Annotated in this window: 51 protein-coding genes (2 of these 51 cut by a window edge); 21 read left to right on the top strand and 30 right to left on the bottom strand. The window is 63.6% G+C overall.

What is annotated here, in order from left to right:
• The 3 genes in view from LWF01_RS03410 to LWF01_RS03400 are tightly spaced (at most 59 nt apart) and all read left to right on the top strand, a layout consistent with a single transcriptional unit that may run on beyond the window.
• On the top strand, positions 1–599 hold the final stretch of the coding sequence (locus LWF01_RS03410; RefSeq protein ID WP_349639641.1) for a polysialyltransferase family glycosyltransferase. Its footprint begins 745 nt before the window's first position; only the last 599 of its 1,344 coding nucleotides appear in the window; its start codon lies off the left edge, out of view; it ends in the stop codon at positions 597–599.
• 59 nt (positions 600–658) lie between these two features.
• Positions 659–1,699, top strand: coding sequence for a hypothetical protein (locus LWF01_RS03405; protein WP_349639640.1), 1,041 nt, complete (start codon positions 659–661; stop codon positions 1,697–1,699).
• A complete protein-coding gene (locus tag LWF01_RS03400) occupies positions 1,696–2,946 on the top strand; it encodes a DUF6716 putative glycosyltransferase (RefSeq protein WP_349639639.1) in 1,251 nt (416 codons plus the stop codon). The genes LWF01_RS03405 and LWF01_RS03400 overlap by 4 nt, the downstream gene beginning before the upstream one ends.
• Positions 2,947–2,980: 34 nt before the next feature.
• Here the strand turns inward: LWF01_RS03400 and kynU are convergent, their stop codons facing one another.
• Complete coding sequence (gene kynU / locus LWF01_RS03395) at positions 2,981–4,261, bottom strand: kynureninase (protein WP_349639638.1); 1,281 nt, start codon at positions 4,259–4,261, stop codon at positions 2,981–2,983.
• Entirely contained in the window at positions 4,261–5,124 is an 864-nt protein-coding gene (gene kynA / locus LWF01_RS03390) for a tryptophan 2,3-dioxygenase (RefSeq protein ID WP_349639637.1), read from the bottom strand. Before kynA ends, kynU begins: the two co-directional genes overlap by 1 nt.
• Positions 5,125–5,263: 139 nt before the next feature.
• Here kynA and LWF01_RS03385 point away from each other — a divergent pair, with 139 nt between their 5' ends.
• Genes LWF01_RS03385 through LWF01_RS03375 form a run of 3 tightly spaced genes read left to right on the top strand, consistent with a single transcriptional unit; the run spans position 5,264 to position 9,844 of the window.
• Positions 5,264–7,051, top strand: a complete 1,788-nt coding sequence (locus LWF01_RS03385; protein ID WP_349639636.1) for an ABC transporter ATP-binding protein — start codon at positions 5,264–5,266, stop codon at positions 7,049–7,051.
• Complete coding sequence (locus LWF01_RS03380) at positions 7,044–8,951, top strand: ABC transporter ATP-binding protein (protein ID WP_349639635.1); 1,908 nt, start codon at positions 7,044–7,046, stop codon at positions 8,949–8,951. The genes LWF01_RS03385 and LWF01_RS03380 overlap by 8 nt, the downstream gene beginning before the upstream one ends.
• Positions 8,951–9,844 carry an SMP-30/gluconolactonase/LRE family protein gene (locus tag LWF01_RS03375; RefSeq protein ID WP_349639634.1) on the top strand — a complete coding sequence of 298 codons (894 nt, stop codon included), beginning with the start codon at positions 8,951–8,953 and terminating at the stop codon, positions 9,842–9,844. The genes LWF01_RS03380 and LWF01_RS03375 overlap by 1 nt, the downstream gene beginning before the upstream one ends.
• A 20-nt stretch (positions 9,845–9,864) precedes the next feature.
• Here LWF01_RS03375 and LWF01_RS03370 read toward each other — a convergent pair whose 3' ends face one another.
• Complete coding sequence (locus LWF01_RS03370; protein WP_349639633.1) at positions 9,865–12,273, bottom strand: ATP-dependent DNA ligase; 2,409 nt, start codon at positions 12,271–12,273, stop codon at positions 9,865–9,867.
• Between the two features lie 62 nt (positions 12,274–12,335).
• Between LWF01_RS03370 and ku the strand changes: the two genes are divergently transcribed.
• Positions 12,336–13,166, top strand: a complete 831-nt coding sequence (gene ku, locus LWF01_RS03365; protein ID WP_349639632.1) for a non-homologous end joining protein Ku — start codon at positions 12,336–12,338, stop codon at positions 13,164–13,166.
• A gap of 38 nt (positions 13,167–13,204) precedes the next feature.
• On the opposite strand, the gene LWF01_RS03360 is transcribed toward ku, so the two are convergent.
• The 8 genes from LWF01_RS03360 to LWF01_RS03325 all read right to left on the bottom strand — a co-directional run bounded on the left by LWF01_RS03360 (position 13,205) and on the right by LWF01_RS03325 (position 22,054).
• Positions 13,205–14,374 carry a Gfo/Idh/MocA family protein gene (locus tag LWF01_RS03360; protein WP_349639631.1) on the bottom strand — a complete coding sequence of 390 codons (1,170 nt, stop codon included), beginning with the start codon at positions 14,372–14,374 and terminating at the stop codon, positions 13,205–13,207.
• 85 nt (positions 14,375–14,459) lie between these two features.
• Complete coding sequence (locus LWF01_RS03355) at positions 14,460–15,377, bottom strand: carbohydrate ABC transporter permease (RefSeq protein ID WP_349639630.1); 918 nt, start codon at positions 15,375–15,377, stop codon at positions 14,460–14,462.
• Position 15,378: 1 nt separating this feature from the next.
• On the bottom strand, positions 15,379–16,356 hold the full coding sequence (locus LWF01_RS03350) for a carbohydrate ABC transporter permease (protein WP_349639629.1): 978 nt from the start codon (positions 16,354–16,356) through the stop codon (positions 15,379–15,381).
• Positions 16,357–16,409: 53 nt separating this feature from the next.
• Positions 16,410–17,762: an ABC transporter substrate-binding protein gene (locus LWF01_RS03345; protein ID WP_349639628.1), complete on the bottom strand. Its 1,353-nt coding sequence runs from the start codon at positions 17,760–17,762 to the stop codon at positions 16,410–16,412.
• 41 nt (positions 17,763–17,803) lie between these two features.
• Positions 17,804–18,790, bottom strand: coding sequence for a sugar phosphate isomerase/epimerase family protein (locus LWF01_RS03340; RefSeq protein WP_349639627.1), 987 nt, complete (start codon positions 18,788–18,790; stop codon positions 17,804–17,806).
• Positions 18,790–19,911: a Gfo/Idh/MocA family protein gene (locus LWF01_RS03335; RefSeq protein ID WP_349639626.1), complete on the bottom strand. Its 1,122-nt coding sequence runs from the start codon at positions 19,909–19,911 to the stop codon at positions 18,790–18,792. The genes LWF01_RS03340 and LWF01_RS03335 overlap by 1 nt, the downstream gene beginning before the upstream one ends.
• Before the next feature lie 374 nt (positions 19,912–20,285).
• On the bottom strand, positions 20,286–21,290 hold the full coding sequence (locus LWF01_RS03330) for a sugar phosphate isomerase/epimerase family protein (protein WP_349639625.1): 1,005 nt from the start codon (positions 21,288–21,290) through the stop codon (positions 20,286–20,288).
• A 29-nt stretch (positions 21,291–21,319) separates the two neighbouring features.
• On the bottom strand, positions 21,320–22,054 hold the full coding sequence (locus tag LWF01_RS03325; RefSeq protein WP_349639624.1) for a sugar phosphate isomerase/epimerase family protein: 735 nt from the start codon (positions 22,052–22,054) through the stop codon (positions 21,320–21,322).
• A 250-nt stretch (positions 22,055–22,304) separates the two neighbouring features.
• On the opposite strand from LWF01_RS03325, the gene LWF01_RS03320 reads away from it, so the two are divergent.
• From LWF01_RS03320 to xylB, 3 genes are all read left to right on the top strand, one after another.
• Positions 22,305–23,513: an ROK family transcriptional regulator gene (locus LWF01_RS03320; protein WP_349639623.1), complete on the top strand. Its 1,209-nt coding sequence runs from the start codon at positions 22,305–22,307 to the stop codon at positions 23,511–23,513.
• An 86-nt stretch (positions 23,514–23,599) separates the two neighbouring features.
• A complete protein-coding gene (locus LWF01_RS03315; protein WP_349639622.1) occupies positions 23,600–24,544 on the top strand; it encodes a sugar-binding transcriptional regulator in 945 nt (314 codons plus the stop codon).
• A gap of 35 nt (positions 24,545–24,579) precedes the next feature.
• Complete coding sequence (xylB, locus tag LWF01_RS03310) at positions 24,580–25,980, top strand: xylulokinase (protein ID WP_349639621.1); 1,401 nt, start codon at positions 24,580–24,582, stop codon at positions 25,978–25,980.
• A 55-nt stretch (positions 25,981–26,035) separates the two neighbouring features.
• Here xylB and LWF01_RS03305 read toward each other — a convergent pair whose 3' ends face one another.
• Positions 26,036–27,523: a mannitol dehydrogenase family protein gene (locus LWF01_RS03305; protein WP_349639620.1), complete on the bottom strand. Its 1,488-nt coding sequence runs from the start codon at positions 27,521–27,523 to the stop codon at positions 26,036–26,038.
• A 349-nt stretch (positions 27,524–27,872) separates the two neighbouring features.
• Between LWF01_RS03305 and LWF01_RS03300 the strand changes: the two genes are divergently transcribed.
• The 3 genes from LWF01_RS03300 to LWF01_RS03290 are packed head-to-tail and all read left to right on the top strand — an operon-like array spanning position 27,873 to position 31,171.
• A complete protein-coding gene (locus LWF01_RS03300; protein WP_349639619.1) occupies positions 27,873–29,351 on the top strand; it encodes an amidohydrolase family protein in 1,479 nt (492 codons plus the stop codon).
• Complete coding sequence (locus LWF01_RS03295; protein ID WP_349639618.1) at positions 29,348–30,058, top strand: sulfite exporter TauE/SafE family protein; 711 nt, start codon at positions 29,348–29,350, stop codon at positions 30,056–30,058. The genes LWF01_RS03300 and LWF01_RS03295 overlap by 4 nt, the downstream gene beginning before the upstream one ends.
• A 51-nt stretch (positions 30,059–30,109) precedes the next feature.
• On the top strand, positions 30,110–31,171 hold the full coding sequence (locus tag LWF01_RS03290) for a LacI family DNA-binding transcriptional regulator (RefSeq protein ID WP_349639617.1): 1,062 nt from the start codon (positions 30,110–30,112) through the stop codon (positions 31,169–31,171).
• A gap of 1 nt (position 31,172) precedes the next feature.
• Here the strand turns inward: LWF01_RS03290 and LWF01_RS03285 are convergent, their stop codons facing one another.
• From LWF01_RS03285 to pdxS, 5 genes are all read right to left on the bottom strand, one after another.
• A complete protein-coding gene (locus LWF01_RS03285; RefSeq protein ID WP_349639616.1) occupies positions 31,173–32,561 on the bottom strand; it encodes a uracil-xanthine permease family protein in 1,389 nt (462 codons plus the stop codon).
• Between the two features lie 428 nt (positions 32,562–32,989).
• Entirely contained in the window at positions 32,990–33,592 is a 603-nt protein-coding gene (locus LWF01_RS03280; protein WP_349639615.1) for a GNAT family N-acetyltransferase, read from the bottom strand.
• 14 nt (positions 33,593–33,606) lie between these two features.
• Complete coding sequence (locus LWF01_RS03275) at positions 33,607–35,043, bottom strand: dihydrolipoyl dehydrogenase family protein (protein ID WP_349639614.1); 1,437 nt, start codon at positions 35,041–35,043, stop codon at positions 33,607–33,609.
• A complete protein-coding gene (gene pdxT, locus LWF01_RS03270) occupies positions 35,040–35,684 on the bottom strand; it encodes a pyridoxal 5'-phosphate synthase glutaminase subunit PdxT (protein ID WP_349639613.1) in 645 nt (214 codons plus the stop codon). Before pdxT ends, LWF01_RS03275 begins: the two co-directional genes overlap by 4 nt.
• Positions 35,684–36,523 (bottom strand): pyridoxal 5'-phosphate synthase lyase subunit PdxS, encoded by an 840-nt coding sequence (gene pdxS / locus LWF01_RS03265; RefSeq protein ID WP_349640812.1) that lies wholly within the window; start codon positions 36,521–36,523, stop codon positions 35,684–35,686. The genes pdxT and pdxS overlap by 1 nt, the downstream gene beginning before the upstream one ends.
• Positions 36,524–36,806: 283 nt before the next feature.
• On the opposite strand from pdxS, the gene pdxR reads away from it, so the two are divergent.
• Positions 36,807–38,315 (top strand): MocR-like pyridoxine biosynthesis transcription factor PdxR, encoded by a 1,509-nt coding sequence (gene pdxR, locus LWF01_RS03260; RefSeq protein WP_349639612.1) that lies wholly within the window; start codon positions 36,807–36,809, stop codon positions 38,313–38,315.
• Here pdxR and LWF01_RS03255 read toward each other — a convergent pair.
• From LWF01_RS03255 to LWF01_RS03220, 8 genes are all read right to left on the bottom strand, one after another.
• The gene (locus LWF01_RS03255) at positions 38,312–39,079 is read right to left on the bottom strand and encodes an SDR family oxidoreductase (RefSeq protein ID WP_349639611.1); all 768 of its coding nucleotides are present in this window, start codon (positions 39,077–39,079) and stop codon (positions 38,312–38,314) included. The genes pdxR and LWF01_RS03255 overlap by 4 nt on opposite strands.
• Complete coding sequence (locus LWF01_RS03250) at positions 39,076–39,846, bottom strand: DeoR/GlpR family DNA-binding transcription regulator (RefSeq protein ID WP_349639610.1); 771 nt, start codon at positions 39,844–39,846, stop codon at positions 39,076–39,078. Before LWF01_RS03250 ends, LWF01_RS03255 begins: the two co-directional genes overlap by 4 nt.
• 29 nt (positions 39,847–39,875) lie before the next feature.
• On the bottom strand, positions 39,876–40,979 hold the full coding sequence (locus tag LWF01_RS03245; RefSeq protein ID WP_432762011.1) for an NAD(P)-dependent alcohol dehydrogenase: 1,104 nt from the start codon (positions 40,977–40,979) through the stop codon (positions 39,876–39,878).
• An 8-nt stretch (positions 40,980–40,987) separates the two neighbouring features.
• Positions 40,988–41,917: a carbohydrate ABC transporter permease gene (locus tag LWF01_RS03240; RefSeq protein ID WP_349639608.1), complete on the bottom strand. Its 930-nt coding sequence runs from the start codon at positions 41,915–41,917 to the stop codon at positions 40,988–40,990.
• Positions 41,914–42,858 carry a carbohydrate ABC transporter permease gene (locus LWF01_RS03235; RefSeq protein ID WP_349639607.1) on the bottom strand — a complete coding sequence of 315 codons (945 nt, stop codon included), beginning with the start codon at positions 42,856–42,858 and terminating at the stop codon, positions 41,914–41,916. Before LWF01_RS03235 ends, LWF01_RS03240 begins: the two co-directional genes overlap by 4 nt.
• Complete coding sequence (locus LWF01_RS03230) at positions 42,855–44,330, bottom strand: extracellular solute-binding protein (protein ID WP_349639606.1); 1,476 nt, start codon at positions 44,328–44,330, stop codon at positions 42,855–42,857. The genes LWF01_RS03235 and LWF01_RS03230 overlap by 4 nt, the downstream gene beginning before the upstream one ends.
• A gap of 178 nt (positions 44,331–44,508) precedes the next feature.
• On the bottom strand, positions 44,509–45,168 hold the full coding sequence (locus LWF01_RS03225) for a response regulator (RefSeq protein WP_349639605.1): 660 nt from the start codon (positions 45,166–45,168) through the stop codon (positions 44,509–44,511).
• Entirely contained in the window at positions 45,168–46,445 is a 1,278-nt protein-coding gene (locus LWF01_RS03220; RefSeq protein WP_349639604.1) for a sensor histidine kinase, read from the bottom strand. The genes LWF01_RS03225 and LWF01_RS03220 overlap by 1 nt, the downstream gene beginning before the upstream one ends.
• A gap of 226 nt (positions 46,446–46,671) precedes the next feature.
• On the opposite strand from LWF01_RS03220, the gene LWF01_RS03215 reads away from it, so the two are divergent.
• The 4 genes from LWF01_RS03215 (at position 46,672) to LWF01_RS03200 (ending at position 50,537) form a co-directional block, all read left to right on the top strand.
• Positions 46,672–48,558 (top strand): ABC transporter ATP-binding protein, encoded by a 1,887-nt coding sequence (locus LWF01_RS03215; RefSeq protein WP_349639603.1) that lies wholly within the window; start codon positions 46,672–46,674, stop codon positions 48,556–48,558.
• Between the two features lie 3 nt (positions 48,559–48,561).
• A complete protein-coding gene (locus LWF01_RS03210) occupies positions 48,562–49,665 on the top strand; it encodes a winged helix DNA-binding domain-containing protein (protein WP_349639602.1) in 1,104 nt (367 codons plus the stop codon).
• The gene (locus tag LWF01_RS03205; RefSeq protein WP_349639601.1) at positions 49,662–50,099 is read left to right on the top strand and encodes a hypothetical protein; all 438 of its coding nucleotides are present in this window, start codon (positions 49,662–49,664) and stop codon (positions 50,097–50,099) included. Before LWF01_RS03210 ends, LWF01_RS03205 begins: the two co-directional genes overlap by 4 nt.
• Positions 50,100–50,195: 96 nt before the next feature.
• Positions 50,196–50,537, top strand: a complete 342-nt coding sequence (locus LWF01_RS03200; protein ID WP_349639600.1) for a hypothetical protein — start codon at positions 50,196–50,198, stop codon at positions 50,535–50,537.
• Positions 50,538–50,613: 76 nt separating this feature from the next.
• On the opposite strand, the gene LWF01_RS03195 is transcribed toward LWF01_RS03200, so the two are convergent.
• From LWF01_RS03195 to LWF01_RS03185, 3 genes are all read right to left on the bottom strand, one after another.
• Complete coding sequence (locus tag LWF01_RS03195; RefSeq protein WP_349639599.1) at positions 50,614–51,498, bottom strand: universal stress protein; 885 nt, start codon at positions 51,496–51,498, stop codon at positions 50,614–50,616.
• A gap of 52 nt (positions 51,499–51,550) precedes the next feature.
• The gene (locus LWF01_RS03190) at positions 51,551–52,264 is read right to left on the bottom strand and encodes a PIG-L deacetylase family protein (protein ID WP_349639598.1); all 714 of its coding nucleotides are present in this window, start codon (positions 52,262–52,264) and stop codon (positions 51,551–51,553) included.
• A gap of 150 nt (positions 52,265–52,414) precedes the next feature.
• Positions 52,415–53,236: a LysR family substrate-binding domain-containing protein gene (locus LWF01_RS03185; protein WP_349639597.1), complete on the bottom strand. Its 822-nt coding sequence runs from the start codon at positions 53,234–53,236 to the stop codon at positions 52,415–52,417.
• Positions 53,237–53,372: 136 nt separating this feature from the next.
• Between LWF01_RS03185 and LWF01_RS03180 the strand changes: the two genes are divergently transcribed.
• Entirely contained in the window at positions 53,373–53,771 is a 399-nt protein-coding gene (locus LWF01_RS03180; protein ID WP_349639596.1) for a DUF5997 family protein, read from the top strand.
• Positions 53,772–53,802: 31 nt separating this feature from the next.
• The gene (locus tag LWF01_RS03175) at positions 53,803–55,035 is read left to right on the top strand and encodes an MFS transporter (RefSeq protein WP_349639595.1); all 1,233 of its coding nucleotides are present in this window, start codon (positions 53,803–53,805) and stop codon (positions 55,033–55,035) included.
• Between the two features lie 8 nt (positions 55,036–55,043).
• Here LWF01_RS03175 and LWF01_RS03170 read toward each other — a convergent pair whose 3' ends face one another.
• Both LWF01_RS03170 and LWF01_RS03165 read right to left on the bottom strand, forming a co-directional pair.
• The gene (locus LWF01_RS03170; RefSeq protein WP_349639594.1) at positions 55,044–56,249 is read right to left on the bottom strand and encodes an MFS transporter; all 1,206 of its coding nucleotides are present in this window, start codon (positions 56,247–56,249) and stop codon (positions 55,044–55,046) included.
• A gap of 167 nt (positions 56,250–56,416) precedes the next feature.
• Positions 56,417–57,097 carry a hypothetical protein gene (locus LWF01_RS03165; RefSeq protein ID WP_349639593.1) on the bottom strand — a complete coding sequence of 227 codons (681 nt, stop codon included), beginning with the start codon at positions 57,095–57,097 and terminating at the stop codon, positions 56,417–56,419.
• Between the two features lie 112 nt (positions 57,098–57,209).
• Between LWF01_RS03165 and LWF01_RS03160 the strand changes: the two genes are divergently transcribed.
• On the top strand, positions 57,210–57,535 hold the 5' portion of the coding sequence (locus LWF01_RS03160; RefSeq protein ID WP_349639592.1) for a nucleotidyltransferase family protein. The gene runs 283 nt beyond the window's last position; only the first 326 of its 609 coding nucleotides appear in the window; it begins with the start codon at positions 57,210–57,212; its stop codon lies beyond the right edge, outside the window.

The raw sequence follows: 57,535 nt of genomic DNA, 5'->3' as shown, positions 1-57,535 counted from the left end.
GGGTGGTGTTCAAGCCGCATCCCGGCGCGCCGGCCGCATCGCTCGAACCGTTACGCGCCGCAGCCTCGAGGCTGAGTGTCGAGCTCTCGGTTGTCACGCTGCCTATGCCAGCCGAGGTGCTGATGGAGCGGCTGAAGCCGGGCCGCGTCGTCGGTTGTTTCTCCACTGCGCTGGCAACCGCCCGGTCCATCTATGGCATCGAGCCGATCGCGGTCGGCACCGAGTTGTTGCTGGAACGACTCGCGCCGTACGAGAACAGCAACCGGATTCCGGTAACCATCGTCGACGCCCTGATTGCCCGGGATAAACCCGTCGCTGGTCTGCAGCCGCTGATCGAGGCGGTGTCGTACTGCATGCAGCCGGACAACCTACACGAGCTGCAACCCCGCGCCGAAGAGTATGTGAGCGGGGCGATCGGCACTGCGGACATGCGCTACTTCAAGCGACGCCGCCTGCAGTCACTCGGACTTGTCACGATCTCCCGGCGGCGCACACTGCGCGCCCAGCTGGGCGCCGTCCGGCGTCGGCTCATCGGCAGGGTCCCAACCACGCTGGCACGTGGCAAGGACATCCCGCGCACTCGAAGGACTCCTCAGTAGTCATCTGCCCGTCACTTGAAAGACACCGGCAGGCAATCCAGCGGCTTTAGGTTTAGACCATGAGCACACCAACAGTGGCCAGGGGTTCGATGAGTAACCGTGACCTCCCGATCGGCGTCGGACGGGCGTCGGCCTGGGTTGAATCTCCGCTTCAGCTACTGAGCGCCGTCGAGGCACACACCGCGGGGGTTCTGGGCCGGAGCACCCTGGTCCATCCGCGGCGGGATTCGACCGGCATGCCCGCCGCTCTTGATTCACTGCTCAGACGTTCGATGCCCGATGGTTTGCTGTTCACCACACCCACGCTTGCCCTCCCATCGCCACGCGATGTGGGCTCGAGTTGCTGGTCCGTCGGTGATGCTTATTCGGGCAGGGTGCAGCTCGAACTGGCCCGGGGCGTGGCTGCCGACTCCGTCGTGATCCTCGATGACGGGCTCGCGACGCTGAATCTGCTGCGCACCATCACGGCCTCCCGGCCGACGCCGCTGATCCGGCCGCGGGTTCGGCCGACTCCGTCCCGGATCGGCCTGGGCCTGGCGGCATGGCGCCAGTTACGCCGCCTCGCGATGGCGAACCGGCTGACTGTATTCACTGCGTGCCCGGTACCGCCGGCCACTGCCCAGGCATTCCGGGCTCTCGGCGGCAGGCTGATTTCGCACCGTTTCGACTGGTTGGCGGAGCAGCCGGTGACCGAATCCGTATCGGAACCCACGATCGTGATCGGCTCGGCGATGCCGGCCGACGGACTGATTGACGCCGAATCCTATCTGGCCTGGATCATCAGCATCGCCGACCGCTCCGAGCTGCGGTACTTCCCGCACCGGCGCGAATCAGCTCAGATGCTGCTCGATCTCGCCGCGCATCCGAACATCAACGTCGCCAGCCACAATCTGCCGGTCGAAATGCGGCTTCGCGGCCTGCAACCGCCGCAGAAAGTCGTCTGCCTGCCGACAACTGCGTTCGTCTCGCTCAAACTGATCCTCGGCTCGACCGGCGTCGCGCTTGAACCGCGCACCGTGCCCGAACACTGGTGGACATCGGACGCCTCGGCAGCGCTGCGCAGCCATCTCGGCAGTACCCTCTGCGACAATCAGGCATGACCGCACGGCCCGAATCCCGGCGCTTCCCGGACCGCCAACCGAGCATACTAGCCGTCTGCGATAGCGACTCCTATCTGAAGTGGGGCTGCGCGACCCTTGACGCGCTTCCCGCGGACTGGCGACGCGACGTCCTTCTGCTCAGAACGCCGATCCTGCCGACCGGAGCTCAGATTGCCGCCGCGACGACAGGAACCTTCCAGCAGGACAAACCGACCGCCGTGATCGAACGGGCCAGGCTCGGCGCCGAGCTGGCGAGGCGCGGGCCGGACCTGGTGCTGGCGGCAGCGACCGGGCCTGTCGCCGAACAGATCCTGGTCAGTGCTGCCCGGATCGAACACAGGCCGGCGCTGGTAACCGGACTGCCCGGCGTCGCGCTGCCCGCAACTTTCAAAGCACTTCGATACCGTTCATTAAGCGACGCATTCATCACGCACAGCTACGCCGAACAACGGCAATTCCGCGAGCGCGCGGCGTCGCTGCAACTGCCGGTGGACATTCTGCTGTCCAGGTTGCCATTCCTGACCGCCGACGTCGATCACGCCAACTTCCCACAGGGAGACGCACCCGCGCCCGACCGGGTTGTATTCGCCGCTCAGGCCAAGGTGCCGGTGGCCGTCGCTGACCGGGAAAAGATCCTGCTCTCCCTCGCCGCGTGCAAGCGCCGATCCCCCTCGACCGACGTCGACATCAAGCTGCGGGCGCGGCCAGGCGAAGCACAAACCCACCTCGAGCATCACCCTTACGACGAGCTGTGGACGCACCTGGCACGGCGCGGCGAAGTCCGCGGCGACGAGCTACGGTTCGTCGACGGTCCGATGTCGGCGCACCTCGGCGAGGGCACGGTGCTTGCCACCGTGAGTTCGACCGCGGCACTCGAGGCGATCGATGCGCAACTGCCCGTCCAGATCGTCGATGACTTCGGCGTCAACGACGAGATGCTGAACACTCCGTTCATCGGCAGCGGCTGTGTTGGCAGCCTGGCCGACCTGGCCGCCGGCCGATTTCGATATGCGGCCAGGGAGTGGCTCGGCGAAAACTACTTCCACCCGGCGGATTCGAAGCTGCAGGACGCCTTCGAACGGCTGGCAGCAAGCTCGCGGACCGGCGCTCTCCCCGAGACGGCATCCAGGGTACGGAAGCTTCGGATCCGCCGGGTCCGCGCAGAGATCAGAACGGCGCTGCCTGCTCCGGCGGTACGGCTGGTACGCCGCCTGCAATCCGGCTATCGCGCGGCGACCACGCCCTGAGCGGGCTTCGTCACCTGCCGGGCTGCTCGGCAGGCTACTCGGCCCTGTCGAAGTACTCGGCAGGCCTGTCCTGGCCGGGGTACTCGGCCCTGTCGAGGTCCCGGATCACCTCGAGTGCCGACCACACCTCTTCGTAGCTGTTGGCCAGCGGAGACAGCCCAAGCCTGATCGCGTCCGGCGCCCTGAAGTCGCCGATCACCCCGGCGCCGATCAGTGCGTCGTTCAGCTGCCGGGCGTCGTGTCTGAGAATGCTGACGTGTGCTCCGCGCTGGTCCGAATCCCGCGGAGAGCCGAGCCGGTATCCCTGGGGCCCCAGCCACTCGTCCACCAGCGATATCACCATCTCCCCGAGCCGAACGGCCTTAGCCCGAATTGTGTCGATTCCCGCCTCGCCGATCACCCGCGCGCCCTCGCGCACGGCCAGGATGCCGGGAATCTGCGGGGTCCCGGAAATCATCGACCGGATTCCGGCGGCCGGCCGATAGCCCTGCTCCATCTCGAATGAATCCGCGCGTCCCAGCCAGCCCCAGATCGGCTGGTTCAAATCGGCGTGATGGCGCCGGTTCACGTAACTGAATGCCGGCGCTCCGGGCCCAGCACCAACGAATTTGTAGGTGCAGCCCACAGCGAAGTCGACGTCGTCGGCGTCCAGCGTGATCGGAAAGCTTCCGACCGAATGGCACAAGTCCCACACCACCAAAGCGCCGTGCCGATGCGCGAGCGCGGTGATGGCGGACATATCTGCCAGGAAGCCGGAACGGTAGGCGATATGGCTCAACGTGACCACGGCGACGTCATCGTCGAGAACCGCCGCGACGTCGTCAGCGCTCACCCCGGTTGCCAGATCCGGCCGCAACCAGACCAGCTCCAGGCCGAGGTCTGAAGCAACAGATTCAGCGATGTACCGGTTGGTAGGGAAGTTCTCCCGGTCGACAATGATCTTCTTCCGGCCCGGTCGCAGGTTCACGGCCGCACGCATCGCCTTGTAGAAGTTCACCGTGGTGGAGTCCGCGATCACTGTCTGCCCGGCCGCCGCGCCCAGTGCAGCGGCGGCAAGTTCGTCGCCGACGATCTCAGGCAACTCGAGCCAGTTCCCGCCGTCGGCGTCGTCGGTCCAGCCCCTGATCAGCCGCTGCGACCATACCTGGGTGGCCAGGGTGTTCCATGTCTGGTCGATCGCCTTCAGCGGCCGGCCGAGCGAATTGCCGTCGAGGTAGGCGATGACGTCATCCGGCTGCTCAATGAAACGACTTCGGAACGGGGCGAGCGGGTCCTGTGCGTCAAGTGACCTCGCGTCGGCGCGGCTGAGTGCCATTACTCTCCAACCTCGGTTCGGACTGTGTACAACTCGGGGAAGAACGTCAGGTCCAGGGCTCGCTTCAGGAATGGCACCCCGGATGAGCCGCCGGTTCCCCGCTTGAAACCGATAATCCGCTCGACAGTGCGGAAGTGCCGGAAGCGCCAGGTCTGGAAAGTGTCCTCGATATCGACCAGCTCCTCGCAGGTCTCGTACACATCCCAGTGGTCATCGGGGTGCTCGTAGACGGTCTTGAAAACCTGGACCAGTGCGTCGTTGTGCGTGTGCGCAACCGTGACGTCGCGTTCGAGCAGTTCGCGCGGGATGGCGTAGCCACGCCGGGCCAGGTACCTGAGCACGACGTCGTAAAGGCTTGGCGCCTCGAGGGTTTCGCGCAGCACCCGCTGGTTTTCCGGGTGATGGTCGAACACCTTGATCATCGCTGCGTTCTTGTTACCGAGCAGGAATTCCAGCTCCCGGTACTGCGCCGACTGGAATCCGGAGGCCTCGCCCAGCTCGCCGCGAAACTGGCTGTATTCGGCCGGCGTCAGGGTCGCGAGCACCGACCACTGCTCGACGAGCTGCTTCTGGATGTGTTTTACCCGGGCCAGCCGTTTCAGCGCCGGACGAAGGTCATCGCGTCCGATGTGCTCACAAGCTGACTTCAGCTCGTGAATCAGTAGCTTGAGCCACAGCTCGGTGGTTTGATGCTGGATGATGAAGAGCATTTCATCGTGGTGCCCCGAGACCGGCTGCTGGGCCGAGAGCAGGGTCTCCAGCTGCAGATAGTCGCCGTACGTCGAGCCACGAAGGTCCTGGACTATCTCTTTCTCCAGCGAGCGGGTGTTATCCGCCGGTGCCTGTACGTCGTTGTCATTCACGGAATCTAACTGTAATCGACCCGGCTCGCCGGTAAATCGGTTGAGCACTGTCAGAGCCAGCTGACATGATCGAATTCGAAGTCAGATTCGTTCCTGCCACCAGTTGCTGCCAGTCAGCCATCACCGAAAGAAGGTCACGTTGTCCGTCGTAGAAGCCCCGGTCGCGGCGGATCGGCGCACTCCGGCACGAACCGGGCCCAGCGTCAAGGCTCTGTTGCGGTTCTGGCCGGATGTGCGCCCGTTCAAATGGCACTTCATCGGCTCGATCACCTTCTCGGTGCTGGCCACGCTCACCGGGCTGGTCATTCCGTTGGTGACGCAGCACATCATCGACGGACCGATTGCGCACGGCGATTTCGGCGGTATCTGGCTGCCGGCAGCACTCGTGCTGCTGCTTGGCCTGATCGATGCCGCAGGGGTCTGGGCACGGCGAATCATCATCGCCCGGCCGAGCAGCGAACTCGAGGTGAATCTACGGGCCAAGCTGTTCCGGAAACTTCAGGCCATCTCGGTCGGCGAGCATGACGGCTGGGATTCGGGCCAGCTGCTCTCCCGAGCCATCCAGGACATGTCGACCATCCGCCGATTCACAGCTTTCGCGATGCCGTTCATGATCATCAACAGTGTCACAGTGGTTGCCGGCCTGACTGTCCTTACCGTCCTGCACTGGGAATTCGGACTCGTGGTTTTCCTCGCCTCGATTCCACTTTTCCTGATCTGCGTGCAGTTCGAGAACAAGTACAAGGTCGTTTCCCGGCGGGCGCAGGACCAGACCGGTGATGTCGCCACAACTGTCGAGGAATCGGTGCAGGGAATCCGGGTGCTCAAGGCGTTCGGTCGCAGCGCCCACCTGGGAATGACGTTCATCAGGCAATCCCGACAGGTCCGCACCAGCGAACTGCTCAAGGTGCGCTATGACGCCGTGCTCTGGTCGTCGGTAATCGGGATCCCTGCAATCGCCATCGGCCTGATCCTCGGCATCGGCACCTGGTCGATAGCACGCGGCGACCTGACCCCCGGAACGCTCGTCGCAGCGATCACGATGGCAACATTCCTGCGCTGGCCGGTTGAATCGTTCGGGTTCCTGCTCGCCGAAGCCAATAACGCCGCGACCGCGGCCGACCGTTACTGGGAGATCATCGACACGCCGGTCAGCATCACGGACCGTCCTGGCGCACAACCACTTGAAGAGCCGATCCGCGGCCGGCTCAGCTTCAACCGGATGTCGTTCGCCTTCCCGGATGCCGACCGCGACCAGCTGCACGACGTCACGCTCAGCATCGAACCCGGCGAGACCGTGGCCCTGGTCGGCGCCACCGGCTCGGGCAAAACGGCGCTGACGAACCTGGTGCCAAGGCTGTACGACGTGACCGCCGGCGCGATCTGCATCGATGGAACCGATATCCGGGATATTCCGGTAGAACAGCTGCGGAGCCTGGTCACCGTCGCCTTCGAAGAACCGGTGTTGTTCTCGGCCAGCGTTCGGGAGAACGTCGCCCTGGGCCAGCCCGACGCCACGCTGGCCGAGATCCGGGAAGCGCTGGACATCGCGCAGGCCAGCGGATTCGTCGATGAGTTGCCGTGGGGGCTTGACACCCGAATCGGCGAGCAGGGCCTCAGCCTCTCCGGAGGTCAGCGCCAGCGCCTCGCCCTGGCCCGGGCCGTGCTTGGCAAGCCCAGAATCATGGTGCTCGACGACCCGCTGTCGGCGCTCGACGTCAACACGGAGGAAAAGGTCCAGGCCGAACTGCGCAGGGTGCTGCCCGACTCGACCACCCTTCTGGTCGCGCATCGGCCGTCCACCGCCTCGCTCGCCGACCGGGTTGCCCTGCTCGATGAAGGGACGATCGTGGCAACCGGAACGCACGAACACCTGCTGGAAACATCCGCACGGTACCGCTACGTGATGGGATCGATAGATGTCTGACCAGACAGATACCACGACGGGGCAGCCGAAGACCGGACCCGCTGCACCGAACGACACTACCGGAACGCACCCGGCCCCCGGACAGCAGCAGCACTCCGACTGGCGTGGGGTCGGCAACGAGGACGCCGAGGTCACCACCTCGGGGAACCTGGCGCTCGCCGCCCGATCCCGCCGGCTGCTGAAGTCCCTGCTGCGTCCCTACCGGAAGCGCTCGGTGCTGGCTCTGGCGATCATCATCCTGGACAACCTGGCCATGGTTGCCGGGCCGCTGTTCATCGCGCTGGGGCTGGATGCCGGAGTGGCCAGCGCGAAGACCGGCGACTTCGGGCCGATGTTTATTGCCATCGGTGGCTTCATCGGCTCGGCGTTGCTGGGCGCGACCACCACCTTCTTCTTCCTCAAGGTGTCCGGACGACTCAGCCAGGACATCATTTTCGACCTGCGCCGCAGGGTGTTCAGGCACGTTCAGCGACTCTCGGTGTCGTTCCATGAGCGCTACACGTCCGGCAAGATCATTTCCCGGCTGACCAGCGATCTCGAATCGCTGCAGCAATTGCTCGAATCGGCCCTCAACGATGCACTCGGCGCAATCCTGTCCCTGGTCTCGATTGCCGCCATCATGCTCTACCTCGACGCGCCACTTGCGCTGGTTGTGCTGGCCGGGTTCGTCCCGCTGATCTTCGTCACCCGATGGGCGCAGCGCTACCAGCGAACCGGCTACCGGCGAACCCGAGCTTCGATCGCCAAGGTCATCGTGCACTTCGTGGAGTCGATGGGCGGCATCCGCGCGGTCAAAACCTTCCGCCGGGAACCGCGCAACGACGCGATCCTGGCCGCGGAAGATCTCGAGTACCGCAAGGCGAACACCGACGCTTTCCGCGGGATGGGCAATTACATCGGTGTGCTGCGCGTGGTCGGCAATGTGACGACGGCCTTGATCCTGGTTGTCGGTGGCTGGCGGGTTATCGAGGGTGACACCAATATCGGCGTCCTCGCCGCCTTCCTGCTTTACCTACGCCAGTTCTACGGTCCACTGGATGAGCTGGCGCAGGTGTTCAACGCCTACCAGTCGGCGGCTGCCGCGCTGGAGAAGATCTCCGGTGTGCTTGAGGAGGATCCGGACGTGGTTGCGCCCAGCAACCCGGTGCCGATCGGCACCGCCGAGGGCGCGATGGCGCTGAAAGGCGTCCGGTTCCGCTATTCGGAGGATTCCGATGACATCCTGCCGACGTTCTCACTGAGCGTGCCGGCCGGTCAGGTGATTGCCCTGGTCGGTGCCACCGGGGCCGGGAAGTCGACGCTGGCGAAGCTGCTTGCCCGGTTCTACGACCCATCCGAGGGTGTCGTCACGCTGGACGGCATCCCGCTGAGCGAGCTTGCCGATCAGGACCTGCGCCGCAATATTGTGATGGTCACTCAGGAGTCGTTCCTGTTCAGCGGCTCGGTGGCAGACAACATCCGGCTCGGCCGACCAGATGCGACTGACGAGGAGGTTCACGATGCCGCCCGCGCCGTTGGACTCTACGACTTCGTCCGGCAGCTGCCTGAAGGTTTCGAAACCGATGTTCGCCGCCGCGGCGGCAGGCTGTCGTCCGGCCAGCGGCAGCTGGTCGCCTTTGCCCGGGTATTCCTGGCCGCACCGTCGGTCGTGGTCCTGGACGAGGCAACCTCCAGCCTGGATATCCCCAGCGAACGCCTGGTCCAGGCGGCGTTGGAGACAGTTCTGCGCGGACGCACCGCAGTGATCATCGCGCACCGGTTGTCTACAGTGGCTATTGCGGACCGGGTCTTGGTGATGGACCGCGGGCGGATCGTCGAGGACGGAACACCCGAACAGTTGATCGCCGAGCATGGCCGCTTTGCCACCCTGCACTCGAACTGGAAAAAGAGCCTGGTCTGATGCCGCACAACTTCTCCGCACGCCCGGTGTCCGCCAATCGTGCCGAACATGCCGAAGGCCCGATGTGGGATGCCCGCCGGCAGGAGGTGCTGTGGGTGGACATTCCAAACGGTCACGTACATCGTTCCTCGGTGAATCCCGACGGCACACTCACGCTGCTGGGCACGCACGATATCGGCCAACAGGTAGGCGCGGTCGTCCCGAACACCGAAGGCGGCTGGCTGCTGGCCACCGAGTTCGGCTTCGGCACCCTGAGCGAAACCGGAGAGCTGCACGTGCTCGCAGAGCCCGAACTCGGCCGCCGGCCGGAAACCAGGATGAATGACGGCAAATGTGATCCGCTCGGCCGGATGTGGGCGGGCAGCATGTCCTATTCTGAGACACCGGGCGCGGGCAAGCTCTACCTGCTCGACAGCATGAGCACCGAGCCACGGGTGTCCATCGGCTCGGTAACCATTTCCAACGGCATGGCCTGGACGCCGGATGGGCGGACGATGTACTACATCGACACGCCGACCCACCGGATAGACAGGGTACAGCTCTCCGCAGACGGCGTCATCGAGAGCCGAGAGCCGGCAATCCGGATCGATCCCGACCTGGGCTCGCCGGATGGCATGACCATCGACGACGAGGGCTGTCTCTGGGTCGCCTTGTGGAACGGTGCGGCCGTACATCGCTACTCCCCCGACGGCGAATTACTCGCCCGCGTCGAGGTTCAGGCAAGCCAGGTCAGCAGCGTGGCGTTCGGCGGCCCAAGCATGTCCACGCTGTTCATCACCACGTCACAAGAGAATTTCAGCGATGCCCAGCGCGCGGCCGAACCTGAGGCCGGCTACGTTCACGCCGTGGAGACCGGCGTGAGCGGCCGGCCCGCGGACGCGTTCCGCGGGTAGCTGTCCGCTCCAGACTGCCGCTAGGGCCGCCGTCCGGACGACTCGATAACGACGTCCGTGGCGTCCTTGTCCGGGCGGAATCCGCGCCAGGACGGCTGCCGCAGCCGACCGTCCGACGTCCAGTTCGCGTAGCTCACCTCGCCGACCAGACTCGGTCGCACCCAGTGTGCGTCCTTCGCGTCCGCCGCCGGAATGCTGTTCTTCACCGGCGAGGTCTTCCGTGCAAGTGGCCGGAACCGCTCAGCCGATTCGGCCAGGGCGGCATCGCTGAAGCCAGTGCCGACTCTGCCTGCGTAGCGTAGTTCTCCGTCGTCATACACGGCGACGAGCAGTGATCCGACCCCACCGGCGCGGCGTCCCGCGCCCGGTCGCCAACCCACGACCACGACTTCCTGCATCGCCTCGTGCTTGACCTTTATCCATTTTCCGGACCGTCTAGAGGGCTGGTAGCTGGAATCCCGCCGCTTGGCGATAACACCCTCGAGGTAATGCTTAGCGCTGGTCTCCATCGCCTTGTGGCCATGGGCAAGGAAGACCGAGGGAATCTGGACCGCATCGCCGGGAGGCTGCAGTTCGATCAGTGCCGCCCGGCGCTCTTCCCAGCTCTTCCGAAGCAGCGACTCACCGTCAAGACGAAGCAGGTCAAAAAGCATCAGGTGAACCCGTACGCCGGTTGCCTTGATCTGTTCAGGGTTGCTCAGCTTCATCCGCTGCTGCAGCCGGCCGAAGTCGGGGGCGCCGTTGCTTCCGAAGGCGACGATCTCCCCGTCCAGCACCGTGTCGTGCGGCAGGCCGGCGACGCCATCCGAACCGGCGAGCGAGGCGAACTCGGGGTACTGGGCCGTGACGTCATTACCGTTCCGGCTCAGCAACTGCACGGACCCGTTCCGGATATGGGCAATCGCCCGGACCCCGTCCCACTTCATCTCAAACGCCCAGTCGCGCATGTCATCGATGTCGTCGAGTTCCCCGGACTGCGCCAGCATCGGCCCAGGCGCGTCGGCTACCTTTCGCTTCGGCTGAGCTGTGGCGGCGTCCGACTGCTGGCCCGGCTGCCTTGGCTGGGATGCGTCCTTCGGCTGGAACACGTCGATGTCCGGCTGGTCTTTCGTCCGGTGAATCATCCAGTTCTTGCCGTCTGTCTGGAACAGCACATAGCGGCCGGTGGCGCGTTGTCCGTGCAAGATCACAATGACCTCGTCCTTGCGCCACTTCTCCAGCTCATAGCTGCCGCGGTCCCAGATCGTGACCTCGCCGCCGCCGTACTCGCCCTTTGGAATCGTGCCGTCGAAGCTGGCGTAGTCGAGCGGGTGGTCCTCGGTGTGCACGGCCAGGTTGTTCTTCTTCGTTGTTTCCGGCACACCCTTCGGCAACGCCCAGGAAACCAGAACCCCATCGTGTTCCAGCCGAAAGTCCCAATGCAGCCTGCGGGCATGGTGCTCCTGGATGACGAAGGTGTCGTCATTTCCGTGTGGGAGGTTATCCTCGGTTCCGTCCGGCACCGGTTCAGGTGTCTTCGCGGCATCGCGCATCGAGCGGTAGGTGGCAAGCCGATCATTCTTCCGGGTCAATGCCTGCAGCAGATCACCGTCTCGTGCGGCCCGTTCAAGCACCTGATCATAGGTCAGCTGGGCGAGTTCCGGGTCTTCCAGTTCATCCCAGGAGCGCGGAGCAGCCACGGTCGGCTGATCCCGCCCGCGCAACGAATACGGCGCGATCGTCGTCTTCTTGCTATTGTTCTGGCTCCAGTCGACGAACACCTTGCCCCCCCGCAGTGAGCGCTTCATTTTCGACAGCACGGTTTCCGGCATCCGTTCCTCAAGGATCCGGGCGACATCGAGGGCAAGCTCTGAGATCTGCTCCGACGTCCGGTTGGGACTCAGCGCGCAGTACAGGTGGATACCTTTCGACCCGCTGGTTAGTGGAAAGCCGTCCAGGCCGTGATCCGCGAGGACACCACGGGCCTCCAACGCCACCTTCGCGCAGTCCGCCAGGGTCACCCCGTCGCCGGGGTCGAGGTCGAGAACCAGGCGGTCCGGATTGCCCGGTTCGCCCTTCGAATTGATTCGCCACTGCGGCGTGTGCAGTTCGAGCGCGGCGTTCTGGCCGAACCAGGCCAAGGTCGCCGGGGAGGTCACCAGCGGATAGGTCACGATGCGATCCGAATGCTCGAGTGACACCCGGTCAATCCAGTCAGGGGTCGAGTCGGCAAGGTTCTTCTGAAAGAACGGTTGCTGATCGGTGCCGTCGGGCCAGCGCTTCTGCGTCACCGGCCGGCCGAGAAGATGTGGCATCGCCAGCTCGGCGATCTCCGCGTAATAGCGCAGCACATCGGCCTTGGTGGTACCGGTTTCGGCGTAGAGCACTTTGTCCAGGTGGGTGAGCCCAAGCCGATGCCCGCCGATTTTCACCTGCGTCGTTCTCGCCACTTTTCGAAGGCTCCTCTCGCACCCGCCATTGACAGCGTAATAGTTAGCACCATCATGGAGGTATGCGTTCCATATGGAAAGGATCCCTGACCTTCGGCCTCGTCAACGTGCCGGTCAGGCTTTATTCGGCGACCGATTCACACGACGTGTCGTTTCACCAGGTGCATGGCAAGGACGGCGGCCGGATCCACTACCAGCGCAAATGCGAGAAATGCGAAAAGGTCGTAAGTTACGGCGATATTGATAAGGAATACGAGTCGGACTCCGGTAAGACCGCAATCCTGACAGCCGAGGATTTCCAAAGTCTGCCGTCCGAGAAGAGTCACGAAATCGAAGTGATGGCCTTTGTGCCGACGGAACAGATAGATCCGGTGTACTTCAATAAGTCGTACTACCTCGAGCCGGATTCGAAGTCCCCGAAGGCATATGTGCTGCTTCGACGCACACTGGAACAGACCGACCGCACCGCCGTCGTGAAGTTTGCCCTGCGTCAGCGCACCCACCTGGCCGCGCTCCGGGTCAAGGGTGACGTGCTGGTGATCCAGACCCTGCTGTGGGGCGACGAGTTGCGTAAAGCCGAGTTCGCCTCCCTCGACGGCGATGTCCGGATCCAGAAGAAGGAACTGGAGATGTCGTCATCGCTGGTGGAGAACTTCTCTTCTGATTTCGACCCGGACGAATACACCGATGAGTATCAGGAACAGCTGCAGGATCTGGTCAAGAAGAAGCTCAAGGGCGCCAAGCCCGCCGAGGAAGAGGCTCCTGCCGACGAAGGTGAGGATGCCGAGGTTCTGGACCTAATGGCGGCACTTGAGGCAAGCGTCAAGGAAACCAGCGCCAAAAAGGGCAAAAAGCAGCCGGCGCGTAAGTCAAAACGCGATAAAACCGCCTAGCGATCACTCGCCCTTGGTGCAGGTCAAGCTTCTCCGTCTCACGGAGCGTCCGGTTCGGTCAGCTGAATGATCGCGCTCTTCGCGGCCGAGCTTTCCTCGACGGCGGCCAGCACCCGTTGAACCGTCAGACCTTCCTCGAATGATGGCGAGGGATGTCCTCCGGCGGCGATGGCTTGCAGAAAGTCGCGGATCTGGTGGGTGAAAGTGTGTTCCCAACCGAGGATGTGTCCCTGGGGCCACCAGGCCTCCAGGAAAGGATGCATGGGCTCGTTGACCAGGATCCGGCGGAAGCCCTGTTCCCGGACCGGGAGTGTAGCGTCCAGGAAACCCAGCTCGTTGAGGTCTTCCAGGTCGAAAAGGATGGAGCCCTTGTCACCGTAGACCTCTAGTTTGAGCGAGTTCTTCTGCCCGGTGGCGACGCGTGAGACCTCAACAGAAGCGATTGCGCCGGAGCCCAGGGAGAGAGTAGCCCATGCTGCGTCATCGACCGTGACTTCTTCCAGGCCATCCGCGCCGGGTCGGCGGGTGGTGAACGTGTGTGTGCGCCCGGAAACCTCGGTAACCCGGTCCCCGAGCAGGAAGAGCACCTGGTCAATCGCGTGGGAGGCGATATCCCCCAGGGCGCCGGAGCCCGCCGTGGCTTTGTCCAGCCGCCAGCTCATCGACGCGGTTTCATCGGCGAGCCAATCCTGCAGATAGGCGGCCCGGACGTGGCGGACAGTGCCGACTCGACCCTCAGAGATCAGTTCGCGTGCCAGCATGAGTGCTGGCACGCGTCGGTAATTGAACCCAACCATGGACTGGATGCCGCGTTCCCGCGCCGCCGTGGCTGCGCGGGCCATTGCTTCGGCCTCGGCCACGGTGTTGGCCAATGGTTTCTCCACGAGCACATGCTTACCCGCCTCCAGCGCAGCGATAGCGATTTCAGCGTGCATGAAGCCGGGTGCGCAGATATCCACGATGTCAACGTCGTCGCGATCCAGGACGCTGCGCCAGTCTGTGGCGGACTCGGGCCAACCGTACTTCGCGGCGGCGGCCGCAACGCCGTCGGCATCACGGCCGACTAGGACACGCCGCTCGAAGGCTGGGACTTCGAAGTAGGCCGCGACATTGCGCCAGGCATTCGAATGGGCCTTGCCCATGAATGAGTAGCCGATCATCGCCACGCCCAGGGGCCTAGCACTGTCGTTGCTTTTTTTGCTGTTCATCATGTGGTTCCTAGAGGGTTGAGACCGTGGGGTTGCGGGTTCGTAGAGTGGCTGACCGATGGGGAGTTTTTCGGTAGAGCATGGCTCAGCCTTTGACCGAGCCGCCGAGGATGCCCCGGACAAAGAAGCGCTGCATGGTGATCAGGATGATCAGCGGGAGCAGCACCGAGATAAATGTCGCCGCCATAAGCTGAGCCTGGCTTCCCCCGGTAGCTGTTACGAGGCCGGCAACGTTTACGGTGAGTGGCTGCGCGACGGAAGATCCGCCAAGGAAAAGCAATGGCGAGAGCAAGTCGTTCCACGCCCACAGGAACTGCATGATTGCCAGTGACGCGAGGACTGGTGCCGAGAGTGGCAGGACGATGGAGATAAAGGTCCGTAGCTGCGAGGCGCCGTCCAGGTGTGCAGACTCAAACAGCTCCCCCGGGATGGAGCTGATAAACCCCCGGACGAGGAAGATCCCGAAGGGGATGGTGAACCCTACTTCGTATATCCATAGGGCGGGAACGGTGCCATTGAGCCCAGTGAAGTCGAAGAACTTGAGCATCGGGACGAGCGTGACCTGCGGCGGGGTGATCAGCAGCGCAACGAGCAGCAACGAAAGAACGGTTCGCCCGATGAATGCCATCCGGGTGAGGGCGTATGCACCTATCGCGGACAGGATTGTGGTGAGCACGGTAGTGGGGATCGTGATCGCAAGCGAGGTGGCCAGACTGGGGCCGATTCCAATCACGTCCAGGGCCTGTTGGTAGTTGTATCCGGTAAAGAGCGGCGCGATCAACGCGTGCCACCATCCTGTCGCCGCGCTATCCGACTGGGTGCGGAAGGAGCCGACGAAGAGCCCGAGCACTGGCGTAAACCACACGATCATGAAGACGACGACGATTAGGTGGACAATCGGCCTTCCCCACCTGAGCCGCCGGCGCGGAACATGAGTCATCCGGTGTGCTCTCTCCTGGCCTTGCGACGCGGTGTTCGCGGGAAGCGTGTTTGTCGTGGACATGTCAGTGGCCTTCCTCAGCCCGGAATTGGCGGATGTTGACGACCACCACAGGGATCGCCACGATGAGCAGGATCACCGCGATTGCACTAGCGTGCCCAAGGTCTCTGGCCGAGAAGAGCTCAAAGTACATTCGGTTGGCGATGGTGTCCGTGTTGAAATTCCCGTTCGTCATCACGTAGACGATGTCGAAGATCTTGAGCGCGAATATGACCTCAGTCGTAGCTACGACCAGGAGTGTCGGGGTGATGTGCGCCAGCGTGACGGAGAAGAAAATGCGCCATTCGTTAGCGCCATCAAGACGCGCGGCTTCGACCAACTCGCTCGGCATATTCTTGACTGCGGCAGAAAGGATCAGTGCAGCGACCCCCAGGCTCGACCAAACTGCGACGATGATCAGGCACAGCGTATTAACGACTTCGGTTTGTAACCATGGCACCGGCTGGTTGCCGGGAATCAAGGTCCAGAGGGCGTTGAGCAGGCCTGTCTGCGAGCCCGCAGCCTTGTAATCGTAGACCTGCCGCCAGATGATCGAGCCGGCGGTGAACGAAATCGCGGTGGGCAGGACCACGAGGGTCATCGCGAATCGTTCATACCGCACTTTGTCGAACAGGACCGCCACTATTAGTGCCAGTACTAGCGTGCCGAGTGGAAACACAATCAGCCAGATCACGTTATTTCCAAGCACGCCCAGCATGCTGCCGGCGAAGGCCCACGCAAAGTTCTGCAGACCGACCCATGCCGAGCCGTCACTGCTGCGGAACGCGGAGACGACAGTGTCGATCATCGGGTAAATCAAGATGAGGGTGATGAGCGCGAGCGGCAACAAAAGCCAAAACCAGGGGCGCACCTTGCGAGCGCTACGTGGGCGGAGTTGTTCAATGATTTTCTCGCCCGTCCCCAGTACCGCAAAGACCAGGATGGGGATTGCTATCGCCCCAATGAGGATGAGTGCTGGCGCGCTTGAAAGTATCGCATTCATGGTCATGTCCTTGGGTGGATCTGGTTTGCCGGTTGCCGCTCGCGCTCTTACCTCTAACTCTTGCCCTCTTGCACTTTCTGGATCGATTGCAAGATCTCATCGAGCTTCGAAGGATCTTGCAGATACGACATCACGCCCTTGTCCGCCTGGGTGAGCACGGCCGTCTTCGCCAGGTTGGCCGGACCAGCGGCCAGCTCAACGTCGTCAGTGAAGTACGTTTTGGCCATCTTCTGCAGGAGCGGGTCTTTGTAAGTCGAGACCGGAACGTTGATATTTGATACCGGCCAGTGGTCCGCCGACGCCAGCAACGTCTGTGCTTCAGTTGAGGCGATGTACCGCGCAAACGCCCGAACCTCCGGTGAGTCTTTGAACGCGTAGGTGACCGTTGCTGAATAGGACTCGGTGTTCTCGAACTTCGGTTCACTCGCCGGCACACGCATGAAGTCGAGGTTCTCTCCCGGCTTGACGCCTTCTGCCGAGCTTGTGATCAACCCGCTCGTCCAGCTGCCCCATACCTCAGCCTGGCAGGTCGGCGGGTCGGTGACCAAGCCATTTGAGCCGGTTCCGATGTCCTGAGTCAGCGATCCCTTGACGCCCCCGGCCACATTGGCGTCCTTGGCAGCGATCGCGCCGAACATCTGCCAGGCATCCTTCACCTGGGGTGAGGTCCAGGAGAGTTTGCCCGTACCCCACTCCTCAGTCAGGGCAGGACCGTATTTCTTGGCGAACAGCGTTTCGATAAACGCTTCGCCGGGCCACCCGCTACTCGCTCCGGAACCCTGGGCATTGCACCACGTCGGGGTACCGTCAGCCGCCTTTTTCTCGGTCCAGTCAGCCACGTCCTGCCAGGAGGAGCCAGCCTTAGGTCCGGTGTATTCCTCTGGATTGAACCACATCATGTAGTTGTTGAACCCCTGATACACGCCATAGACCGATCCGTCTATGGAAGCAGTGTCCAACACCGATGCGCTGTAGTTCTTTTTCAGGTCGTCGCCCATTAAGCTGCTGAGATTGAGCAGCTTGTGACTACGGGAATACTCGGCCATCACGCCCGGTGATGACGTCACGAGATCGGGCGGGCTGCCGGATGCGACGCGCGATTGGATGAGGCTCAGAGAGTCGGCGCTGCCCGTGTAGTTGATCTTCACCCCGGTCGCTTCGGTGAACGGCTTGTAGAAGGCCTCGATCAGGGCACCTTCGGTGCCGCTGTTATCGCCGATGATCGAGATCGATCCGTCCAGCTGCTCGTCGCCCATGATTTCTTTAGCTTTGGCTTGGGCAGCATCAACGAGTTTCGCGTCCAGGTCCGTGCCACCCGTCGCTCCCCCGCTGGCCTGTTCCTCGGTGGCACAGCCGCTGAGGACAAGCGCCAGGGCTGCTGCCGGAACTGCGAGGTACGCGAACAAGGGTGTACGAGGCTTTATGGAGGCTAATGGAAACATGGCAATCAACTCCGCTTTTCGTGTGCCTGTGATGCTTGGCCGGGCGATGATCCGCTCGCCGCGTTCTGTGCGCTGGCGTTCTCCACAAAGGCTTTCGCTGCCTTCATTTCCTTGATGGGGTCGGCGACCGCGTCAAGCTCAAGGAGCCGCACATCGCTGCCCTGAGTCTTGTCGTACAGGGTGATCCAGCGGTCCCAATCCACGACCCCTTCTCCGAGGGTGCACATGTATCCCTGGTGCAGTTCGTGAATTTTTTCGCCTTCGATTGGAAGGCCTGCGGGCATTGGACCGACCGCGTCCTTCCAGTGCGCAATGACCACTCGCTCGGAATGGGCGACTACTGCGTCGATCGGATTTCCGCCGGCCAGGGTGATGTGTGCGGTATCCGGGCAGAAGAAGACGTACTCCGGGTCGGTAAGCCCAAGCAACAGATCGATGTCACGGCGGGTGCAGAACATGGAATGTGCTTCCGTGTGCAGGGCGGTCTTCACTCCGAGTCGCAAAGTAGCGTTCCCGACCGCGTGAGCGGTATCTGCCACCGCGCTGGCGAACGCATGATCGATGAACAGCGGCGGATTCGCATCGCGTGACTTCCGCATCGGCGGCCCGACCACGAGGGTGTCTCCGCCGGCTTCGGCTAGGAAAGTTGCATGTTCTACCGCCTTGGCGACCTCTGCGTTACGATCGCCGCCTGGCCCCCAGCCGGAGCCCATATGGAAACTACTCTTGAGCTTCAGCCCCCGCCGCTGAAGTTCCGTCTTGAAACCCTCGGCGGAACCGAAAGCGTCCAGTGCGGAGCTGACATCGGCAGGCGGAAAGGTCATCTCGATAGCGGTTATGCCTGCTTCGGACAGGGCATCGAAGATCGTGGTCCAAATCTGCACCGGGTTCTTGTGCCGTATCTCCATGATCTCGTCATAGCTGTTCACGCCCCAGAATGACGGATCGTAGAACGTGATCAGGTCGACGCCATATTCAGGTGTAGTGGGCATTAGACTTCCTCGCTGGTTGGGCAGGGGGCTGGACGCCCGACCCTGCTGTTGATGTGGATGACGGTTTCGGTCTGGCTAGAAGTCTCGATCGCCTCCAGCACTTCGAGCACATGGTGCGCGAGATCTGCGCTTGCCCGATGCGGTAGGCCATTCAAAGCTCCAACGAGGTCTGCCACCCCTGCGCCGCGGAGCATCTGAACATCCGTGTCAGGTTCCCCCGATACGGGAACGACCGGATTCAACGTCCGCCATTCCTCGTCGTTGTGGAGACGTACCGAGACGACTCCGTCGAACTGATTGGGGTCGGGAACGCTCAGTGTGCCGCGATGCCCGTAGATCTCGATGAATGGAAGGTGGGTATCCCAGGCGTCAAAACTGAGCATGAGAGTGGCAATAGCGCCAGAGTCGAACTTCAAGGTCGCTCCCGCGTGAGTTGGGGTATTTACCTCAATCGAGTCAACCTGACGGTCGGGTGCAGTGACGGTCCTCAAGGGCGCACCCACCCGACTGAAGCCGCTCACACTGGCCACGGGGCCCAGCGAGTTTACGAGTGTGGTGATGTAGTAAGGACCCATGTCCAGTGCGGGACCGCCACCAGGCTGAAAGAGGAAGGTTGGGTTGGGGTGCCACGTTTCAGCCTTGGAATGGGTGACAAACGCGACCGCACCGATCGGTTCGCCGATTACTCCTGAATCGATTGCCGCCCGCGCAGTCTGCCCCGCGCTGCCGAGAAAGGTATCAGGGGCGGATCCGAGCAGCTTGCCTGACGACTGCGCCTCCTCAATCATCCCCTCGCTGGCGGACAGAGTGACCGCGATGGGTTTTTCCACGTAGACGTTCTTGCCGGCGTTCAGGGCTGCGATCGTTACCGGAGCGTGTGCGACTGGTGGAGTTATGTTCACCACGATGTCGATAGCGGGATCCGCGAGGAGCTCCTCAATCGATGAGTACGCTTTCACCCCGGCCCCTGCTGCGGCCTTCTCGGCCAGTTCGGTGATGAGGTCGGCACAGCCGAGCAGTTTGATTTCAGGGAACCGGGCCATCCCCTCGATATAGCGCTGGGAGATATTTCCGCAACCGATAATTCCGATTCCGGCGGGGGTTTCTGATGTGTACTTCATAACTTCCTTCTGTATCGATCGGATTCGCGAAAACTGGCCATCCTCGACGGCGTCTAACGCGCCTGGGCCTTGACATTCCTAGCTGCGATTGCGGGAGATTGTGGCCGTGTGTCGCGGAGGTTTGTTCCGTTGGTCCGACTACCTCTTCGTTGAGGATGCTGGATCTTCTCGGCCCTTGTGAGGTCCGAGTGATCCCCTTCACATCAAGATAGGGGTACTTCTGCCGATCGTCAAGCAAAAGTTGTCCGGACTTTGTGGTAACACTGAAACGTCGCGCTCCAGGCTCGCAAAAGACAGTGGGAACCCGCGATGGATGAGAGGTTCCGTGGGCCGATCCAGTGTCTTCGGACCAGCCGAACGTACATATCGGGCGTTCAGTCGCCCTTAGTGCTAAAAGCGGCGTCGAAGCTCTGTGTCGAGGTGGGAAAGTCGAACTTGCGCATGTGCGCCAGCGCCTCAGGCGCACCGAACAGGCGGTCCATGCCGGCATCCTCCCACTCAATCGAGATCGGTCCCTGGTAACCGATTGCAGTGAGCGCCCGGAAGCAGTCCTCCCACGGCACGTCTCCCCGGCCAGCGGAGACGAAATCCCAGCCGCGCCGTGGGTCACCCCAAGCCAAATGAGAACCCAGTCGGGTATTGCGGCCGGTGATCCGCACCCGGATGTCCTTGCAGTCAACGTGATATATCCGGTCGGCAAAGTCAGTGATGAACGAAACCGGGTCGATATCCTGCCAGATGAAATGCGAGGGATCCCAGTTCAGTCCGAACGCTTCCCGGTTGCCGATGGCATCCAGTGCGCGGCGAGTGGTCCAGAAATCGTAGGCGATTTCGGACGGATGCACCTCATGGGCGAAGCGGACCCCGCAATCGTCGAACACGTCAAGAATTGGGTTCCAGCGCTCGGCGAAGTCAGCGAAACCTGCATCGATCACTTCGCCTGGCACCGGCGGGAACATCGCGACGTACGGCCAAATGGACGAGCCGGTAAACCCGACGACAGTCTTGACCCCTAGTCGCTGTGCAGCCCTCGCAGTGTCCTTGAGTTCTTCGGCCGCGCGTCGGCGGACCCCCTCCGGTTCGCCATCGCCCCAAACGGCGGTCGGCACGATTGCCTTGTGCCGAAAGTCGATCGGGTTGTCGCATACCGCCTGCCCGGTCAGGTGGTTCGAAATGGCATACACTCGCAGCCCGTTCCGGTCCAGGATGTCAAGCCGCGATCGGAGGTACTCGTCATCAAGAGCCGCTCTGCGCGGGTCGAAGTGCGGTCCGCAGGCAATCTCCAGCCCGTCGTAGCCCCAACCCGCGGCGAGTTGAGCAACCTCTTCGAACGACAGATCTGCCCATTGGCCGGTGAATAGCGTGTACGGACGTCCCATTTGTCTATCCCTTTCGTGTCAATTGAGAATTAGCCGAGATATCGAAGCGATGCTGCGAGCGCGTCGAAGATGTCGCCCTTGGTGTCATCCAGCTCGACGACTCCGTACCGGACGTTCCTAGCTGCCTCGAGCACAGCAGGCAGGTCGACGGAACCATCGCCGAGCGCCGTTTGCTGTTTTGTGTCGGGACTGCCGTCTCCATCCTTGAGATGCACAAGCTGCACGCGGTTGCCGAGGCGGGCGAGCAGTCCGGGAACGTTTGCGCCGCCGACGATCGCCCAATAAGTGTCGATCTCCAGAATGACCTGATCGTCCAGATAGTCGACGAGCACCTCAAGCGCATGGCGGCCGTCAATTTTTATGCTGAGTTCCCAGTCGTGGTTGTGGTAGCCGACCGTCAGGCCCCGCTTCGCACCGGCACGTGCCGCTGCATTCAGGCCCCCGGCGATTTCTCGAATACCCTCCAGGCTGGTCCAGTTCTCCTGGCCAACGAAAGGATCGATGACGATCTGCGCTCCGAGCTTTTCGGCGGCTGAGAACAGGGTCGCCTGGTCTCCCGACAGGAGCGGGGCGTGCACAGAGGGTGCCTTCAGGTTGTTCACGGCCAGACCGGAAACCAGCTCATCCAGAATGTCGAGGATTCCGTAGGGTTCGACATTTGTGTAGCCGAGTCCCGCGATCCGGTGCAGGGTTTCGGCAACATCCCGTTCCATCGCCTCCCGCACGGTATAGAGCTGAACCGAGATCTGCATCGGGGCTGTCATAGTTCTCCTTAACTGGTTCCTTGCTGAATCTCGTCGCCGATCTGGTGTACTTGCCTCGCGCAAATCGACCTCAGCAAGCCGACTCTTCCCGCCCATGAGCGCGTGCTTTAGCTGAGGATAGGGAATTGACCGTGCCGTGAGCTATATCACGAATGTAAGCGCACTTCTGCCGACCGTCAAGCAAAAGATAAGTAAAAGTCGGCCCTACCTCGTACGTGACTTTCGAAAGTGCGGATGATTGACTACTTTCATGCCAGCTCTCGCCAATCCCGATTCCCCGCACAGCGCCGGGCCCGGTGCACTATTCCAGCTATTGCGCAATAGCCAGCCGCGTACGCGGGCGGAGTTGGCGGAACTCTCCGGACTGGCCCGCTCCACCATCGCGCTGCGCGTCGAGCAGCTCCTGGCAACCGGCCTGGTGGCGCCGACCACGGCTGCCGCCTCCTCCGGCGGACGACCGGCCTCGCGGATCGGTTTCAACCCAGAATCCAGAATTGTGCTCGGCGCGGACTTCGGCGCCCACCACGTGAGTGCCGCGATCACAGACCTCGGCGGCTCGATTCTGGCCGAGGAGAAAGAAGCACTGGATATCGAGTGTGGTCCGCTGGCTGCGATGACCTGGCTTCTCACCACGACCGGAAAACTGCTCAAAGCGGCGGGCCGGAACAAGCAGGACCTGCTCGGTATCGGGATTGGCCTGCCCGGCCCGGTCGAGTTCAAGACCGGAAGGCCGAACAATCCGCCGATCATGCCGGGCTGGGATGGCTTCGACGTACCCGGTGCCGTTCAGGAGCAGTACCCGGTGCCGGTGCTTGTGGATAACGACGTCAACATCATGGCGATCGGTGAACATTCGGTCGCGTACCCGCACGACTCCGACCTGATGTTCGTCAAAGTGGCGACCGGCATCGGCGCCGGCATCATCAGCGGCGGCCACCTGCAGCGCGGCGCCCAGGGAACCGCCGGTGACCTCGGACATGTGCGGGTGCCACACGGCCGGGATGTGACCTGCCGGTGCGGCATGACCGGCTGCCTGGAGGCACTGGCAAGTGGCCCGGCAATCCTGGCCTCACTGACCGAACAGCGGGTTATCGATCAGCCCTCGTCCGATTCACTTACCCAGCTGATCGGCTCCGGAAATATCGCCGCAATCCAGGCCGTGCGCCAGGCCGGCCGCGACATCGGCCAGGTGCTGGCCACCTGCGTCAGCCTGCTGAACCCGTCCACCATCGTGCTCGGCGGCGGTGTTGCGCTCACCGGCGAGCACCTGATCGCCGGCGTTCGCGAGGTGGTTTACGGCCGTTCCCTACCCTTGGCGACGGAGAACCTGAAGATCGTACTTTCAGAGGGCAAGGAACAGGTCGGCATCATCGGGGCTAGCAAACTGGTCATCGACCATGCGCTGACCACGGAAACCGTCAACCGGATGGTGAGCAAGAACCTGGCCCACGCGGGCTGACCGCCCTTACCTCACACCGCCACAGGCTATGCTCAAATGAGCAACATAGATGAGCACAGCTGAGATGGAGAGGGCAGGTGACGGCGATGAACCAACCCGGTCACGAGGACCGTCTGGCCAGCGTTGCCCGGCAGTACTACCTGGAGAACCAGTCCAAGGTCGACATCGGCAAGGCACACGGGATTTCCCGATTCCAGGTCGCCCGACTGCTCGACGAGGCGCGGAACGCCGGAATCGTCACGATCGAAATTCATCCACCGAGCGCCGGCCGACCGCCTGATTCCGAGCAGCTTCAGCAGCGGCTTGGCCTCGAACGAATTATCGTCACCCCCGGCAGGCCAGCAGCAGGGACCGGACGTGATCTGTTGGCGCAAGCGGTGGCCGAAGAGCTTACGGCTCGTGCCAGCGCCGGTGCAACGATCGGCATCTCCTGGTCGCGCACGATGGATGCCGCCGCCGAGCGGGTTTCCCGGCTGCCCGCGTGTGACCTGGTGCAACTTGCCGGGGCCCTTCCTGTTCCGGGAAGCGGAAACTCGGTGGAACTCGTCCAGCAACTCGGCCGGATCACCGGCGGCGAGACCTGGCCGATCTGGGCGCCGCTGGTGGTCGACGATTCGGCCACCGCTGCGGGCCTGCGCCGGCAGCCGGAAATCGCCTCAGCCCTCAGGAAGGCCGATTCACTCGACGTCGCCGTCGTTGCCATTGGCGGGTGGGAACGTCAGGCATCCACGGTCTGGGACACGGTCGGCAACAAGGACAGGCGCGAGGCCAGCGCGGCGGGCGCCATAGCGGAATGCTCGGCCCGGCTTTTCGACTCCACTGGCTCGCCGGTACGCACGAACCTCGACTCGCGGGTCATCGGGGTGACTCTCGAACAGCTGATAAGCACGCCAACCGTGATCGGCGTCGCTCACGGCGCAGCGGCGGCGCGGGGCGTCTTGGCCGCGGCGCAGGCCGGCATCATCACCACACTGGTCGCCGACGACGAGCTCACCGCCGAGTTGAGCCGCACCGTTGAGCAGAGAGCTTAAGTAGCAATGATCCTCGAACAGAACCCGGAGAACCGATGAGCACAGTCGTCGGCGTGGATTCCTCCACGCAATCGTGCAAAGTCCTGGCGGTTGAGGCCGAAACCGGCGAGGTCAGGTCATCCGGCGTGGCCGCCCATCCCGACGGCACCGCAATCGACCCACGGGTCTGGTCCACGGCCCTGCATGAGGCTTGGGATGGCGCCGGAATTCGTTCCCTCGGCACGCAGGTGATCGGCGCCGGAGTCGCCGCCCAGCAGCACGGCATGGTCGCCCTGGACGACCGCGACCGGCCGGTCTTCGACGCCCTGCTGTGGAACGACACTCGCAGCGCAGGCCAGGCCGATCGAATGCGGGAAGAACTGGGCAACGAGGCCTGGTTGGAGGCGACAAACCTGGTTCCGGTCGCCTCATTCACAATCACCAAGCTGGCCTGGCTCGCAGAGAACAAACCGGAACTGGCCGAGCGGGTAGCCCGGGTCGTGCTACCCCACGACTGGCTCAACCACGAGTTGACCGGGAAATACAGCACAGATCGCAGCGAGGCGTCCGGCACCGGCTACTTTTCTCCGCTGAGCAACCGCTACCAGCCGAAGCTGTTGGAACAGTACTTCGGGCGAGTTCCGGAACTGCCGAAAGTGCTTGGCAGTCACGAGGCTGCCGGCTCACTTCTGGCCGGCTGGGGCAACGACGCGGCAATCGTATCTCCGGGCGCAGGAGATAATGCCGCGGCCGCACTCGGACTGGGCCTGGAGAACGGTGAAGTCGTTGTTTCGATAGGCACCTCAGGCACGGTCTTCACCACTTCGCCAATCCCGGCACACGATCCGACAGGTGCGGTTGCTGGCTTCGCCGACGCGACCGGAAATCATCTGCCATTGCTGGCGACATTGAACGCGGCGCGGGTGATGTTTGCCGGCGCGGCAATGCTCGATGTCGACCTGCAGACCTTCGACCGGCTTGCGCGTGACGCCGCTCCGGATGCCGAGGGCCTTACCCTGCTGCCGTACCTGGATGGCGAGCGCACGCCGAATCTGCCGAACGCGTCGGGGACACTTCTCGGCCTGACCCGGTCGAACATGACAGCCGGGAATGTGGCTCGTGCCTCGGTGCTCGGGGTGCTGAACTCGTTGGCGGACGGCCTGGAAAGCCTGCGCGGGCACGGGATCGACGTGCGGAAGGTGCTGTTGATCGGCGGAGGGTCGAAATCCCGGTCACTGCGGGCCGCCGCCGCATCGATATTTGGTGTGCCGGTAGAAGTGCCGGCGATAAGGGAGTACGTCGCGCTCGGGGCGGCCCGCCAGGCTGCCTGGACGGCGCACGGCGAATTCCCCGACTGGCGACGTGAAATCGACGCAAGTTATCAGCCTGAGGGTGACTGGGGCGCCGAGGTGCGGGCACGCTATGTCGCCGCGCGCCAACGGGTCTACGGCGTCTGAGTCCCGATCTGGTTCCCGGTCGGTCACCGGCAGTCAGCCCCGGTCACCGGTCCGGTCAGCGCTGGGCGCCGGGCGACACCAGCGCTTCGACGGTTGCCCGGGCACCGACGGTATGCAGCAGCTCTAGCGCCCTGGAATACTCCGTCACAAATCGCTCATCGTCGATCAAGTCCCCGAACAGTTGCCGGCTGGCCAGGAAGGCCAGCGGATCGGTCCTCTGCCGCGCCGCGGCCGCCGTCACCGATTCCTTGAGCCGGTCGACCACCTCGATTGTTTTGCCCTCTTCGTCGACGCCCTCGGCGTAGCGAGCCCAGCTGGCAACGATTGCGGCAGACGTTTTGATCTCGCCGCCGTTCGCCAGGTTGATTCTGACCACCGGCAGCAGCCATTTCGGTATCCGGTCAGAGCTCTCGGCGCAGAGCCGGGCCAGGGTGTCCCGCACGTACTCGTTCCCGAAACGCTCGATCAGCGTGTGCTTGTACTCGTCGAGATCAATACCCGGAACTGGCGAAAGGGTTGGCGACGCCTCGGCATTCATGTAGTCGAGCAGGAAAGCCACGAACAACTCGTCCTGACAGACCTCATGGGCGTAGCGGTACCCGGCAAGATAGCCGAAGTAGCACAGTGCCTGATGGCTCGCATTGAGCAGCCTGAGCTTCATCAGCTCGTACGGTTCGACATCGTCGACGAGCTGGACCCCGGCCTGGTCGTAAGCCGGCCGTCCGTTAACGAAATCGTCTTCCAATACCCATTGCTCGAATGGCTCACAGACTACCGGCCAGGCGTCTGTCACCCCGAACTCGTCGGCGATACTGCTGCGATCGTCGTCCGTCGTCACCGGGGTGATCCGGTCCACCATAGAGTTGGGGAAGGACAGGTTCTGCTCGATCCATGCCGCGAGGCCGGGATCTTTGAGCCGGGCGAAGGCGGTCAGCATCTTACGGGCCACGTCGCCGTTGCCCTGGATGTTGTCGCACGACATCACCGTGAACGCTGCGCCGCCCCGGGCGCGGCGGCGAGCAAGCGCCTCGGTGATCAGTCCAAAGCTGGTTTTCGGCGTCGCCCCAGCAGCCAGGTCGTGCACAACGTCCGGATTGGTTTCGTCGAACTCTCCGCTCACCTGGTTGAAGTTGTAGCCGCCCTCCGTAATGGTGAGCGAAACAATTCGTATCTGCTCGGAGGCCATTCTTTCGATCACCGCTTCTGGGTCCGCCGGCGCGAACAGGTAGTCGACGATTGAGCCGATGACCCGGCCCTCGCGGCTTCCATCGGGATTCTTGGTCACCAGGGTGTACAGACAGTCTTGCTCGTCCATCACGGCTTTCATTCGCTGGTCCGACGGCAGAACGCCGACGCCACAGATGCCCCAATCGTGTGCCTTGCCCTGGTTCATCAGCCGATCAAGGTACATCGCCTGGTGGGCACGATGGAATCCGCCCACGCCGAAGTGCACTATGCCTGCGGTGACATCCCCGCGGTCATAGCGTGGAACGGACACGGTGTCGGGGAGCCTTCCCAGCGCGTCGTCATTGAGCTTCTGCATCGGTGCCATCCTCGGGTCTGCCAGCCGGTTTTTCGCCGACCCTATCATGTGAGCTGCCGGCCAAGCTCAAACGAGCGAGGCCACGGAACAGACGACCGCGAGCCGGCACAGAGACGGTGAACCATTTACTGACCTCCCGTTGGGAGCGCAGACGAGACTTGAAACGAATCCCGGAAGTGGGCACACCCTGTCAGAAGAGAGTCGTGCGAGTTGACGCCCTTTCGTCCACACCATAAGCTTTCAGAGGCCAAATCGATTTGGTCGCTGATAGAGCTGAACTGACATGGCCCGCTTGACCACTTTGATTTTCAGGGTAACCAAGGCCGGCCCTGCTACCACGAAGGACGACATGACACAGCTTCGCACTCTGCACCAGGCTCCGACGCTGCTCGTCCCCGAAAAGGTCCTGCTTCCCGAAGGCCCCAAGTGCGGTCACGCGGTGCTTGTCGACAACGGCCGCATCGTTGCTGTCGGGCCCGTCGACTCGGTCGCCGCCGACGCACGTCGGGTCCCTTCCGCGGTCGACAACACTTCCCAGGAACCGGTCAACACCATGATCCGGGAATCCACAGCCCTTGACGACGTCATCCGCATCGACCTGCCCGGACGCCTCCTCATGCCGGGGTTCATCGACGCGCATCATCATCTGACGCAGACCTTCGGCAAATCGCTCGTGTTCGGCGAACCATCTGAAATCTTCCAGCGCGTCTGGGTGCCGATGGAGGCGAACATGGGCGCAGGGGCTATCGACGTCGCCACCCGTCTCGCTGCCTGGGAATCCCTGCGCGGGGGGTTCACCACGGTGGCGGACGCCGGGACCCGCTCCAGCGTCGACGTCTCCGCAATCGCAGATGTCACCGCCGAGTTGGGACTGCGATGCGTACTCGGTGTGATCTGCAACGATCGGGGCGGCGGCGCTCAGACTGCCGAACTCGGCGAAGTGGTCGCGGCGGCCGAGTATCACCTGAGAAGGTGGGACGCCGAAGGTTTGGTCCACCCCTCGCTGGCGGTCTCGATTCCCGAAGTCGCTTCGGACGAAGCCCTTGTGGCTATCACCGGCCTCGCTCGAGAGGCAGGAGTACCGTTCCAGACGCATCTCAATGAACATCTCGCAGCGGTCGAACGGTCTCTCGTCGCGACCGGGCAACGTCCACTGGAACGCCTGGCCCGCCTCGGCGCCCTTGGGCCCGAACTCCTGGCCGCACACGCGACCCTCCTGACGCCCCGGGAGATCCGACTTCTCATGGACAGCGGAGGAGCGGTTGCCTACAATCCGGTGGCGAGCTCGTGGAAGGGAAATGCGGTGGCGCCCGCTCTCCTCATGCATGAGCTAGGAGTGCGAGTGGGACTCGGCACCGACGGAACACGGTCGGACGCATTCCGACTGCTCGATGCCGCAGAGACCGCACAACGACTGACCGTGGGAACGAATGTCGGCGACTCCTCCAGCGGCGGCGGATGGACCTGGCTCGAACAGGGACTACGAGGCGGAGCCGACGCCGTGGGACTCGCTGGGATGGTCGGTGAGATCACGCCCGGAGCACATGCCGATCTGCTCGTCGTCGACCTCGACGTGCCAGAGTTCGTGCCCTCGTGGGACGTGCCCTGGGAACTCGTGCGGATCGCAAACCGCGACCAGATCGAAGCCGTGATCGTCGACGGCAGACTCCGCCTCGAACGAGGGTGGCCAGTCGATTGGGACGGTCGCGCCCTCATCGAAGAAGCTCGCAATCTCTCTGACCACGTCGTCGCGAGCTCGCCCATCACCCGGGTCGATCCTGCAGCGAGTGAACACCGCGCCGCGTGGATGAGCGAGCGCAGTCGATGACCCTAGTCGCCTTCATCATCGTCGCGGTGACAGTTCTGCTCTCCGCCTTCGTGCAGGGGTCGACCGGCATGGGCTTCGCGATGATCACCGCCCCCGTCGTCAGCTTCATCGACCCGAGCCTCATACCGGTGATGCTGCTTGTACTGATGATCCCGCTGAACTTCTATGTCGCGGCCAGAGAGAGGGCCGACATCCACTGGCACGGGGTGAAATGGATCAGTGTCGGGCGTTTCGCCGGAACGTTCTTTGGGCTATGGATTCTTGTCATCGTCAACCTGCATCAACTGGCGCTGCTGATCGGCTGGTCGACGCTGGTTGCGGCCGTCATCGCGCTTGTCGCCCCGAAGTTCACACCGAACAAGCCGTTCCTGGCCATCGTCGGTCTGATCACCGGTGTCACGGAAACCTCGACGGGTGTCGGTGGGCCACCGTATGCACTGGCCTACCAACACAGCCCCGGTCCGGAACTGAGATCAACGGTCGCGGTGTGCTTCCTCGTAGGGGAGGTCATCTCGCTCATCGTGCTCGCCATTAGTGGACAAATAACCGGACCGACGCTGCTGTTCACCGCCTCCATGCTGCCCTTCCTGGCCGTCGGATCGTTACTCAGCAGATTCGTTCATCACAGGCTCGACGGACCGGTATTGCGGTACATCGTGCTTGGCTTCGCGATCATCTCCGGAGCCGTCGTGATCGTCCAAGCTTGATCCCGCCGAGGCGGGCAAGGCGAAATCCAGGCCAACCAGTAGTCTGGCACCATGGGAGATACTTCGCGCCGGAATCGGGCTACGATCGCCGATGTGGCACGTGAGGCCGGCGTATCGCGCACAACTGTGTCCCATGCACTCAACGGATTGGGCAAGGTCAATTCGCAGACCAGGGACAAGGTCAAAGAGGTGGCCGCTCGACTGAAGTATCGGCCCAGCGTCCGCGCCCAGGGCCTGCGTTCTGGACGCACCCAGGCCCTTGCGCTCCTGTCCTCGATGCCATCCGCGGTCTCAGCGGGACCCTCGCAGCTTGGCTTCTTCACCGAACTCGCGATGGGATGCGCTCGGACGGCACTGCTCAAGGGCTACGTGTTCGTCTTGGCGCCACCGGAAGACGATGCCAATCCTGTCGACCGGCTCGACATTGATGGGGCGATCCTCCTCGAACCCACCATCGATGACCCCATTGCCGCAGCACTGACCGACCGCGGAATACCGTTCGTCACCATTGACGGTCCCGCGAGCGAGCGGAGCGTGGACCTGCACCACACGGAAATCGCGGAACTACTCGTTTCTCACCTGCTAGAGAACGGGACGAAGCATCCGGCACTCATAGTAGGAACGAGCAGGCGCAAATCCCAGGCTGCCGCACGGACTGCTTACCTGGCCGCGGCCTTCCGGGACGGCTTCACCCCATTGATCGCCGAGGCGGATGAAAGCGAAGGCGAAGACGGAGGATACCGGTCGTCCAAGCAGCTCCTCGCCGAGCATCCGGAGGTCGATGCCCTGATTATCCCCATCGACACCTTCGCCACCGGAGCCGTGCGGGCGGGAACCGAAGCAGGAAGGGTGATCGGAGACGATCTGCTGATTGCGACGAGGTACGACGGCCTTCGGGCTCGCACCAGCACACCACCTCTTACAGCCGTGCACCTGGGACTGGACGAGATCTCGAGTGAGGCGATTGATCGGCTCGTGGCGATCCTCGACGGCTCCCCACCGATCGCGTCCGACACTGCCGCAATGAGTTCGGAGTCCTCGTCGCCCGTCGCACCGACTTCCATCCCACCGACTCTCGTCGTCAGAGAGTCAACGGCCGGACCTCCGAAGTGACTCAGATCCGGTAGTCGCGCGGCCGCTGGGCCAACTTGCTGGGATCCTCAATCGGAGTCCGGCTCTTCGGGTGTCGATTTCTCTTGCCTGTGTGGTGGAACAGCAGGTTGAGCAGGACGGAGACGAAGGCAGCCATGGCCACTCCGCTTCCCAGCAGCGATGCCGCATTGGGCGGAAGCTGCGAGTACATGCCCGGGATGAGAACCGGGAGGAGACCGGCCGCCAGGCCGACAGTAGCTGTGATGAGAGTCCCCGTCTTGTTGAAGTCCACTCGGGAAAGCATCTGAATGCCGAGCACGGCGATGATCGCGAACACCACGACCGCCGTTCCACCGACCACCGCCGCGGGAATCCCATTGAGAATCCTTGCCAACGGACTGACGCCGATGAGGATGAGAAGGACTCCGGCGAAGGCGGTGACGAACCGGCTGCGCACTCCGGAAGCACGCACAATTCCCACGTTCTCCCCGCTGGTGACCATGGCGGGTGTTCCGAAGAGCCCACCGACGACGGTCACAATGCCGTCGGCGCGGATTAGCCGAGGGACGTCCCTGCTCGGTTCGACCTTCTTCTCGACGATCTCTCCATTGATGATTGTCTGCCCCGTCGCCTCGGCCATGGACGCCAGCGCCCACAGCAGCATCGGAATCGCGGCGATGAGATCGAACTTCGGGGCACCGAAGGGGAAGAGCGTCGGGGCTGCGAGCAGGGGACCGCTCACATGCGCGGAGAAATCGGTCGCACCCAAGAACGTTCCGACGATGGTGCCGCCGATAAGTCCGATCGCGATCGAGAGCTTTCCGAGCATTCCGCGCAAGAAGCGGAAGCTCAGCACGGTGATGGCGACCGTGACGAGGCCGAGGAGCAGGTTCTGCGGATCCCCGAAGGCCACGGTGTCCGCTTCCCCGACTATGAGCTTGCCGGTCACCTGGACAAGATTGACCCCGATGACGATCACCATAATGCCGATGACGAGGGGCGGGAAGAACTTCAGCAGTTTGACGAAGAGAGTCACCGCCAGAATGTAGAACACACCCGTCAGGAGCACGGCTCCCACGGCTGTTTCGATATCGGTGCCCTGGCTGATCGTAATGAACAGGATGGTGGCCGCTCCACCCGGGAGCATGACGAAGGGCAGTCGAACGCCGATCTTCCACACGCCGACGGACTGCAAGATCGAACCAAGGCCGGAGAACACGAACACCGCCGACAGAACCGCCGAGATAATTTCCTCCGACAGGTCCAGTGCGCTGGCAATGAGGAATACCGACGATATCGGTGTGGCCACCATGACCAGGACGTGCTGGATGGCGAACGGAATGAGCCGGTGCATCGGTCGGAACTGATCGACGGGGTGAACGCCTTCGGTGACATCGGATGGTGCAGTCATAGAGCCTCTCCTTTGAAGCACATCATGTTCAGCCCTTGAAATATCAGCGGCCAAATCGATTTGTCTAATCGTGCATGGTGACTTGAATCATGTCAAGGCCCCGAGTTGACTCAGCAAAGATGCTCGCCCAGCTGGAAACGAAGAATCATTTGGAAATGCCTCGTGGCGGCACCCCGCCTGCTGGAGCCAATAGTTGCTGGCCCGCACGGCGAGGCATTGATGACTTTCGAATGGGCTGAGTGGAGGCGCCGACAATTGTAGAACACCTCCTGGCTGGCAGGCGGTGAAGCCCGCTTCAGCAGGTACGCTCCTCGAGCTGGGTGAAAGCCTGGAAACGAGAACCGCAGCCATTCATCTGGACCAAAACTGCCGAGGACATCCTCGACTCCACCGCCAGATACCTTAAAACGAATAAACGAATCAGGAAGCTAGCGGCCCTCGGCCAGCGACTTGGTCATCATCAGGAATCTCAGCTCGTCGGTCGTCGGTCGACCGAAACGGTCGTCTCCATAGGGGAACGGTTCGCTCTCTCCGGTGAGTTCATAGCCGCGCCGCTGGTACCAGGCGATCAGCTCGGCGCGCAGGTTGATCACCGAAAGGCTAATCCTGGTCGCTCCCCAGGTTTGACGCGCGAATGCCTCCGCTCCAGTCAGCACATTCTTGCCGATTCCGCCACCCTGACGGCTCGGGGAAACGGCAAACATCCCGAAGTAGGCCGAGTCGTTCTTCCTCTCCAGCTGGCAGCAGGCTACGAGCGGCCGCCGGCCATTCGCCGCGCCAGTGCCAGCCTCGCCGTCCTCGCCGACCGAGCCAGCCCCGGCCCGAAACAGCAGGATCACCTTATTGGGATCACTGAGTTCCTCGCGGACCATACCCGGGCCGATCCGCTGACCTTCCAGCAGGTCGGCCTCGGTTGTCCACCCCTGCCTGCTCACATCTCCGCGGTAGGCCGATTGCACAAGCGCCGTGATCGCGTCCGCGTCTTGGGCATCGGCGGTGTCCATCTCAAAGTCAGTCCAGGAATCCAACACGTGAAAGATTGTAGCTACATGCCGTACTTCTCCAGCAGACGCAGCCAGATCTCACTCATGGTCGGGTAGGCGGGCACCGCATGCCACAGCCGTTCGAGCGGAACCTCGCCAACGATGGCGATCGTGGCCGAATGCAGCATCTCGGCGACATCCTGTCCGACGAATGTGGCTCCCACAATCACCCTGCGCTCCTCGTCCACGACCACCCGCGCCCACCCGGAGTACCCGTCGGCCTGCAGTGCCGAACCGGCGACCGCAATCTCGAGTTCCACGGTCCGGGTCCGGTCAAAGCGATCCGCGGCCTCCACGGGCGCCAGGCCGACAGCCGCTATTGCGGGATCGGTGAACACGACGTGAGGCACGGCGTAGCTGTTAGCCGTCATCAGGTGACGCGACCACAAATTGTCGTCGATCTGCCCGCCCTTGGCACGAGTGACTATCACGTCTCCGACTATGCGGGCCTCATACTTTCCCTGGTGGGTGAGCTGCACCTTGCCTGCCGCATCGCCGACCGCGAACAACCAGTCGGTTCCGGTTACCTGGCCATGGTTGTCAATCGTGATGGCGTCCGGTGCCAGCCCGACCGAGTCGAGTCCAAGCTGATCGAGCGCGGACTGACGCCCTGTCGACACCAGTAAGCGATCGGCGACGACCTGCCGTCCGTCGCCGTCCTGGTCGGTCACCTCAAGCCGGATCGAACCGTCTGGCTGCCAATGCACAGCCGTGGTTTCGGTATCCAGATGAACCGTGATGTTCTCGGCCCGCAACGCATCCAATACCCGGGATGCCGCTTGCTCGGCGAATCCGCCGAGCAGCTTTCCCCGAGCGATCACGGTTACCTGGGAGCCGAGGCGCCCGAATGCCTGGGCGAGCTCCGTCCCCGCAACACCGCCACCGAGAACTGCCAGCCTTCCGGGAACATCGTGCGCGGAGGTCGCCTCCCGGGTGCCCCAGAACGGGATGTCGGCCAGACCGTCGATTGGCGGCACAACCGGCCGCGATCCGGTGGCGAGCACGACAGCGTTCAGGGCTGTCAGCGTGAACGGTTCGTCGTCCGGCGGCGTCACCTCGACGGTCCGCTCCCCCACCAGCCTGGCGACGCCCCGGATCAGGTCGATGTTCGCCTGTTCGGCCCATTCCACCTGTCCGGCGTCATCCCAGTGCGAGGTGAACGAATCCCGCCGCCGGAAAACTGCCTCGACATCGAGGACGCCGTCAACGGCCTGCTTGCTGCCGTCCACCCGGCGCGCCGCGCTCAACGCAGCACCTGGACGCAGCAACGCCTTCGATGGCATGCACGCCCAGTAGGAACATTCACCGCCGACCAGGTCCGCCTCGATCAAAACGGCCCGCAGCCCACCCTTGACGGCGCGATCTGCCACGTTCTCGCCTACCGCGCCGGCACCGATCACAATGACGTCGTAGTCCCCACGGGGCGAAGAAGGAGTCACGCCTCAACGCTAATACTGTTGACTACCTCAAGGAAGGCCTCGTGGAGGCGTAAATCACCTGAGATCTCCGGGTGAAACGCCATGGCGATAATGTTCCCCTGCCGTACCGCGACGACACGGTCGTCCGACAGCCGGGCCAGCACCGTGACGTCGGCGCCAAACTCCTCGACGACCGGCGCGCGGATGAAGACGGCAGGCACCGAACCCTCAATTCCGTCGACGATCAGGTCCTCCTGGAACGACTCCAACTGGGAGCCGAAGGCATTCCGGCGAACTATCACGTCCAGGCCGCCGATGTTCTGCTGCCCCGGCACAGCGTCGCGGATCTGATCGGCAAGCATGATCATCCCCGCGCAGGTGCCATAGGTTGGCAATCCCGCGTCGATGGCACCGCGCAACGGTGCAAGCAGACCCAACTCCGCGGCGATCTTTCCCATCGTGGTGCTCTCGCCGCCCGGGATGATCAGGCCATCGATTCCATCCAGCTCCGCTTCCCGCCGGATCGCAACGCCTTCGGCGCCGAGGGATCGCAGGGCGCTTAGATGCTCCCGGAAGTCGCCCTGCAGGGCGAGCACCCCAATCCGGCGCCTGGCTGATTGGGGTGGCGAGGGCCGGTCAACGGCCTGCGCAGCCGCGTGCATTACCAGCCGCGCTCGGCCAGCCGGTGCGGGGCGGCAAGGTCGGCGACGTTGATGCCGACCATCGCCTCACCGAGTCCCCGGGACGCTTCGGCGATCACGGCGGGGTCATCGAAGAAGGTTGTGGCCTTGACGATTGCCGCGGCACGCTGGGCCGGGTTGCCGGACTTGAAGATTCCGGAGCCGACGAAAACGCCGTCCGCGCCGAGCTGCATCATCATCGCTGCGTCCGCCGGGGTGGCAATGCCTCCCGCGGTGAACAACACGACGGGCAATTCACCTGCGGCAGCCACCTGCTTCACCAGCTCGTACGGCGCCTGCAGCTCCTTGGCCGCGACGTACAGCTCGTCTGCGGACTTCGACCGCAGTGCCGCGATTTCGCCTTTGATGGTGCGGATATGCCGGGTGGCCTCAGAAACGTCGCCGGTGCCGGCCTCACCCTTCGAGCGGATCATCGCGGCGCCTTCGGTGATCCGTCGCAACGCCTCACCGAGGTTTGTGGCACCACAGACGAACGGCACCTTGAACTTGCTCTTGTCGATGTGGTTGACGAAGTCGGCGGGGCTCAGCACCTCGGACTCATCGATGTAGTCCACCTTGAGGCTTTCAAGTACCTGCGCCTCGACGAAGTGGCCGATCCGGGCCTTCGCCATCACCGGAATCGACACGGTGTCGATGATGCCGGCGATCAGGTCCGGGTCGCTCATCCGGGCGACGCCGCCCTGCGCGCGGATATCGGCCGGAACACGCTCCAGCGCCATGACCGCGACGGCACCGGAATCCTCGGCGATCTTTGCCTGCTCCGGCGTGACGACATCCATGATGACGCCGCCCTTGAGCATCTGCGCCAGGCCTCGGTTCAGCCGGGTCGACGTCTGGGTGTCGTCGGAGCCTTTGGCAGCCCGCGAACCATTGCCTGCCGCGGCGTGTGGAGTGGCGTCGGAAAGCGTGTCGGACGTTGCTGGAACTGACATAGTTGAATCCTTTTTCGTTGAGGGCGTGGCGGCCGAAGCAGCCGGGATGGTTTCGTCTTCCAGCCTGCCGTCGATAGTGGCCCATAGCGAGATCCACTTATACTGAATCGGAATAGACCACTTTTAACAACCGCGACCCAAGGAGTTCGACATGGGACGCACGGATGCGCCGGTACTGCCGATCACCGTGGATCGATCCGCGCACCTGCCACTTCCGGTGCAACTGGCCGCCGGGCTGCGGGAGGCCGTGCGATCGGGCCTGCTCGCACCGGGCGACCGGGTACCGCCGAGCCGGTCGCTTGCGGCCCAGCTCGGAGTATCCCGAGGCACCGTGACGTCGGCCTATGATCAGCTGACCGGCGAGGGCTACCTGATCAGCGCACACGGCTCGGCAACCATCATCAACCCGGAGCTGGGCGCCATCCATCCGCAGGTTGCTTTTCCCGCTGTCGCGGCTTTCCCCGGCGCCGAGCCGGTCCTCGCCCTATCAGGCCGGCGATCGTTACCGGCTCCCGATGCCGCCCCGGTCCGGCGGCCGATCGACCTGCGGCCCGGCCGACCCGATACCCGAAGGCTCGACGATCCCTCATGGCGGGCGGCCTGGCGGGCGGCCGTCTCGGTTTCCCCGGAAGACGAACTGCCGCCGCCGGCAGGGCTGCCGATTCTGCGTGCGGCGATTGCCGAGCATCTGCGGCTCGTTCGCGGCCTGAATCGCGGTCCCGACGAGGTGCTGATCACCGCCGGCGCCCGGGAGGGCCTCGCCCTGCTGTTGATGAGCCTGCGCGATCCGGCGCGCCGGCCACTGCGGGTGGCAGTTGAGGATCCCGGGTATCCGGCGCTTCGCCAGGTGCTGCGCCGCATTGGCGCCGAAGTGTTGCCGACGCCGGTCGACGCCGACGGTCTGGTGGTTGCGGCGCTGGAAACCGGAGCGGACGCCGCGGACATCGTGATCGTGACGCCGAACCATCAGTATCCGCTGGGCGGCAGCATGCCGGTGACCCGGCGGATGGCGCTGCTGGACTGGGCTGCTGCGAACCGGGCCCTGATAGTCGAGGACGACTACGACAGCGAATTTCGCTACGTCGGCAGCCCGTTACCGGCGCTGGTCTCGCTGGACAGCTCCGACCGGGTCGTCAACCTCGGCACTTTCTCCAAGGTGCTCACGCCCCGGCTGGCCTCAGGCTACATCCTCGCCCCGGTACATCTGGTCGAGACGATGGCGCGCACTCGCCAGGAGCTCGGCGCGCCGGTGTCCGGATACGTGCAGCATGCCCTGGCGCACTATCTCGACACCGGAGGTCTGCGCCGGCATATCGCCCGGGTCCGGCGCGACTACCTGCACCGACGGCGGATGTTGATCGACATTCTTTCCGGGGTCGACGGCCTCGATGTACAGCAGCTGGACGGCGGCCTGCACGCCGTCGTCACGGTCAGCCCGCCGAGAAATGTGGACTCGATACTGGCGGTCGCCGCCGAGCACGGCGTCCTGGTCAGCGATCTCGATCACTACTGGACTCACGAAAGCCAATCGGCCAAACCAGGAGTTCTGATTGGCTACGGCGGTGTGCCCGATTCAGATCTTCGTCGCGGCCTGGACCGGCTGATCACGGCGGTAGCCGCCACCGACCAAGAAGAGACGTTCGCCGACCAAAATCGCTAGAACAGCGTATAGCCGCCGTCGATCACCAGCACCGATCCGGTCATGAAGGCCGATGCATCGCTGGCCAGGTAAACGATGGTGGGCCCAAGTTCGTCCGGCGTAGCGGCGCGCTGCATCGGAGCGTCGTCAATCCAGCGCGGCTTGAACCGCGGATCGTCCACCGGCGCCATCGCCGTCTTGATATAACCGGGGGCCAGCGCGTTGACCCGGATGTTCTGCGGTGCCCACTCCGCGGCCAGCGATTTGGTCAGCTGATGCACCGCGGCCTTGGACGCGTTGTAGGCCGGCTGCCACTGCGGACGGTTGACGATCATCGAAGAGATCGAGCCGATATTGACAATGTTCCCGCCGCCCTGCTCCGCCATTCGCGCCCCGAATACCTGGCAGCAGTTCCACACCCCGTTGAGGTTGACGTCCACAACCCGGTGCCATTCCTCCTCGGTCACCTCCAGCGCCGGCCGGTGCACGCAGGCCCCGGCGTTGTTCACCAGGATGTCGACCGCGCCCATTGATTGCTCGATTGCCGTCGCCGCCTGCACGATCGACTCACGAACCGTCACGTCGCCGTTGATCGCCTCGGCCTTTCGGCCCAGCGCCCGGATCTCGACGAGCAGCGGCTCGGCCTCGTCCGTCGAGCGGACCAGCAATGCCAGGTCGGCGCCCGCCTCGGCCAGCGCGAGCGCCAGTGCCCGGCCGATCCCGCGATTGGCACCGGTGACCGCTGCTACCTTGCCGTCCAACTTGAACGCATCGAGAACATTCACGAATTGACCTCCTTCACGATCACGACTTCGACTCCCGCATCTCGCAACACCTGGATTTCGCCGGCAGGCGCCCGGGCATCGACCACGGCAACGTCGATGTCGGCCGCCTGGCAGATCACGTGTGGGCCGGTACGCCCGATCTTGGACGAGTCCACCAGCACGACCTTGGTCCGGGCCGCGGCGATCATTGCGCGTTTGATCTCCGCGGAGTCCGGCAGCAGGTGGAAGAGCCGGCCGTCGGAGACCGCGGGAACACTGAAGACCGCGACGTCGGCGTGCCACTTCGACACCGCCTCGATCGTGGCCGCGCCGAACACGGCATCGAGCTTGGCGTTGTAGAGGCCGGGAAGCATGTGCACCTCGGCGCTCGGCAGGCCGCCGATCGCGCGCGCGCCGCGCACGTAATTGGTCACTATCTGCACCGTTTCTCCGCTCGCGCAGCGCTCCTCGAACAGCGGCAGACAGGTGGTGGAGTCGTCCATCAGCACAGTCCGCGCATCGGCGACGTAAGGCAGGGCGGCCTGCGCGATGGCAATTTTGACCGGCATCTCTGAGCGCAGCCGGTAGGCAAGGATCGCCTGCACTTGGGCCTCGGGCGGCGCGAGGACGACGCCGCGGCGCCGGTGCAGCAGTTTCTCGTCAACCAGCACCTCGATGTCGCGGTGCACGGTGGCGCCGCTGACTGCGAGCGCCTGGCTCAGGTCTTTCGCCGTCGCTTCGCCTCGTTCCAGCACCAGGTCGACGATCCGGGCGCGCCGTTGTTGCACAGCTGCATCGGAACTACGGCCCGGCAGGCTCACGGGGTGGCCAGGTTTCCGCTGGCCGCCATCCCGCCGGCCGCCGGCCTGCCGTCATCCGCTAAGCCGCCGGGCCGGACGATTGCCTTCATCGAGGTCGGCAGTTGGGAATGCTCGAGTGCCTCAACAACGTGCCCCAGGTCGAATGTGGCGGTGACCAGGGCGTCCAGATCGACGAGCCCGGCCTCGGCCATCGCGATTGCCGTGGGGTAGGTGTTGGCGTAGCGGAACGCGCCGGTCAGCTTCAGTTCTCGGCCCTGCAGCACGCCGACCGGGATGCTGATCTCGTCGGCGCCCATGCCGACCAGCACAATGTGTCCGGCCGGGGCGGTGCTGCGGATGCCGGCGACCACGGCCGAGGGCACGCCGGAGCAATCGATGTACGACTCGACGGAAAGCCCGGGCATCTCGTCCTCGGTGACGTTGATGACGCGAGTAGCGCCGAAGGTTCTCGCAACCCTCAACCGCTCGGCCGACACATCTGTGACGGTGATGTCGGTGGCGCCGAAGGCGCTGGCGACCTGGGTTGTCAGGATGCCGATCGGACCGGCTCCGGTGATCAGGACAGTGCTACCGGGGCCGACGTTCGCCTTCTGGCAGGCCCAGATGCCAACGCTGAGCGGTTCGAGCAGCCCCGCGGCGTCGTCGGATATCGAGTCCGGGATGGGATGGGCGAAGTCCGCCGCTATTGCAAGGTACTCGGCGAATGCGCCGTCGATCGGCGGGGTCGCAAGGAACCGCACGTCAGGGCAGAGGTTGTAGCGGCCGTGCTTGCACTGGTCACACACGCGGCATGGCACGCCGGGTTCCAACGCCACCCGCTGTCCGAGCCGCTCGGACGGGACCCCCGCGCCGACATCCACAATCGTCCCGCCGGCCTCATGCCCGAGCACCAGTGGCTGGCGCACAACGAAGTCAGCGATCCTGCCGTGCTGGTAGTAGTGCACATCCGACCCGCATACCCCGACCGAACCGATCCGGACCAATACCTCGCCGGCCTGCGCGGTCGGCACCGGCCGATCCTCGATACCGACCTCCCCCGGGCTGGTGAGCACGCTGGCCCTCATCGTGGCGGGCACACTGTCGACGGCAACGGCGGACATAGTCATTCCTATTCTCCTGTCACGGCACCGAGCGAGAGCCCGGTGACCAGCCAGCGGCGCACCGCGAGTCCGGCGATCACCATCGGAACCACCACGATGGTACCGATGGCGGTGAGCTGTCCCCAGTCCACGCCGGTCTGGGTTACCAATTGGCTGGCCGCGATCGGCAGGGTCTGCGAGTTGGGCCCGGCGAAGGTGGAGGCGAACGCGTAATCGTTCCAGGCGAACACCAGGCACAGGATACCGGTTGTGACCAGGCCAGACTTGCTCAGCGGCAGCACGACATACCAGAACGCCTGCCAGTTGGTGCAGCCGGCCACCTTGGCAGACTCCTCGATGGAGGGCGGGATCTCGGCGAAGAACGCCTGCATCAGCCAGGTGGCGAATGGCAGATTAAAGGTCATATACGCCAGGATCAGGCCCGGAAGCGTGTCGATCAGGCCAGCGACGCGGAACATCAGGAACAACGGCAGGATAACGGCGGCGATCGGCGCCATCCTGGTGGAAATGATCCAGAACGCCAGATGCCGTTTCCCCTTCATCTCGGTCCGGGCCAGGCCGTAACCGGCCAGTGTGCCGAGCACCAGCGACAGGATCGCGGAGATACCTGCCGCCAGCATGCTGTTGACGATATAAGGGCCAAGATTGTTCGCGCCGGTGAACAGGCCGGCATAGTTCTCCAGCGAAGGTGCGAAGAACCACTTCGGGCTGGCCGAGGTGACGTCGGCGGAACTCTTGAAGGAGCCCAGCAGCATCCACAGCAAGGGGACGACGGTCCAGATCCCGGCAAGGACGACGACGATCCAGACGCCGATCCGGCCGGGCCCGGACATCCGGCGTTCGATGCCGGCGTCTTGCTTCGGATTGACCTTGATCGTCTCCAGCGGGCTGCCGTCGCTGGTCTGGCCCGGACTGGTTGTCTGCGTTGGGGCCGTCATTTCGTGAGTCCCTTCTTATCCAGCATCCGGACGAACACCTGGGCGATCAGGATGGTGACGATCAGCATCATCAGGCCGATCGCCGCGGCGTAACCCAGGTCGAAGAACCTGAATGCGGTCTCGAACAGCCGCAGAGGCACGATCTTGGTGGCGTTCGCCGGACCGCCGTTGGTGGTGATGGTGATGATGTCGAAGTAGCGGACCGCGTCCATCGAGCGGATCAGCAGCGCCACCAGCAACACATTCGAGATGGCCGGGAACACAATGTGCCGAAGGGTCTTGAACTGACCGGCGCCGTCCAGGGCCGCGGCCTCCAGGATCGACGGGTTGACGCTGGAGAAGCCGGCGAGCGCGATCAGGGCCACCAGCGGCGTCCACTCCCATACATCCATCAACGTGACGGCGATGAATGCCGAGGTCGGGTTGCCGAGGATGTCTTCCTTGATGCCGAGATTCTGCAGTACGTGGGCGTAGAGGCCGAAGGTCGGGTCGGTGAGATAGCGGCCGAGCAGGCCGACGATCACCGGCGCCACGAACATCGGCAACAGGATGATGGACAGCAGCAGGCTGCGGCCGCGAATTACCTTGTGCAGCGAGAAGGCGATCGCGATGCCGAGCACCATCTCCAATCCCACCGTGGCGACGAAGAATATCGCGGTGAGCAGCCAGCTCGTCCACAGGTCGATGTCGGTCAGCGCGCGGGCCCAGTTGTCCAGCCCGGCGAATTCGAGCCGCAGTCCACCGAGGAGGCGGACCCGGCTGAAGCTCATCACAATCAGGGTGATGAACGGGATGACGGACAGGATCGCCATCACTACGACGGCCGGGGCGAGTAGGCCTGCGCTGAAGTGCAACCGACGGGGCTGCCGTCGAGGTTCCGGCTGCTGGCTCGGTCGGGCCCCGGCGGGTCGTTCCTCGACGCTTACGCTGTCCGGTTTCATGCCACCCACCCCCGCTCGACGATCCGGTCAACGTGGTCGCTGATGCCGTCCATGGTCTCCTCCGGATTTCCCTGGCCGGCGAGCATCTGGGACAGGCCGGTGAAGATGGCAGTGTCACACTCATTCCACATCGGGATCTTCGGCCGCAGCCCGATGTTCGCCTCCTGCCAGGCGAAGTTGACCGCGTCCGCGGTGAGCATGTTCGGCAGTTCGCTTGGCCGGTTTTCGGCCTTCCTGACCTCGGGGAGTTCGTAGACCGAGCTGCGGGTCGGGGTTCCGCCGCCCGCCTCGGACTTGAGGTTTGCCAGCTGGGTGTCCTGGGATGTCGCCCAGGCCAGGAACAGGAAGGCGGCGCCTCGCTCGGCGCCCTGGCTGTTGTCGGCGATGCCGATCCCGCAGCCGCCGTACATATGCGCGTTGCGTTTCGGCCCCTTCGGCAGCGGCGCGTAGCCCACCTTGCCTGGCAGCACCGACTCGTTCGCCGCGGCGTTCTCGTGCCAGTTCGGCGTCATGGCGATCTGCTCGGCTCGCAGCGCATTCGCCACTCCGTCCCAGTCCCAGCCGCGGGATCCGGGGTGGGCGATCCCGACCAGCTTGTTGTACAGCGCGGCTGCTTCCTTTGCTTCCGGCTGGTTCAGCAGGGATTGGCCGGGGTCCTTGGTGCCCAGCAGGCCTACGTCCTGGCCGTTTTCGAAGTAGTCGCCGCCGTAGGCCCAGAGCAGGTTCGAGAAGTCGCACATCAGCGAGTCGTGTTGCTTCGCCTGGTGACCGGTGCCGTAAGGAACCTCGTCGGCGTTGCCGTTGATCCACTCGGCCATCTGGAAGTACTCCTCCCAGGTCCGGTCGGCACCGGGGGTTATGTCGAAACCGAGATCGTCGGCCATCCGGCCGCCATACGTGTCGAATATGTCCTTCCGGTACTGCCAGATCATGGTGGGGCAGTCATAGGGCAGCGCGAAGACTTTCTCGTCGTCGACAAATTTGCCGGCCGCGTTGAGCTGGGTCGGGATGAAATCCTTGAGGCCGCCGTGACCGAGTTCCGGGTACCCGTCTGCGCCGACGAACTCGGACAGGTCGGCCAGGCCCGCGCTGTATGGAGCCAGTACCTGGTAGGGATCTGCGTAGATCACTTGGTACTGAGCGTGACCGGAAGCCATATCCAAGGCGACGCGTTGCACCAGGGCGGTGAGTTCGAGGTTCACGATCTGCACGTTGACCCCGGTCAGCTCGGTGAAAGGCTTGAGGTTCGCGGCAATCGCTGCAGTTGGCGCGGTGTTCTCCGAGATGAAGTTGATGGTTGTGCCCTCGAACCGTCGCCACGGGTCGCCGCCGGTGTACCTGGGCATCGCCGTCGTCTGGTTCTGGTTGTTGCATGCTGCAAGCAATGGGCTGGCTGCCAGCGCACCGATTCCGAGTCCGGACGCGCGGAGAAAACTCCGGCGGGTGCCGCTGGCGGGTTCGAGGTTCGTCATTGGTCCTCCGGGAGGCGGTCGAGAAGCTGCCAGACGCCGATCGCACAGCTGCTGCCGCGCCCAACGGTCACGAAACTATCAGTTGATATGAGTGACCGAAAGAGTTTTTCTCATATTTTGTGCAAATATCTCTCGGATGGGGCAGCTTGTCGACCGGGCCGCCAGTTGCCCAGTACACCTATTCGACCGGGATGAATCCCGATTCGTAGGCCGCGATGACCGCCTGGGTCCGGTCCCGCGCCTCGATCTTCAGCAGGATGTTGCCGACATGGGTTTTCACCGTCTCCGTCCCGAGGAACAGGTCCTGCGCAATTTCGGCATTGGTCATCCCCTGGGCAAGGCGCCGAAGTACGTCCTTCTCTCGCTCGCTCAATCCCCTGCCGGCAAGCCCGTCACCTCGACGGCCGGGTAACTGCGATACCGCAAGCTTGCGCAGCGCCTCAGGAAACAGCAGCGATTCACTCAGCGCAACGGTTCGAACTGCCTGCGCGATCTGCCGAGGATGCTCCCGCTTCAGCAGGAAGCCGTCCGCGCCGGCCTTCAACGCCTGATAGACGTAGTCGTCGCTCTCGAAGGTTGTCAGCACCAGAATGCGCGGCGGCTTCGCCATCCGCTGGCGCACGTTTCGGGTCGCATCGATGCCGTCAATCTTCGGCATCCGTACGTCCATCAAAATCACGTCCGGCCGGTGTTCCTCGGCAAGCGCTACGACATCCACCCCGTCAGAGGCCTCCGCGACGATCTCGAGGTCGCCCTCCGCTGACAGGATGGCGGCGATTCCCGCGCGGATCAGCGGCTCGTCGTCGACAAGCATGACGCGAATCGGGTTAACAGCCATCAGAGTAGTCCCTTCATCGGCAGCACCACGGCTACCCGCCAAGTTCCGTCGACCTCGCCCGCCTGAAGACTGCCACCGAGAACCGCCACCCGTTCTGCCAGCCCGGGGAGGCCGCGTCCGCCGGAACGCCGAAGCGATCTGCCGGGCGGGTCACCCTCCCCCGGCGCCAGCAGCACCGGCATCGGATTGCTGATCTCGATCCGCAGCGCCTCGTCGGCGATTGCTATCCGCACGGCGGCCGCCACGGCTCCGGCGTGCCTGAGAATGTTCGTGAGGCTTTCCTGAACTATCCGGTAAGCCTCACGCGACATCGCACCCGGCAATTCGGCGATCCCGGGATCGACGTCATCGTCGATCCGCAACCCGGCGCTGCGCGTGTCGGCCAGCAAGCGATCGAGCGCGCGCAGCGTGAGTTGCGGAGACCGCCGGTCAGCAACGTCATCCCGCTTCGGCTCCGCCCGCAAGATCCCCAGGGCGTAATCGAGGTCGCTCAGTGCAGACCGGCCAGTCTCCTCGATGGCCAGCAGCGCACGCTCGGCACCTTCGGGATTCGACGCGAGCATCCGCTGGGCCGCAGCTGCCTGAAGTGTGGTGATCGTGAGTGCATGGCCCACCGAATCGTGCAGTTCTCTTGCCAGCTGATTCCGCCGCGCGAGCTCCGCCGTCTCGCGCTCGGCGGCCAGCACACGATTCGCCGCCGAAGGCCCAAGCAGCGGCATCGCGCCGCGCGGCAGCAACCAGAACACAACGACAAGAAGCGCTATCGCGATGGTGGTGATCAGCAAGGTCAGAACCATGCCCTCCCCGGTGGACAGCCCGGGGAAAACTACCCGGCTGATCTCCGTCGCGGAGTTGGGCGCGAACGGAAACAGGCCGAGCAACGCCGCGATCGCTGTGGGCAGCGCAAAAGCCAGCACGAACAGGAACAGCGCGCCACACACGACGTGCAAATAGAACCAGACGCCTCCGCGCATAACGTCGGATGCACTCGTCCGAGCCACTGGCTCGGCGATGTCGACACCCAGCAAATCCCTGACCGCGGTGCGCTCCAGCGCGCGTAGCACCGAGACGCTGCCCGGAATCAGGATTCCGGCCAGCGCGATGGCGAGCGTCAGCACATATGTCGCCGGACCGATCTCGGGTGCCGAGAATACCTGCCCTACCCAGAACACAAGCATCACGTAGGGCACGGCGACGATTCCGCCAATCAGCAGGAAGAGGCCGCGGCGAAGAAGCAGCCCTATCCAGGCCGATGCGGGGAGGCTACGAGGGCTCACATCCGTCATTCTTCCTCATTCGTAGTTTCGGCACCGGCTGACCTGCCGCTCCCGGCGGCCTTCACGGGAATCATTTCTCCTTAGCTGACGCTGTAATTCTGCGACAGTGTCAGTGCCGGAATCTAGGCTTGCAGCAACGATCGACGTCACAGCGGACTTGACCTAAACATCTGTTGAGCTTGTCTACTGGCAGCATCAGACAAATGTTCTTCGAAAGGCAGACACAATGAGCATGGAGAGCACTGCGTGGAGTTCGCTCTACAGCTCGATGACGGCGCGCACGGAAAAGCGTCCGTTCTCGCGGGCAACGCTGAGCAGGATCGCCGGCTTCGCCAGAAAATACCGCTCACAGTTGATTGGCTTCATTGCGCTCAGCGTCGCGACGGCCACTCTTGCTGTGGCAACTCCGCTGCTGGCCGGGCAGGTGGTGAACGCCATCGTTGGGCGGGAGGCACCGTCCGTCGTCGTACAGCTCGCGGTAATCATCGCGGTCATTGCGCTGGCAGAAGCGGCACTCGGCATCGTCAACCGTTGGTTGTCGGCGGGAATCGGCGAGGGACTCATCCTTGATCTGCGCACAGCGGTCTTTAACCACGTGCAGAAGATGCCGATCGCCTTCTTCAGCCGAACCCGCACCGGAGCCCTGGTCAGCCGGTTGAATAACGACGTGCTCGGCGCGCAACGGGCATTCAGTGACACCCTCTCGGGCGTGGTCAGCAATATCGTTTCGCTCGCGCTCACCCTCGCGGTCATGCTGTCTCTGTCGTGGCAGGTCACCCTTATTGCGCTGGTCCTGCTTCCGATCTTCGTCGTGCCCGCACGGAGGATGGGCAGCAGGTTGGCAGAGATGCGTCGCGAAGCTGCGGATTACAACGCCTCGATGGGCGCGCAGATGACTGAGCGCTTTTCCGCTCCCGGCGCCACCCTGGTCAAGCTTTTCGGCCGACCGGAGGAAGAGTCCGCGGAGTTCGAGAGCAGGGCCCGCCGGGTGCGCAATATCGGCGTGCATACCGCGATGCTGCAGTGGGTCTTCATCACCGCGCTCACCCTGGTTTCCGCGCTGGCGCTCGCACTTGTCTACGGACTCGGCGGCACATTCGCGTTGGCCGGGCAGCTGAATTCGGGCGACGTAGTCGCGCTGGCGATGTTGTTGACCCGACTGTATGCCCCGCTGACGGCGCTCGCCGGCGCCCGGCTGGAAATCATGAGTGCGCTCGTCAGCTTCGAACGGGTGTTCGAGGTGCTGGACCTCAAGCCGTTGATCACCGAAAAGGCGCAGACGACGCCCATCCCGCCGTCCGGCGTCAGTGTGGAGTTCGACTCCGTTGACTTCGGCTATCCCTCGGCGGACAAGGTCTCGTTGGCCTCGCTCGAAGAGGTGACCAAGCTCGACGACCGGGAAGGCAGCCAGGTGCTGCACGATGTGTCATTCCGGATCGAACCCGGGCAGATGGTTGCGTTGGTCGGCTCATCCGGCGCCGGAAAGTCGACGATCGCGCAGCTGGTTCCCCGGCTGTACGACGTTGACACTGGCAGCGTCAAGCTCGCCGGCATTGACATCCGCGACACGAGTTTCGAGTCTCTGCGCCGGACGATCGGCGTGGTCAGCCAGGATGGTCACCTGTTCCACGACACCATCCGGGCAAATCTTCTCCTGGCCAAGCCGGACGCCGGCGACGAGCAGCTCGAGGACGCGCTGCGCCGGTCCCGGCTCGGGGCGTTCCTGGCCGCTCTTCCCGAAGGTCTGGACACGGTCGTGGGCGAACGCGGCTACCGGCTGTCCGGCGGCGAGCGCCAGAGGCTGACGATTGCCCGGGTACTGCTCGCGCAGCCCGACGTCGTCATCCTGGACGAGGCGACAGCCGCGCTCGACTCCACCTCGGAAGCTGCCGTGCAGGAGGCGCTTCGTCAGGCACTTATCGGCCGCACCTCCCTTGTGATCGCTCATCGACTGTCGACGGTGCGGGCCGCGGACAAGATTCTGGTGATCGAAGAAGGCCGAATCGTGGAAAGTGGGACCCACGGCGAGCTACTCGCTCTCGGCGGCCGTTATCGCGAACTGCACGAAAGCCAATTCGGTGCCACTGAACCGGAGGCTGCCTCTAGTCTTTAAGCTATGAGCCTCAGTCTGCGCGAGCTCAACCGCGCCACCCTGGCCCGTCAGTCGCTACTGAGTCGCGGCACGATGTCGCCGATCGAGTTGATTGAACACCTGGTCGGGCTCCAGGCACAGGCGCCACTGGCTCCCTACTTTGCGCTGTGGACCCGGCTGAAATCCTTCCAACCGGATGAGCTGGCCCAACTGCTACTGGACCGTAAAGCGCTGCGGATGGTGCTGATGCGCGGCACCATCCACCTGGTCAGCGCCGATGACGCGTTGACGTTTCGGCCATTGACCAAAGTGATCACCGAACGGGATTTGGTCCGCAATGCCACGCACGCTCCGGCCCTGGCAGGACTCGACTTCGACGAGCTGGCGGCAACGGGCCGCCGGCTGGTTGAAGAACGACCGTTGAGCATCTCCGAGTTGCGGCCCTTGCTCCAACCAATCTGGCCGGATCGCGATCCGGCGTCCCTGGCTTACGGCGTGCGGAACATGTTGCCATTCGTACAGGTACCGCCGCGCGCCATCTGGGGTAGGTCCGGGCAGCCGCGTGGCACCACCTTGGAACACTGGCTCGGCCGGGATCCCCACCCCGCGCCGAGTATCGACGACATGGTGTTGCGATATCTGGGCGCCTACGGCCCGGCGAGCGTGATGGACGCCCAGCAGTGGTCGGGGCTTACCCGGCTGACCGAGGTGTTCCAACGACTGCGGCCTAGCGTACTGCCGTTTACCGGCCCCGACGGCGCCGAGCTCTTCGACCTTCCCGACGCTCCGCGACCGGCTGCGGATGTCCCAGCCCCGGTGAGGCTGCTGGCACCGTTCGACAATGTGCTGCTCTCACATGCGGCTCGTGAACGGATCATCGACCTCGACATGCAAAAGCTGGTTTTCACCATCAACGGGATTATCAAAAGCACGGTCCTGGTCAACGGTTTCGTCGTCGGCATCGTTGAAACCGTAAAGAAGAAGGACGAAGCCCGTGCCGTCGTCACGCTGTTCCATCAGGTCTCGAAGCGCGCGAGCGAGCAGATCGAACGGGAGGCGCTGAAGCTGCTGTCATTCGATGCCCCGGGCACCCGGCAGACGGTAGAACTACTAAGGTCGACTCCATGACCGAGTTGCCTGATCCTGGCCATCAGCCCGCCGACGACGTGTCGGATGCCGAAGTGGAGGCGGTTGGCGCCCTCACCGCAGCGCTGGAGTCCGTTGAACGCGCGCGCGGACACCTGTATTCGTTCCACCAGTTGACCGGTAAGGCGGACTTCGAGCTGGGCGACGCAGTGCAGAAGCTCCGCACGGCTGGCCGTACGGAGCTTGCCGATCAGATCGAAAACGATGTCGTCGGCCGCAATGTACTTGCGGGCCGGTGGACGTTTCAGATCATTGAAGAATACGACGACGGATACTACGGCCGGGTTAAGGACGCCGAACGTGCCGCACGCGAACAGCTTCTCGGCGGAGTCCGTCACGTCTATGAGGCACGACTGAAGGAACGCCGCCGGTCTTCGGGGCGGCCAGGTCATGAGGCGACTCCGGACGATGCATGACCGGCTGACTTAGAGCCGGGCATCCGGCTGGCTTAGGGCCAGGAATCCGGCTGGCTTAGACTAGTGGCAACCGACCGTGGCGAGATAGGAATTGCAGTGCCTCAAACGAACAGCTTTAACCCGAGCAAGCCGTCCAAGTCCAGCAGCTCGATAAGTGTTATCGGTGTTGTCGTCGGCCTGGTTCTGTTCGCGGCCGGCCTCTATGCCATGGGCACGGCCTTTGCCTACGAGAATCTTGGCCTTCCCATCTTCGCCGCCGGCATCGTTCTGGTCAGCCTCGCCTACCTGCTGCCAATGCACATTTTCGTCCGGATCGACGGCCAGCACACCGATCATCGCGACGTTCGCGGAGCTGACGGCAGGACCTCCCGCTTCAACGGCGTCGGAGTTGACGTCTATTCACCGGCGAACGCGCCACAGCAGGTCAGCAGCCACTAACCCGCCCAGCCGGCCAAAAGCCGACCCTGGCGCCCCTCAGTCTGACTTGGGGGCGCTCAGTCTGACTTGGCGCCCCTCAGTCTGACTTGGGGGCGACGGCGCAGAGCACCGGGCACTTCGCATGCTGTAGCAGGGCGTGCGTCGTCGAGCCGAGCGGGCCGGCGAACTGGCTGCTCCCGCGTGAGCCGACCACGATGATCCGGGCCGTCTCGGAAGCATCGATAAGCGCTTTCGGTGCGGACTTCGCCGACACCACCGATGACGAAACTTCGATCGATGGCGCCGTCTGCTTCGCGATCTGAACGGCCTTCTCCAGCATTTCCGCCGGCTCGCCGTCCTCGCTGACAGCGTCGCTCTGATACGCACCGAGCCGGTCGACATGGATCAGGTTCAGCGAATTGCCGGTGAAGTCGGCAAGTTCGGCCGCTCGCTGTACCGCCAGGTCGCTCTCCGCCGAGCCGTCAACGCCAGCAACCACCGGTCCGCCATCGTGATCCGCGCCGCGCACCAACAGCACCGGAGCATGGGAGCCGGTCACCAGGCGAAGGCTCGTCGATCCGAGCAGTAGCCCGAGAAATCCGCCGAGCCCACGATCCGCCACCACCACCAGGTTTGCGTCCCGGCTGGCTTCGGCCAGCTTGTCCCCCGCACGACCGACGACGAGCCGGGTGGAGATCTTGATCTCCGGCGCAGTCTTCCGGGCCTCGGCTTCGGCTTCTTCCAGCACTCGTTCGGCGGCCCGCTGCAGTCCGCTGTCCTTGATCCCGGACACCGGCCCGAGGTCGATATTGTAGAGCGGCCATACCCAGGCGTGGACGATGACCAAGGTGCGCTTCATCACCGCGGCGCCCCTGGCGGCCCAGGCAACTGCTCGCAGAGCTTCGTCGGAACCATCCGTGCCGACAACTACCGCGTCGACCGAGACCTCGCCCACGTGCGTTTCATCGGCTGAACTCGCCATGTGACTACATCCTCTCGTTAATGACCTTTGCCCCAAGTCTAGGGCTCGGGCCCTAAACCGACAGCAGGTCGACCGGGGAAAAGGTGGCCCGGGCGATCTGGAACGATTCGCCATAGCCGACGCTGGACTGGCTGCCGCGGAACAGCGCGAGCGCGCGTAACGCTTCCGCCGATCTGGGGCCGGGAAAGGGACTGATCTGGCTTTCGAACTGCTCGAATGCCGCGATCTTCTGGTCGATAGTCTCGGTGATATCGACAGTCCAGCTGGGCACGAAATTCGGCTCCGCTCCGGGAGCATTCCAGAAAGTCTCCGAGATGGTCTCGTAGAGAGCCACCAGAGCTATGTTCTTACCTGCACGCACCGGGCGGCTCGCCACCATGCCGGCGTCGAAGGCAATCTTATGATCGACGTGCCTGTCCGGGAATGGCAGGAATACCATTGTCGGGCGGACACTGTCGACGACGTCCTGCACCCCGCGGTTGATTGCCGCGGTTGACTGCTGGGGAAGGTCGACTGCCGGGAAATCCAGGAACACCGAATCATGGACGCCAAGGACCCCGTGCGCCCGGAGCGCCTCGGCCTCAACCTTCTCCTTCGTTCCCGCGGGATACAGCGGTGGCAGGTCCGCGGCAATCGTCACAACTGTCACCTCGGCGCCGTGGCCGGCGAGCATGGCTATTGTTCCGCCTGCACCGAGGCACTCATCGTCGGAATGCGGCGCGACCACGACAACGCGCTGCTTGTGGGGTGCATCTAGCGGGACCACGGCAACTCCTGAACTGGGAGAGTCCGCCATCGATGTTTCGCCGTCAGGCAGCGATCCCGCGGCGGAGACCTGTTGATGGCTAAACTATCCGACTTCTCTTCCGTTTGTCGCCGTTACGGCTGTGTTTGCAGAAAGTCAGAAACGGTCCGCTCAGCGTCCTCCACGACGTTTGCCTTTTTTGGCCGGCTTGCCTGCCGAACCGCCGGGACGCGGCCGGTAGCGCTGCGGAACCGAGGAAGCCTGCTGCCCTGCCCCGGACCTTTTCCGCTGCTGCGGCTTTTTCGGCGGCGGTTTCCGGGCCTCCGCAGCGACGGCATCGGCCGGAGCCGGGCGTTGCGTTCGCGAGCTTCGTTCCGTACGCCCGCGAACAATCCCGTAGAACTCTTCCATGTCCGCGTTCTCGCTGTCGGTGATCCAGGCGAGGGCGATCTCGGTTTCGGGGACCCCGCTCACAGGGCGCGTCACGACGTCCTTCCGGTTGTACAGCCGCGCGATGGACTGCGGAACGATGACAATTCCTGCGCCGGCTGCCACCAATTCGATAGCCTCCTTTGCCGAAGGCAACTGCGGAACCGGGATACGTGTCCCCAAGCGGATCTCCGACGCGATGTCGCGCCACTCGGGCACCTCATCCGGCTGCTGAAGCAAATGCTCATCCGCGAGTTCCTCGACCGCAACGTTCTCTGCGGCGGTGATCAGATGGCCCTTCGGCGCAACCACGAACGGCTGCTCCCGGTACAGCGGAACGACACTCAACCCATCGCGTTGAACCGGCAGCCGGACGAAGCTCAGCTGCGCACGTCCTTCGTGCAGAACCACAGTCTGCTGATCCTGAACTGTCGCAATCGTGTTGATCGGCGAGTCTGGCCGACGTTCATTCCACCGGCGCAACCATTTGGTCGGCGTCACGCCGGGAACGAATGCCACGGTCAGCGGCGTGGTAGCGGACGGACTGTCACCTTGCTCGTTCACTGACACTCCTCCTCCACGCGACATTCGAATGCCGCAACAGCCGTTTTAGGCTACTACATCAGACGGTTCACGAACTCCGATGTAGCAACAGATCGAATCGTTTGGGAGCGGCGAACGCAACAGATACGCTTCGGGTATGACCTCGGAGCCCACGCCACAAACCATGAAGCCCGCCACAGCGGCGAAGAAACTCGGAATCTACCTTCCGGCCGCGCCGGAGGAGTTTCAAAATAACCCGGTGTCGCGCTCCGAACTCAATGAGCTGATCGCGAATCCGCCGGAATGGCTGGTTGAACTTCGGCTGAACGGCCCGCATCCTCGCCCCGAAGTCGCACGGAAACTCGGTGTGTCGATTTCCGGCCTCGCCCGCGGCGGGATAGCCGATGCATTGACAACGGATGAGATCAAGCAGTTGCTGGAAGAGCGTCCGCAGTGGCTGACCGCGGAACGTTCCACTCAGGCTGCCGTCCGGCAGGAGCAGAAACGAATCAAGGAGCGCGACGCGAAGAAGCACCGGGCCGAAGCAGACGACTGAACCGCACCGTGACTAGCCGCTGACCACGCTGATGTCTGATCCAACCGCGGCACCGCACCGCGTTTCCGATTCGAACCCCGCTGCCACGTTGGCCCGGCCTGGTCTACTCATCGTCGGCATCCTGCTTGTCGCAGCGAACTTGCGCGCCGGCCTCACCGTGGTCGGTCCGCTCTTGGGGGAGGTCCGCGCAGACCTCGGGCTTACATCGGTCGCCGGATCGGCTCTGATAAGTCTGCCGGTGCTGTGTTTCGCCGTCTTCTCGCCGTTCGCACCGCCGCTCGCGAAGCGGCTGGGCATGGAGCGCACCCTTGGTCTGTCGCTGGCCGTCCTCGCTGTCGGTATCGTCCTTCGATCCGTCCCATGGCTTCCAGCATTGTGGATCGGCACCGTGCTCTTGGGCATCGCCATCGCGACCGCGAATGTCATCCTGCCAGCGCTGCTGAAGCGTGACTTTCCGGGCAACGCGAGCAGGCTGACCGGCGTCTACTCGGCGATGCAGTCCGCGATGGCTGCCGCTGCGTCCGGTCTGGCTGTCCCACTTGCGGGCCTGACGCCGAGTGGTTGGCGACTCGCGTTCGGCCTCTGGGCTGGGGCCGCGCTGATCGCGCTCGCGGTTTTCTCGCCGCAGTTACGGCGGAGGACCGTTCCTGCGATCCACGACCACGCCCCGCTCTCGCAGCCTGCCCGGTTCCAATCGCCGTGGCGGCACGCCCTGGGGTGGCAGGTCAGTATCTTCATGGGCACCCAATCAACGCTCTTCTACGTGGTGTTGACCTGGTGGCCATCGATTGAGGAATCGAACGGCGTGCTTCCAGCAGTCGCGGGATTCCACCAGGGGCTCTTTCAGCTCTGCGGCATTGCCGGAAGCCTGATAACCGCCGCTCTCCTGCATCGTTGGCATCGGGATCAGCGAGGAACCTTGCTGCTCTTCGCCCCGCTGCCGGCGGCGGCAATCCTCGGCCAGCTCTTTCTACCCGAGCTCGCTATTCTGTGGAACGCGCTGCTAGGGCTGAGCGCCGGAGCCACTCTTGTGCTTGCTCTTGCCTTATTTAGTCTTCGTACCGGGCATCACGCTCAGGCCGCCGCGCTCTCCGGGATGGCCCAATCGGTTGGCTATCTGCTCGCGGCGGCAGGACCGATCCTGCTCGGCGCTCTGCACGATGCCACCGGAAGCTGGACCTGGCCGCTCATCACTCTGCTTGCCCTGCAGGTCGTTCAGTTCATTTCCGGCTACCTGTCCGCCCGGAACAGAACGCTGCCCTGACCAGTGCCTCAGGCCGGCTGTGCACCAGGACGCCGCCGCGGCGGAAGCAGCGCCAACGGGAGCGTCAGCAGCGAGAACCCTGCGGACACGAGCAAAGCGACAGGGAACGAAAACCCTGCCGCGAGCGCGCCGACCACGACCGCCCCCAGACCGGTGCCGGCATCGAAGCCCGTGTTCCACGCGGCGCTGGCCAGCCCGTAGTCCCGCCGGCGCACCGAGTGGAACGCCTGCACGAGCGTCAGGTTCTGCAACCCGCCGTAGCTCACCCCGACTGCCGCAAGGCCGATCAGCAACGGGACGACCTGGGTCGATGAGGAGTCCCTGACGGCCCAGCTGACGACGGCGAGTCCGATCACTGTAAGGATCACCAACGGCCAGAGGAACACCCTTGTCCCATAGCGATCGGCGAGGGTGCCGAACCGCCACCGGGACAGCGCCGTCGTCGCGGTGAGCAGGAACAAGCCGAGCACCGTTGCCGTCGGATCGGCACTCATCTGCGGGGTGAAGGTCATCAGGGCACCGCCGGCCACTGTCACTCCGAGCAGCAGGATTACCGGACGCAACAAGCCGACCAGCACTGCCCGCCGTCCACCATAGGGCGCTTCCTCGGCCGCGGAATGCTGCTCCGGTACACGGTCGCGCAGCCGCCGGGCGAGTATCGCGGCCGAAACCACCCCGAGCAGTGGGCAGGCCCCGAGCGCGAAGGCGAGCCCGTACCCCAGGTGCTCGGCTATCCACGGTGAGAAGGGCAGCAGCACGAGCTGGGGCGCAGCGATGGCCAGCCCATAGGCGCCGATTGCTTCGCCGCGTCGCTTAGGTTCAACGAGTTCCGCCACGGCCGCGCTGCCAGCAACAGTGAGAACGCCGAAGCCGAGGCCCCGCACAGCCGAGAGCCCCAGCAGCACCCCGAGGTCATTGGAGAGCAGATGCAGCGGCGAGGGCAGCCCCAACAGGACGAGCCCGGATATTAGGGTCGGGCCCCAGCCGAATCGTCGCAGCGCCACCGGAACGAACGCCTGCGCAAGCACGGTGAACAGCATGAGCACGCCATTGACCAGCCCGGCGCCAGCGCTACCTGATCCCCCGGCCACTGCCCAGAGCGGTGCCACCGTCAATAGAACTGCGTACCCGGAAAACCCGACAGAGGTCACCACGAGCAGCGGCAGGATTCCATGCAGACGCCAGATCGGCGTTCGCCCACTACTCGTCAACATAACCTCCGAAGATATTGCCCCGGTCTGCCATGGGCAGCGGAGAGCGCAGATCCCTAAGATGATGGCGACGGCCAGAGCACGGGCACTCCGTCACCGTAGCGTGGGCGTCTATCCGGGCGGAATCCAGCCCCGGTATCTCCTGCTACTCCACTGATCCGATCAGGAGATCACGACAGTGCCGCGCCCGATGACTGCTGGGGGTGCGTCGCGGCCTGCATTCGCGGAAACTCCTCGAGGACATCGGCGTGCTTCACGGAACGGACGAACACGCCGCTTCCGTCAATCGGCACCATGGTGAGCGTGACCACGCCTCCCTCGGCGGCGAAACCGAGATTCAGCGCCGTCAGGGTGCGGACCCCATTTGTATACGGTCCAGGAAATACCTGGACCAATCTGTCAGTGGGCAACGCGATGCCCTGCTTCGGCTTACGTCCGCCGCCGAACAGACGTACAGCCTGCGGATCACTGACCAACGTCGCGTACGAATTCCGCCTGACCTTACTTGCTGGCAGCCCCAAGACTGACGCTGCCGTGCGTAGCTGTTTATGCAAAGACGGCGTGACGACGATGTGTAGCAGGTACGACCGCGGAAAAGTGGCGCTGAGTGCGGCTGCACGGGCATCATTGCGTTCCTTGAACCAGCTGAAGGTCACCAGGGAAATCACCGCCGTCATGCCACCTCCGAAAACGAAGGAAGTAACAAGGAGCAGAACGAGGAAGCGGTCACTGGCCATGCCCAAGAGCCAGATCCAGAGGACGACGATGACAGCTGCGATTGGCAGGCTGCCGTAGAGGATGAACTGGGCCACCCGGCTGGGCGCCGTCTTCGGTGTGGCACGAGTCGTCATGTCTTCGCTACCGTCCTTCACGGCGGACCCGCTCGATCCGACTGCTTCCGCCAAGATTAACAGCTGACCTGCCGGCACCGTCTCTGGCAAAGATGCATGATAGGACGGAGTGATGATCGCTCGTCTGCCGCTGTCGGAACAGCTCGTTGAGTTCCGGCGTGTACTGTCCCAGAACGAAACGTTGATCGAGGTGTTGAGTCGAGTCGAATCGATGCGACTACCGAATTGGTACCTCACCGCGGGGTGCCTGTTTCAGACAGTGTGGAACGTGCAAACCGGCAGGGAGCCATCCGCGGGAATCATCGACTACGACGTGTTCTACTTCGACGACCGGGATCTCTCCTGGGATGCTGAGAACCTGGCGATAGAGGCCGCGACGAAAGTCTTCGAGGGTATGGACGCCGAGGTCGAGATCCGGAATGAGGCGAGGGTTCACCT

Origin of the sequence: Saxibacter everestensis, assembly GCF_025787225.1 — a bacterium.
In the GTDB taxonomy this organism is placed as follows: domain Bacteria; phylum Actinomycetota; class Actinomycetes; order Actinomycetales; family Brevibacteriaceae; genus Saxibacter; species Saxibacter everestensis.
Note: the sequence above shows the minus strand (reverse complement) of the source record. Positions and strands in the feature narration are given on the sequence as shown.

Excerpts from the sequence above, each read along its gene's own strand:
- LWF01_RS03405 (WP_349639640.1), top strand. The coding sequence starts at position 659 with ATGAGCACACCAACAGTGGCCAGGGGTTCGATGAGTAACCGTGACCTC.
- LWF01_RS03400 (WP_349639639.1), top strand. The coding sequence starts at position 1,696 with ATGACCGCACGGCCCGAATCCCGGCGCTTCCCGGACCGCCAACCGAGC.
- kynU (WP_349639638.1), bottom strand. The coding sequence starts at position 4,261 with ATGGCACTCAGCCGCGCCGACGCGAGGTCACTTGACGCACAGGACCCG.
- LWF01_RS03380 (WP_349639635.1), top strand. The coding sequence starts at position 7,044 with ATGTCTGACCAGACAGATACCACGACGGGGCAGCCGAAGACCGGACCC.
- LWF01_RS03375 (WP_349639634.1), top strand. The coding sequence starts at position 8,951 with ATGCCGCACAACTTCTCCGCACGCCCGGTGTCCGCCAATCGTGCCGAA.
- ku (WP_349639632.1), top strand. The coding sequence starts at position 12,336 with ATGCGTTCCATATGGAAAGGATCCCTGACCTTCGGCCTCGTCAACGTG.
- LWF01_RS03360 (WP_349639631.1), bottom strand. The coding sequence starts at position 14,374 with ATGAACAGCAAAAAAAGCAACGACAGTGCTAGGCCCCTGGGCGTGGCG.
- LWF01_RS03355 (WP_349639630.1), bottom strand. The coding sequence starts at position 15,377 with ATGTCCACGACAAACACGCTTCCCGCGAACACCGCGTCGCAAGGCCAG.
- LWF01_RS03350 (WP_349639629.1), bottom strand. The coding sequence starts at position 16,356 with ATGAATGCGATACTTTCAAGCGCGCCAGCACTCATCCTCATTGGGGCG.
- LWF01_RS03340 (WP_349639627.1), bottom strand. The coding sequence starts at position 18,790 with ATGCCCACTACACCTGAATATGGCGTCGACCTGATCACGTTCTACGAT.
- LWF01_RS03335 (WP_349639626.1), bottom strand. The coding sequence starts at position 19,911 with ATGAAGTACACATCAGAAACCCCCGCCGGAATCGGAATTATCGGTTGC.
- LWF01_RS03330 (WP_349639625.1), bottom strand. The coding sequence starts at position 21,290 with ATGGGACGTCCGTACACGCTATTCACCGGCCAATGGGCAGATCTGTCG.
- LWF01_RS03325 (WP_349639624.1), bottom strand. The coding sequence starts at position 22,054 with ATGACAGCCCCGATGCAGATCTCGGTTCAGCTCTATACCGTGCGGGAG.
- LWF01_RS03320 (WP_349639623.1), top strand. The coding sequence starts at position 22,305 with ATGCCAGCTCTCGCCAATCCCGATTCCCCGCACAGCGCCGGGCCCGGT.
- LWF01_RS03315 (WP_349639622.1), top strand. The coding sequence starts at position 23,600 with ATGAACCAACCCGGTCACGAGGACCGTCTGGCCAGCGTTGCCCGGCAG.
- xylB (WP_349639621.1), top strand. The coding sequence starts at position 24,580 with ATGAGCACAGTCGTCGGCGTGGATTCCTCCACGCAATCGTGCAAAGTC.
- LWF01_RS03305 (WP_349639620.1), bottom strand. The coding sequence starts at position 27,523 with ATGCAGAAGCTCAATGACGACGCGCTGGGAAGGCTCCCCGACACCGTG.
- LWF01_RS03300 (WP_349639619.1), top strand. The coding sequence starts at position 27,873 with ATGACACAGCTTCGCACTCTGCACCAGGCTCCGACGCTGCTCGTCCCC.
- LWF01_RS03295 (WP_349639618.1), top strand. The coding sequence starts at position 29,348 with ATGACCCTAGTCGCCTTCATCATCGTCGCGGTGACAGTTCTGCTCTCC.
- LWF01_RS03290 (WP_349639617.1), top strand. The coding sequence starts at position 30,110 with ATGGGAGATACTTCGCGCCGGAATCGGGCTACGATCGCCGATGTGGCA.
- LWF01_RS03285 (WP_349639616.1), bottom strand. The coding sequence starts at position 32,561 with ATGACTGCACCATCCGATGTCACCGAAGGCGTTCACCCCGTCGATCAG.
- pdxT (WP_349639613.1), bottom strand. The coding sequence starts at position 35,684 with ATGCACGCGGCTGCGCAGGCCGTTGACCGGCCCTCGCCACCCCAATCA.
- pdxS (WP_349640812.1), bottom strand. The coding sequence starts at position 36,523 with ATGCTCAAGGGCGGCGTCATCATGGATGTCGTCACGCCGGAGCAGGCA.
- pdxR (WP_349639612.1), top strand. The coding sequence starts at position 36,807 with ATGGGACGCACGGATGCGCCGGTACTGCCGATCACCGTGGATCGATCC.
- LWF01_RS03245 (WP_432762011.1), bottom strand. The coding sequence starts at position 40,979 with ATGTCCGCCGTTGCCGTCGACAGTGTGCCCGCCACGATGAGGGCCAGC.
- LWF01_RS03240 (WP_349639608.1), bottom strand. The coding sequence starts at position 41,917 with ATGACGGCCCCAACGCAGACAACCAGTCCGGGCCAGACCAGCGACGGC.
- LWF01_RS03235 (WP_349639607.1), bottom strand. The coding sequence starts at position 42,858 with ATGAAACCGGACAGCGTAAGCGTCGAGGAACGACCCGCCGGGGCCCGA.
- LWF01_RS03230 (WP_349639606.1), bottom strand. The coding sequence starts at position 44,330 with ATGACGAACCTCGAACCCGCCAGCGGCACCCGCCGGAGTTTTCTCCGC.
- LWF01_RS03225 (WP_349639605.1), bottom strand. The coding sequence starts at position 45,168 with ATGGCTGTTAACCCGATTCGCGTCATGCTTGTCGACGACGAGCCGCTG.
- LWF01_RS03215 (WP_349639603.1), top strand. The coding sequence starts at position 46,672 with ATGAGCATGGAGAGCACTGCGTGGAGTTCGCTCTACAGCTCGATGACG.
- LWF01_RS03210 (WP_349639602.1), top strand. The coding sequence starts at position 48,562 with ATGAGCCTCAGTCTGCGCGAGCTCAACCGCGCCACCCTGGCCCGTCAG.
- LWF01_RS03205 (WP_349639601.1), top strand. The coding sequence starts at position 49,662 with ATGACCGAGTTGCCTGATCCTGGCCATCAGCCCGCCGACGACGTGTCG.
- LWF01_RS03195 (WP_349639599.1), bottom strand. The coding sequence starts at position 51,498 with ATGGCGAGTTCAGCCGATGAAACGCACGTGGGCGAGGTCTCGGTCGAC.
- LWF01_RS03180 (WP_349639596.1), top strand. The coding sequence starts at position 53,373 with ATGACCTCGGAGCCCACGCCACAAACCATGAAGCCCGCCACAGCGGCG.
- LWF01_RS03175 (WP_349639595.1), top strand. The coding sequence starts at position 53,803 with ATGTCTGATCCAACCGCGGCACCGCACCGCGTTTCCGATTCGAACCCC.
- LWF01_RS03170 (WP_349639594.1), bottom strand. The coding sequence starts at position 56,249 with ATGTTGACGAGTAGTGGGCGAACGCCGATCTGGCGTCTGCATGGAATC.
- LWF01_RS03165 (WP_349639593.1), bottom strand. The coding sequence starts at position 57,097 with ATGACGACTCGTGCCACACCGAAGACGGCGCCCAGCCGGGTGGCCCAG.